Source organism: Streptomyces sp. CB03234 (assembly GCF_001905885.1).
In the GTDB taxonomy this organism is placed as follows: domain Bacteria; phylum Actinomycetota; class Actinomycetes; order Streptomycetales; family Streptomycetaceae; genus Streptomyces.
Genome location: NZ_LIYH01000004.1, coordinates 735,803 through 792,616, shown reverse-complemented (window position 1 = coordinate 792,616; position 56,814 = coordinate 735,803). Strand labels below are relative to the sequence as shown.

48 protein-coding genes and 3 pseudogenes (2 of these 51 only partly in view) are annotated in these 56,814 nt (G+C 72.4%); 27 read left to right on the top strand and 24 right to left on the bottom strand.

The window, feature by feature from the left end; genetic code table 11:
* On the top strand, positions 1-1,428 hold the 3' portion of the coding sequence (locus AMK26_RS20610) for a ThuA domain-containing protein (RefSeq protein WP_073756138.1). The gene continues 306 nt to the left of window position 1, outside the view; the window shows 1,428 of its 1,734 coding nt (coding positions 307-1,734); its start codon lies beyond the left edge, outside the window; it ends in the stop codon at positions 1,426-1,428.
* Between the two features lie 90 nt (positions 1,429-1,518).
* Positions 1,519-1,869 (top strand): hypothetical protein, encoded by a 351-nt coding sequence (locus AMK26_RS20605; protein ID WP_241837980.1) that lies wholly within the window; start codon positions 1,519-1,521, stop codon positions 1,867-1,869.
* Positions 1,870-1,914: 45 nt separating this feature from the next.
* Here AMK26_RS20605 and AMK26_RS20600 read toward each other — a convergent pair whose 3' ends face one another.
* Entirely contained in the window at positions 1,915-2,106 is a 192-nt protein-coding gene (locus AMK26_RS20600; RefSeq protein ID WP_073756136.1) for a hypothetical protein, read from the bottom strand.
* A gap of 270 nt (positions 2,107-2,376) precedes the next feature.
* Between AMK26_RS20600 and AMK26_RS38715 the strand changes: the two are divergent.
* The 6 genes and pseudogenes from AMK26_RS38715 to AMK26_RS20575 all read left to right on the top strand — a co-directional run.
* Positions 2,377-3,312 (top strand): annotated as a pseudogene (locus AMK26_RS38715) (extracellular catalytic domain type 1 short-chain-length polyhydroxyalkanoate depolymerase); the annotation flags it as partial.
* A 480-nt stretch (positions 3,313-3,792) separates the two neighbouring features.
* Entirely contained in the window at positions 3,793-5,145 is a 1,353-nt protein-coding gene (locus AMK26_RS37900; protein WP_443333178.1) for a 3-hydroxybutyrate oligomer hydrolase family protein, read from the top strand.
* 193 nt (positions 5,146-5,338) lie between these two features.
* Positions 5,339-6,013 (top strand): HAD family acid phosphatase, encoded by a 675-nt coding sequence (locus tag AMK26_RS20590; protein ID WP_073756135.1) that lies wholly within the window; start codon positions 5,339-5,341, stop codon positions 6,011-6,013.
* Between the two features lie 95 nt (positions 6,014-6,108).
* Positions 6,109-6,990: a YihY/virulence factor BrkB family protein gene (locus AMK26_RS20585; RefSeq protein WP_073756134.1), complete on the top strand. Its 882-nt coding sequence runs from the start codon at positions 6,109-6,111 to the stop codon at positions 6,988-6,990.
* Between the two features lie 136 nt (positions 6,991-7,126).
* A complete protein-coding gene (locus AMK26_RS20580; RefSeq protein WP_073756315.1) occupies positions 7,127-7,933 on the top strand; it encodes a VOC family protein in 807 nt (268 codons plus the stop codon).
* Positions 7,930-9,201 (top strand): cation:proton antiporter, encoded by a 1,272-nt coding sequence (locus tag AMK26_RS20575; protein WP_073756133.1) that lies wholly within the window; start codon positions 7,930-7,932, stop codon positions 9,199-9,201. The genes AMK26_RS20580 and AMK26_RS20575 overlap by 4 nt, the downstream gene beginning before the upstream one ends.
* Positions 9,202-9,334: 133 nt before the next feature.
* Here the strand turns inward: AMK26_RS20575 and AMK26_RS20570 are convergent, their stop codons facing one another.
* Positions 9,335-10,099 carry a hypothetical protein gene (locus AMK26_RS20570; RefSeq protein ID WP_143608571.1) on the bottom strand — a complete coding sequence of 255 codons (765 nt, stop codon included), beginning with the start codon at positions 10,097-10,099 and terminating at the stop codon, positions 9,335-9,337.
* Between the two features lie 293 nt (positions 10,100-10,392).
* Between AMK26_RS20570 and AMK26_RS20565 the strand changes: the two genes are divergently transcribed.
* Positions 10,393-11,961, top strand: a complete 1,569-nt coding sequence (locus AMK26_RS20565; RefSeq protein WP_073756132.1) for an adenosine deaminase family protein — start codon at positions 10,393-10,395, stop codon at positions 11,959-11,961.
* 21 nt (positions 11,962-11,982) lie between these two features.
* On the opposite strand, the gene AMK26_RS20560 is transcribed toward AMK26_RS20565, so the two are convergent.
* Positions 11,983-13,005 (bottom strand): SDR family oxidoreductase, encoded by a 1,023-nt coding sequence (locus AMK26_RS20560; protein WP_443333174.1) that lies wholly within the window; start codon positions 13,003-13,005, stop codon positions 11,983-11,985.
* Between the two features lie 228 nt (positions 13,006-13,233).
* On the opposite strand from AMK26_RS20560, the gene AMK26_RS20555 reads away from it, so the two are divergent.
* Positions 13,234-14,028 carry an SDR family NAD(P)-dependent oxidoreductase gene (locus AMK26_RS20555; RefSeq protein WP_073756130.1) on the top strand — a complete coding sequence of 265 codons (795 nt, stop codon included), beginning with the start codon at positions 13,234-13,236 and terminating at the stop codon, positions 14,026-14,028.
* Positions 14,029-14,191: 163 nt separating this feature from the next.
* Positions 14,192-15,661, top strand: coding sequence for a PP2C family protein-serine/threonine phosphatase (locus AMK26_RS20550; RefSeq protein WP_073756129.1), 1,470 nt, complete (start codon positions 14,192-14,194; stop codon positions 15,659-15,661).
* 236 nt (positions 15,662-15,897) lie between these two features.
* Here the strand turns inward: AMK26_RS20550 and AMK26_RS20545 are convergent, their stop codons facing one another.
* Positions 15,898-17,391, bottom strand: a complete 1,494-nt coding sequence (locus tag AMK26_RS20545) for a DNA-binding protein NsdB (RefSeq protein ID WP_073756128.1) — start codon at positions 17,389-17,391, stop codon at positions 15,898-15,900.
* A gap of 234 nt (positions 17,392-17,625) precedes the next feature.
* Between AMK26_RS20545 and AMK26_RS20540 the strand changes: the two genes are divergently transcribed.
* Entirely contained in the window at positions 17,626-18,744 is a 1,119-nt protein-coding gene (locus tag AMK26_RS20540) for an aminoglycoside phosphotransferase family protein (protein ID WP_073756127.1), read from the top strand.
* A gap of 122 nt (positions 18,745-18,866) precedes the next feature.
* Here the strand turns inward: AMK26_RS20540 and AMK26_RS20535 are convergent, their stop codons facing one another.
* Positions 18,867-19,187 (bottom strand): ANTAR domain-containing protein, encoded by a 321-nt coding sequence (locus AMK26_RS20535; protein ID WP_073756126.1) that lies wholly within the window; start codon positions 19,185-19,187, stop codon positions 18,867-18,869.
* Positions 19,188-19,233: 46 nt separating this feature from the next.
* Positions 19,234-19,617, bottom strand: a complete 384-nt coding sequence (locus AMK26_RS20530; RefSeq protein ID WP_073756125.1) for a hypothetical protein — start codon at positions 19,615-19,617, stop codon at positions 19,234-19,236.
* Positions 19,618-19,850: 233 nt separating this feature from the next.
* Between AMK26_RS20530 and AMK26_RS20525 the strand changes: the two genes are divergently transcribed.
* The 3 genes from AMK26_RS20525 (at position 19,851) to AMK26_RS20515 (ending at position 24,574) form a co-directional block, all read left to right on the top strand.
* Positions 19,851-20,135 (top strand): GlsB/YeaQ/YmgE family stress response membrane protein, encoded by a 285-nt coding sequence (locus AMK26_RS20525; protein ID WP_073756124.1) that lies wholly within the window; start codon positions 19,851-19,853, stop codon positions 20,133-20,135.
* Between the two features lie 111 nt (positions 20,136-20,246).
* Positions 20,247-22,004 (top strand): PP2C family protein-serine/threonine phosphatase, encoded by a 1,758-nt coding sequence (locus tag AMK26_RS20520; RefSeq protein ID WP_073756123.1) that lies wholly within the window; start codon positions 20,247-20,249, stop codon positions 22,002-22,004.
* Positions 22,005-22,237: 233 nt separating this feature from the next.
* Complete coding sequence (locus tag AMK26_RS20515) at positions 22,238-24,574, top strand: terpene synthase family protein (protein WP_241837979.1); 2,337 nt, start codon at positions 22,238-22,240, stop codon at positions 24,572-24,574.
* A 27-nt stretch (positions 24,575-24,601) separates the two neighbouring features.
* On the opposite strand, the gene AMK26_RS20510 is transcribed toward AMK26_RS20515, so the two are convergent.
* The 3 genes from AMK26_RS20510 to AMK26_RS20500 all read right to left on the bottom strand — a co-directional run bounded on the left by AMK26_RS20510 (position 24,602) and on the right by AMK26_RS20500 (position 26,064).
* Positions 24,602-24,991 (bottom strand): RNA-binding S4 domain-containing protein, encoded by a 390-nt coding sequence (locus tag AMK26_RS20510; protein WP_073756122.1) that lies wholly within the window; start codon positions 24,989-24,991, stop codon positions 24,602-24,604.
* Between the two features lie 35 nt (positions 24,992-25,026).
* Entirely contained in the window at positions 25,027-25,527 is a 501-nt protein-coding gene (locus AMK26_RS20505) for a hypothetical protein (protein ID WP_064070633.1), read from the bottom strand.
* A 135-nt stretch (positions 25,528-25,662) separates the two neighbouring features.
* Positions 25,663-26,064, bottom strand: coding sequence for an ACT domain-containing protein (locus AMK26_RS20500; protein WP_073756313.1), 402 nt, complete (start codon positions 26,062-26,064; stop codon positions 25,663-25,665).
* Positions 26,065-26,429: 365 nt separating this feature from the next.
* Between AMK26_RS20500 and AMK26_RS20495 the strand changes: the two genes are divergently transcribed.
* Complete coding sequence (locus AMK26_RS20495) at positions 26,430-27,002, top strand: hypothetical protein (RefSeq protein WP_073756121.1); 573 nt, start codon at positions 26,430-26,432, stop codon at positions 27,000-27,002.
* Here the strand turns inward: AMK26_RS20495 and AMK26_RS20490 are convergent.
* The 5 genes from AMK26_RS20490 to AMK26_RS20470 form a co-directional block, all read right to left on the bottom strand.
* The gene (locus tag AMK26_RS20490) at positions 26,995-27,237 is read right to left on the bottom strand and encodes a DUF397 domain-containing protein (RefSeq protein WP_073756120.1); all 243 of its coding nucleotides are present in this window, start codon (positions 27,235-27,237) and stop codon (positions 26,995-26,997) included. The two genes, AMK26_RS20495 and AMK26_RS20490, sit on opposite strands and share 8 nt — an antisense overlap.
* Positions 27,238-27,339: 102 nt before the next feature.
* Positions 27,340-28,509 carry a thiolase domain-containing protein gene (locus AMK26_RS20485; RefSeq protein ID WP_073756119.1) on the bottom strand — a complete coding sequence of 390 codons (1,170 nt, stop codon included), beginning with the start codon at positions 28,507-28,509 and terminating at the stop codon, positions 27,340-27,342.
* Positions 28,499-29,578 carry a thiolase domain-containing protein gene (locus AMK26_RS20480; RefSeq protein ID WP_073756118.1) on the bottom strand — a complete coding sequence of 360 codons (1,080 nt, stop codon included), beginning with the start codon at positions 29,576-29,578 and terminating at the stop codon, positions 28,499-28,501. Before AMK26_RS20480 ends, AMK26_RS20485 begins: the two co-directional genes overlap by 11 nt.
* Positions 29,575-30,561 carry a Zn-ribbon domain-containing OB-fold protein gene (locus tag AMK26_RS20475; protein ID WP_073756117.1) on the bottom strand — a complete coding sequence of 329 codons (987 nt, stop codon included), beginning with the start codon at positions 30,559-30,561 and terminating at the stop codon, positions 29,575-29,577. Before AMK26_RS20475 ends, AMK26_RS20480 begins: the two co-directional genes overlap by 4 nt.
* 195 nt (positions 30,562-30,756) lie before the next feature.
* Positions 30,757-31,557 (bottom strand): crotonase/enoyl-CoA hydratase family protein, encoded by an 801-nt coding sequence (locus AMK26_RS20470; RefSeq protein WP_073756116.1) that lies wholly within the window; start codon positions 31,555-31,557, stop codon positions 30,757-30,759.
* 154 nt (positions 31,558-31,711) lie between these two features.
* Here AMK26_RS20470 and AMK26_RS20465 point away from each other — a divergent pair, with 154 nt between their 5' ends.
* Entirely contained in the window at positions 31,712-33,328 is a 1,617-nt protein-coding gene (locus AMK26_RS20465; RefSeq protein ID WP_073756115.1) for an acyl-CoA synthetase, read from the top strand.
* A 46-nt stretch (positions 33,329-33,374) separates the two neighbouring features.
* Entirely contained in the window at positions 33,375-33,932 is a 558-nt protein-coding gene (locus AMK26_RS20460; protein ID WP_079277701.1) for a GNAT family N-acetyltransferase, read from the top strand.
* On the opposite strand, the gene AMK26_RS20455 is transcribed toward AMK26_RS20460, so the two are convergent.
* Positions 33,929-34,804, bottom strand: coding sequence for an alpha/beta fold hydrolase (locus AMK26_RS20455; protein WP_073756114.1), 876 nt, complete (start codon positions 34,802-34,804; stop codon positions 33,929-33,931). The genes AMK26_RS20460 and AMK26_RS20455 overlap by 4 nt on opposite strands.
* A 127-nt stretch (positions 34,805-34,931) precedes the next feature.
* Between AMK26_RS20455 and paaK the strand changes: the two genes are divergently transcribed.
* Complete coding sequence (gene paaK, locus AMK26_RS20450; RefSeq protein ID WP_073756113.1) at positions 34,932-36,233, top strand: phenylacetate--CoA ligase PaaK; 1,302 nt, start codon at positions 34,932-34,934, stop codon at positions 36,231-36,233.
* A 57-nt stretch (positions 36,234-36,290) separates the two neighbouring features.
* The gene (locus tag AMK26_RS20445; RefSeq protein ID WP_073756112.1) at positions 36,291-36,818 is read left to right on the top strand and encodes a DinB family protein; all 528 of its coding nucleotides are present in this window, start codon (positions 36,291-36,293) and stop codon (positions 36,816-36,818) included.
* A 24-nt stretch (positions 36,819-36,842) separates the two neighbouring features.
* Here the strand turns inward: AMK26_RS20445 and AMK26_RS20440 are convergent, their stop codons facing one another.
* On the bottom strand, positions 36,843-37,511 hold the full coding sequence (locus AMK26_RS20440) for a restriction endonuclease (RefSeq protein WP_073756111.1): 669 nt from the start codon (positions 37,509-37,511) through the stop codon (positions 36,843-36,845).
* 164 nt (positions 37,512-37,675) lie between these two features.
* Here AMK26_RS20440 and AMK26_RS20435 point away from each other — a divergent pair, with 164 nt between their 5' ends.
* Positions 37,676-38,770: a glutamate--cysteine ligase 2 gene (locus AMK26_RS20435; RefSeq protein ID WP_179166721.1), complete on the top strand. Its 1,095-nt coding sequence runs from the start codon at positions 37,676-37,678 to the stop codon at positions 38,768-38,770.
* A gap of 107 nt (positions 38,771-38,877) precedes the next feature.
* Positions 38,878-41,247: a penicillin acylase family protein gene (locus AMK26_RS20430; protein ID WP_107420988.1), complete on the top strand. Its 2,370-nt coding sequence runs from the start codon at positions 38,878-38,880 to the stop codon at positions 41,245-41,247.
* Here AMK26_RS20430 and AMK26_RS20425 read toward each other — a convergent pair.
* The 3 genes from AMK26_RS20425 to AMK26_RS20415 form a co-directional block, all read right to left on the bottom strand.
* Positions 41,237-42,352 (bottom strand): calcium:proton antiporter, encoded by a 1,116-nt coding sequence (locus tag AMK26_RS20425; protein ID WP_073756109.1) that lies wholly within the window; start codon positions 42,350-42,352, stop codon positions 41,237-41,239. The two genes, AMK26_RS20430 and AMK26_RS20425, sit on opposite strands and share 11 nt — an antisense overlap.
* Positions 42,353-42,564: 212 nt before the next feature.
* Positions 42,565-44,118 (bottom strand): acyl-CoA synthetase, encoded by a 1,554-nt coding sequence (locus AMK26_RS20420; protein WP_073756108.1) that lies wholly within the window; start codon positions 44,116-44,118, stop codon positions 42,565-42,567.
* Positions 44,115-45,224: an NAD(P)H-dependent flavin oxidoreductase gene (locus tag AMK26_RS20415; RefSeq protein ID WP_073756107.1), complete on the bottom strand. Its 1,110-nt coding sequence runs from the start codon at positions 45,222-45,224 to the stop codon at positions 44,115-44,117. The genes AMK26_RS20420 and AMK26_RS20415 overlap by 4 nt, the downstream gene beginning before the upstream one ends.
* Positions 45,225-45,393: 169 nt before the next feature.
* On the opposite strand from AMK26_RS20415, the gene AMK26_RS20410 reads away from it, so the two are divergent.
* The 4 genes from AMK26_RS20410 to AMK26_RS20400 all read left to right on the top strand — a co-directional run bounded on the left by AMK26_RS20410 (position 45,394) and on the right by AMK26_RS20400 (position 48,934).
* Positions 45,394-47,187 carry a serine hydrolase gene (locus AMK26_RS20410; RefSeq protein ID WP_443333173.1) on the top strand — a complete coding sequence of 598 codons (1,794 nt, stop codon included), beginning with the start codon at positions 45,394-45,396 and terminating at the stop codon, positions 47,185-47,187.
* An 86-nt stretch (positions 47,188-47,273) separates the two neighbouring features.
* Positions 47,274-47,468 (top strand): antitoxin, encoded by a 195-nt coding sequence (locus tag AMK26_RS20405; RefSeq protein WP_073756106.1) that lies wholly within the window; start codon positions 47,274-47,276, stop codon positions 47,466-47,468.
* Between the two features lie 188 nt (positions 47,469-47,656).
* Positions 47,657-47,833: a hypothetical protein gene (locus tag AMK26_RS37045; protein ID WP_158071137.1), complete on the top strand. Its 177-nt coding sequence runs from the start codon at positions 47,657-47,659 to the stop codon at positions 47,831-47,833.
* Positions 47,834-47,896: 63 nt separating this feature from the next.
* Complete coding sequence (locus AMK26_RS20400; protein WP_338015590.1) at positions 47,897-48,934, top strand: NAD(P)-dependent oxidoreductase; 1,038 nt, start codon at positions 47,897-47,899, stop codon at positions 48,932-48,934.
* A 4-nt stretch (positions 48,935-48,938) separates the two neighbouring features.
* Here AMK26_RS20400 and AMK26_RS20395 read toward each other — a convergent pair whose 3' ends face one another.
* The 3 genes and pseudogenes from AMK26_RS20395 to AMK26_RS20385 all read right to left on the bottom strand — a co-directional run bounded on the left by AMK26_RS20395 (position 48,939) and on the right by AMK26_RS20385 (position 53,703).
* On the bottom strand, positions 48,939-50,510 hold the full coding sequence (locus AMK26_RS20395; RefSeq protein WP_073756104.1) for a phytoene desaturase family protein: 1,572 nt from the start codon (positions 50,508-50,510) through the stop codon (positions 48,939-48,941).
* A 43-nt stretch (positions 50,511-50,553) separates the two neighbouring features.
* Positions 50,554-52,835: pseudogene (locus AMK26_RS20390) on the bottom strand (tetratricopeptide repeat protein).
* Between the two features lie 50 nt (positions 52,836-52,885).
* Positions 52,886-53,703, bottom strand: a pseudogene (locus AMK26_RS20385) (oxygenase MpaB family protein).
* Positions 53,704-55,388: 1,685 nt separating this feature from the next.
* Here AMK26_RS20385 and AMK26_RS37040 point away from each other — a divergent pair.
* Positions 55,389-55,850 carry a hypothetical protein gene (locus AMK26_RS37040; RefSeq protein WP_158071136.1) on the top strand — a complete coding sequence of 154 codons (462 nt, stop codon included), beginning with the start codon at positions 55,389-55,391 and terminating at the stop codon, positions 55,848-55,850.
* Positions 55,851-56,103: 253 nt separating this feature from the next.
* On the opposite strand, the gene AMK26_RS37035 is transcribed toward AMK26_RS37040, so the two are convergent.
* Together AMK26_RS37035 and AMK26_RS20370 are read right to left on the bottom strand one after the other, a co-directional pair.
* Positions 56,104-56,244 (bottom strand): hypothetical protein, encoded by a 141-nt coding sequence (locus tag AMK26_RS37035; RefSeq protein ID WP_158071135.1) that lies wholly within the window; start codon positions 56,242-56,244, stop codon positions 56,104-56,106.
* Positions 56,245-56,663: 419 nt separating this feature from the next.
* On the bottom strand, positions 56,664-56,814 hold the 3' end of the coding sequence (locus AMK26_RS20370) for a universal stress protein (protein ID WP_198944122.1). It continues 833 nt past the right edge of the window; the window shows 151 of its 984 coding nt (coding positions 834-984); the start codon falls outside the window, past its right edge; the stop codon is at positions 56,664-56,666.

Here is a 56,814-nt window from a genome sequence, read left to right as displayed (position 1 = left end):
AACGCGGCGCAGCAGACCGCGTTCGAGCAGTACATCCAGGGCGGTGGCGGGTACGTGGGCGTGCACGCGGCCGCCGACACCGAGTACGACTGGCCCTTCTACGCCGGTCTCGCCGGGGCCCTGTTCCACTCCCACCCGCACAACCAGACCGCGAGGGTCAAGGTGGAGGACCGGGCCCATGACGCCACGGCGCACCTCGGCCCCACCTGGCAGCGGTTCGACGAGTGGTACAACTACCGCTCCAATCCGCGTACCACCGCGCACGTCCTCGCCTCGCTCGACGAGTCCAGCTATTCGGGCGGGAACATGTCCGGAGACCACCCGATCTCCTGGTGCAAGGACTACCGGGGAGGCCGTGCCTTCTACACGGGCGGCGGCCACACGGACGAGTCGTACACGGAAGCCGCCTTCCGGCGGCATCTGCTCGGCGGGATCCGGTGGGCGGCGGGGATGACCGAGGCGGACTGCCGCCCGGAGACGGGGTACGTTCCGCTGTTCGACGGTTCGGGCACGGCCGGCTGGAAGCAGGCGGGCCCGGGGTCGTTCACGCTCAGCGACGGTACGCTCACGTCACAGGGCGGGCTCGGGATGCTGTGGTACTCCGCCCGGGAGATCACCGGTGACTACTCGCTGAAGCTGGACTGGCGGATGGACGGCGACGACAACTCCGGGATCCTCGTCGGGTTCCCCGCGTCCGACGATCCCTGGTCGGCGGTGAACAACGGGTACGAGATCCAGATCGACGCCACGGACAGCGCGGACCGCACGACGGGCGCGGTGTACGGCTTCAAGTCGGCCGACGTCGCCGCCCGCGACGCCGCGCTCAATCCGCCAGGCGAGTGGAACACGTACGAGATCCGGGTCACGGGCGAGCGGCTGGAGGTCTTCCTCAACGGACGCAAGATCAACGACTTCACCAACACCGACCCCGCGCGCAGCCTCGCCCAGGGGCACATCGGCCTCCAGAACCATGGGGACGGCGACCAGGTGTCCTTCCGCAACGTCCGCGTCAAGACGTCCGGCGGTACCCAGCCGCCGCCCGGCCCGCGGACGGGTCCGGTGAAGGGCGTGAACGGCAAGTGCGCGGACGTCGCCAACGGGTCGAGCGCCGACGGCACCCAGATCCAGCTGTGGACCTGCAACGCCACCACCGCGCAGACGTGGACGGTCCCCGGCGACGGCACCCTGCGGGCGCTGAACAAGTGCCTGGACGTCAGCGGCGGCGGCACCGCCGACGGCACCAGGATCCAGCTGTGGACCTGCAACGGCACCGGAGCCCAGCAGTGGCAGCCCCAGGCCGACGGCACCGTACGCAACCCCCGGTCCGGGAAGTGCCTCGACGCCGAGGGCGCCACCTGGAACGACGGCACCCGCCTGCACCTGTGGACCTGCCACACCGGACCCAATCAGAAGTGGACCCTGCCCTGAACGCTGCCCTGAGTGCTGCCCTGAACCTCAAGGAATTTCGCATTTCGGGGCATCGCATCGGCCGCTGCGGTGAGACGTACACGTATGGCAGTGGATTCCGAACGTAACCAGGATGTGCTCATCGGCACCAAGCCCCGGGCGCAGGTCGAGGCGGCGTACCAGCGGCTCGAGCACAAGGCGGCCACGCCCGGGCTGCGGACGCCGTTCTCGCTGGGCGCTGTGGCGGCCTTGGAGTGGGCGCTCGGTCGGGCCGCCGAAGCCCCGGTGACGGGGGCCGCCGGCACCGGCCGCGTGCCGTCCAGCCACCTGCTCACGGCGGAGCTGGACGCGGCCGTGGTGCAGCTGGGGGACCCGACCGAGAGCGCCGAGCGCGCGGCCCAGGTCCGTGGCGTCCACGACGCGCTGGCCTGGGTGTGCGGGCTCATCGACGAGCAGCCCTGAACCACGGCGGCCGGCCGTGGGGCACTGGCGGCTTCCCGCCCCCGCTCATATGGATGCCGGGGGCGGGAAGCCCATGCCCGGATACCCCGATGACCGGCCCACGGCACTGAAGTCCAGCGCCCGGGTGAGCTGCCGGAGCGTCTCCTCGGCCACGCGGCGGACGTCGGCGGGGACGTCACCGCGCTCCTCGATGAGGCTGTCGTAGATCGGCGCGTCGCCTCGCACGGCGGAGTCCATGTCGAAATACCTTTCCGAAGACGTCTGTTGATCGCTCACCGCCGCTGCGGGCAGCGGTGGACGAGTGTACGGGGCATGATCCGGTGCGGTGCGCGCAGCCCGCCACCGCTCGCCGGCACGGGGCCCGGCGCCTAGCAGGCGGGGCGGCCCGGCGCAATCCCCCGGTCTCCGCCCGGTGCGGTCCCCACTGTGGTGCGCGCTGACATACCGGCCGGTATCCGGGCCCCCTACGGTGCGGGGAACCCGCCGGTATGTGTCCGAGGAGCCGCCATGCCCCCGTCGTTCTTCCGCCGTACGCCCCCCGGAGGCGGCGCCCCACCGAAATGTCTGCGCGGGCTGGTCGCCGCGCTGACCGTCCTGGTCCTGGCCGTCGCCGTCGCCCTCACCGGACCGGTGCCCGCCGCCCACGCCGCCGTCGGCCTCACCCGGGTCACCGCCTTCGGGGCGAACCCCGGCGCGCTGAACATGTACGTGTACCGGCCCACGTCCCTGCCCGCCGCGCCGCCCGTGGTGGTCGCCCTGCACGGGTGCACGCAGAGCGCCCAGGTCTACGCGGACAACTCCGGCCTGGCGCAGCTCGCCGACCGGCACGGCTTCCTGCTGGTCCTGGCCGAGCAGACCACGTCGAACAACCTCAACAAGTGCTTCAACTGGTTCCAGACGCCGGACAGCCGGCGCGGCCAGGGCGAGGCGGCGTCGATCCGGCAGATGGTCGCGCACGCGGTGTCCGCCTATGGCGCGGACGCGCGGCGGGTCCATGTGACGGGCCTGTCCGCCGGGGGCGCGATGACCTCGGTGATGCTCGCCGCCTACCCCGACGTCTTCGCCTCCGGCGCGGTCGTCGCGGGGCTGCCGTACGACTGCGCCAGGGACACGGCCGCCGCGTACTCCTGCATGAACCCCGGTGTGGACCTCACCCCCGCCCAGTGGGCGCAACGTGTACGCGACGCCCACCCGTCGTGGACGGGGCCGTGGCCGAGGGTGGCGATCTGGCACGGTGACCGGGACACCACGGTGGTGCCGCGCAACGCCGACGAGCTGCGCGACCAGTGGACGGCGCTGCACGGCCTGTCGCAGACACCCACCCGTACCGTCGTCATCGGGCCGAACTCCACCCGCCAGGAGCAGTACGTGGCCGCTGACGGGACGGTCGCCGTGGAGGTCGACCGCGTGCCGGGCATGGGCCACGGAACCCCGGTCGACCCCGGGACGGGGCCCCAGCAGTGCGGTGCCACGGCCGCGTACTTCCTCGACACCATCTGCTCCGGCCACTGGATCGCCGGCTTCTTCGGCCTGGACTCCGCCGGTGGTCCCCCGGGCCCGGGCACCCTGCCCGCGCCGACGGGCCTGGTCTCCACCGGCGCCACCGAGTCGACGATCACCCTCGACTGGTCGGCCGTCGGCGGCGCCACCGGCTACACGGTCCACCGCGACGGCACGCCGGTCGCGACGCCCACCGCTCCCCCGTTCACCGACACGGGCCTCGCGGCCGGCTCGGCCCACACGTACGCGGTGGCCGCCCGGGACGCCGACGGCCGGTCCGGCGCCCTGTCCGCCCCGGTCACCGCGCGGACCTCGGGGGGCGCCCCGGCCACCTGCTGGACGGCGAACAACTACCAGCACGTGCAGGCGGGACGGGCGACGACGAGCGGCGGCTACACGTACGCGAGGGGCTCGAACCAGGCCATGGGTCTGTACAACACGTTCGTCACGCACACCCTGAAGGAATCGCCCGCCGGTTACTACACGCTCGCCGACGACGGCTGCGTCGCGGCGGCCGCTGCCCGGGAGCAGAAGGCCGACTGCCCCAGCTCGCTGCGGGTCCCGGGGGCAGCGCACCAGCAGATCGCGTGCCTGGAGGAGCTCACCACCGCCGGGACCGTGGCCTCGGGCCACACCGACCCGGCCGACTGGGCCGGTCTCACGCCCAAGAACCTGCCCACCCCGAGCGGGGTGCCCGGCGTCCAGATCGACGGGTACTTCCCCGACACGTCCACCACCAACACCAACCACGGCTGGAAGCACGACGCGCAGTTCGTCATCCGGCTGCCCGACCGGTGGAACGGCGGCCTGGTCGTCGCCGGAACCCCCGGAAACCGTGAGCAGTATGCCAACGACCGGGCCATCGGCGACTGGGTGCTCTCGCGCGGGTACGCGTTCGCCGCCACCGACAAGGGCAATACGGGTACGTCCTTCCAGCGCGACGGACGCGTGCCCGGTGATGCCATCGCCGAGTGGAACACCCGCCTGACGCAGCTCACCCGCGCCGCCCGCGCGGTGGTGGCCCAGCACTACCACCGGCCCCCGGCCCGTACCCTCGCCACCGGCATGTCCAACGGCGGCTATCTGGTGCGCTGGCAGCTGGAGAACCATCCGGAGCTGTACGACGGCGGCGTGGACTGGGAGGGCACCCTGTGGCGCGCCGACGGCCCGAACCTGTTCACCTTCCTGCCGCCCGCGCTGCGCCATTACCCGGTGTACGAGGCGGGCGGCCCGGCCGCCGGGGCGGCCCGCGACGCGATGCACACCGCCGGCTACCCGGCCGGGTCGGAGTTCCTGTGGCCGTACCACCACACGTACTACTGGGGGCTGACGCAACGCGTCTACCGGGAGGAGCTGGATCCGGGCTTCACGGGGGCGGACGCGGACTACGACTACGGCGCCCGTCCGGAAGAGGTCCGGCAGGCCGTCGACCGCATCGCGCTGACGGGCCGCATCGGCAAGCCGCTGATCACCGTGCACGGCACGCTGGACGTGCTGCTGCCCATCAGCCAGGCCTCGGACGTGTACGCCCGGATGGTGCGGGAAGCGGGGCGCGGCGGCCTGCACCGCTACTACCGCATCGAGGGCGGTACGCACACCGATGCCCTGGTCGACGCCTTCCCCGACCGGCTGAGGCCGCTGGTGCCGTGCCATCGCTCGGCGTTCACGGCGATGGAGGACTGGCTCGGGCGTGGCCACCGCCCGCCGGCCGGCCGGACCGTACCGATGCCGGCCGGGGCCGATCCGGCGGCGCTGCTGGCCGGTTGCCGGCTCTGACCCTCAGCGCGCGTCCTCGCCGAGGAGCAGCTCGTCGCCCTCGAACAGCCGCACGCGGCGCGGGCGAGCCGGTTCCACGGCCCCACCAAATGGCTACCGACCAGTAGATGGAACGTCTCATTCCGTCCATCCTTGAGCGCGAGCATGCCAACGGCTTTCACCGGTCCCCCTTCCCCCGGGAGTTGAACCCCCCATGCACGCAGCCCGATGGAGAACACGGGTGGCGCTCACCATGGCCGCCATCGCCGTCACCACGGCCGCCACGGCGACCACCACCACGGCCGCGCCCGCCCGCGCCTCGGCGTCTCAGGTCGACGCCTCTCAGGTCGACGCCACGAACGGCTCCGCCTTCACCAGCGCACAGCTCGCCGGGGTCGACTACGCCATCTGGCAGCGCGACGTGGCCGCCGCGCTCGGCCAGGCCCGCCCGTACATCGAGCAGCGCACCGCGTCGGCCTCCGGCGAGAAGCTCGCCGTCGTCCTCGACATCGACAACACCTCGCTGGAGACGGACTTCCACTACTTCTGGGAGTACCCGACGCCCGCCGTCCGGCCGGTCCTGGACCTGGCCCGGTACGCGGACTCCCGTGGCGTGGCCGTCTTCTTCGTCACCGCCCGCCCGGGCATCCTCCACGCGCCCACCGCGTACAACCTCAACGCGGCCGGCTACCCGGTCGACGGGCTGTACGTGCGTGACCTGCCCGACCTGTTCGACGAGGTGAGCGCGTACAAGACGGCCAAGCGCGGCGAGATCGAGGCGAAGGGGTACACGATCATCGCCAACATCGGCAACCGGCCGACGGACCTGGTCGGCGGTCACGCCGAGAAGACGTTCAAGCTGCCGGACTACGACGGCAAGCTGTCGTAGCGACGGCGCGCGCCGGAGGCGGGCGGAGGCGTCCATTCGGGCTCTCCCCCGCCCCCACCCGTACCCCACGGGCCGCCGCCGGGTATGCGAGGTGCATGTCCGAGAAGTCTCCCGGGGCCGAGGGCGGGGCCCACCACTGGTGGCCCAGGCGGCTCCACGGCGCCTTCCACCGCTCGGCCGCCGGGCGCGGCTGGCGGACGGGCACCGACCTGGAGCTGATGCACCGCTCGATGGGGTTCGCCGCCCTCGGGCTGCTCACGCTCGTACCCCTGCTGATCGTGATCGCGGCGGCCGACCCGGCGGGCGGCACCGGATTCGCCCAGTGGCTCTCGGACGGCCTCGGGGTCGCGGAGGGCTCCACGGACGAGGTGGAGCGGCTGTTCGCGCCGCCGGGCGCGGCCCTGGAGTCCATCACCGGGTTCGGTATCGCCGCCACCGCCGTGTTCGGTCTGACGTTCGGCGGCGTGGTGCAGACGGGCTACGAGAAGGTGTGGGAACTGCCCGCCGCCCGCTGGCACACCATGTGGCGCCACGCCGTCTGGCTCGCCCTGCTCATCGGCTACCTGCTGCTGTCGGCGGACGTGTTTTCCCGCCCGGCGACCGGCGGTGACCTCGTCTGGCGCGTGACACTCGCCTTCGCCAGCGCGGTGGTGTTCTTCTGGTGGTCGCAGCGGCTGCTCCTCGGTGGCCGACTGCCCTGGCGCGCCCTGCTGCCCGGCGCCCTGTGCACCGTGATCGGGCTGGCCGGTCTGCGGGTCTTCTCCCGGCTGGTGTTCTCACCGCTGATCGCCTCCAACGCGGTGGCATACGGGCCGGTCGGCACGTTCCTGGTCGTCCAGTCGTGGCTCGTCGGCGTCGGCTTCGTCGTCTTCGGCGGCGCGCTGGTCGGGCGGCTGCTGTACGAGGAGCGCTGGCACCTGTCCCGGCTGCTGCGGCGCTGGCACGCCCGCCTGCGCCCGCCCCGGCGGCGCGGCTGAACCAGAAGGGCCATCCCCTGCAAAGAGTGCAACCATGGACACCGGGCAGAGGCAGAAGAGACAGCAGAGCGAGCAGGGAGAGCAGGGACACCTGCTGCACATCCGCACCACTGGTGACACCGGGACGGTTTTGCACATGAACAGGAAGCCGACAGCGACCACGGCGTCAGGGGTGACGTCCAGCAGTTCCGTGTTCGGTGCCCCCTGCTGGGTCAGCCTGATGACCCGCGATCTGCACGCCGCCCAGGACTTCTACGGCGCGGTGCTGGGCTGGGAATTCCGTCCGGCACGGCTCGGCAAGGAGTTCAGCGTCGCCCTGGAGGACGGGAACCCCGTCGCCGGGATAGGGGCGCTGGCCTCCGCCCTCCAGGTGGCCGTCGCCTGGACCCCGTACTTCGCCGTCCAGGACGCCGACCAGACGGCGGCCCGGATCAGGGAGCGCAGCGGGACGGTCGCCGTCGGGCCGGTCGGGTTCGTCGTCGGGCGGGGAGCGCTCGCGGCCGACCGGGACGGCGCGGTCTTCGGCATCTGGGAGGGCCAGCTGCTCTCCGGGTGGGAGACCTGGCGTGCCGCCGCACCCGCCTGGCTTCGGCTGCAGACCCGGGACGCCTTCGAGGCCGCGATCTTCTACGGGGAGGTCTTCGACTGGGCCTGCGGCCGCCCCGGCTGCTGCGACGTCGAGTACGAGGGCGAGGAGGTCGTGCTGCGCAGCGCCGGCCATGTGGTCGCCCGGCTCAGCTCCGGCGCCCTGGAGGCCGCGCCCGACCCCACGGTCCGGCCCCGCTGGGAGGTCCACTTCCCGGTACGCGACGTCGACGCGTGCGTGTCGGCCGCTCAGCACCACGGCGGCACCGTGGTCCAGCACGAGCCGGGCGTCCAGGCCACCCTGCGCGACCCGGACGGGGGTTTGTTCACGGTCACCACGCGCACTCTGGCTGAATGACCTTTTCCGACCTGGTGTACGCCGGCCTGGGCGTCGGTGCGCTGGCGGCCGCCGTCCTGCCGCGGGTGGTCTTCAGCCGTCCGTTCTCCATGCCGATGGTGTTCCTCGCCGCGGGCGCCGCCGTCCAGTTGCTGCCACTGCCGGTGCCCGTGGTCGACCCGGTGGCGGACCGGCTGTGGGTGGAGCACATCACCGAGGTCTGCGTGATCGTGTCGCTGATGGGCGCCGGACTGGCCATCAACCGGCCGCCGGGACTGCGCTCGTGGGCGGGCAGCTGGCGGCTGCTGGGCGTCACGATGCCGCTCACGATCGTGGTGACCGCCGTGCTCGCTTGGGCGGTGCTGGACTGGCCGCCCGCGGCGGCCCTGCTGCTGGGCGCGGTGCTGGCGCCCACCGATCCGGTGCTGGCGGCGGAGGTGCGGGTGGGTGAGCCGACCGACGCGGAGGAGGACGAGGACGAGGTGCGCTTCACGCTCACCAGCGAGGCGGGCCTCAACGACGGGCTCGCCTTCCCGTTCGTCCTCGCGGCCGTCGCTCTCGCCGCCTCGGCGGGGACCGGCTGGTCGGCGGGGTGGATCGGCGGCTGGGTGCCGTCCGACGCGCTCGGCAAGGTGGCGATCGGGGCCGTCGCGGGCGTGGTGGTGGGCCGGCTGCTGGGGTGGATGTTCTTCCGCGCCAGGGCGGCCGCGCTGCGGCTGTCGGAACACATGGAGGGCTTCGTCGCCCTGGCGGCCACCTTCCTGTCGTACGGAGTCGCCGAGCTGCTGCACGGATACGGGTTCCTGGCGGTATTCGTCGCCGCGTGCGCGCTGCGCGCCGCCGAACGCAGCCATGGGTACCACAAGGTGCTGCACGAGTTCACCGAGCAGATCGAGCGGCTGCTCACCGCGTTCCTGCTGTTCCTCCTGGGCGGGTACGTCGCCGGGGGCGGGCTCGCGGCCCTCACCTGGCAGTCGGCGGCCGTCGGGCTGCTGCTCCTGCTGGTGGTCCGCCCGGTCACCGGGTGGCTGGCGCAGCTCGGCTCGGCCGCGGGGCCGCGCGAGCGGATCGTCACGGCGGTGTTCGGGCTGCGGGGCATCGGGTCGCTCTACTACCTCGCGTACGCCCTCGGGCACGACGATTTCGGCGGCCTCGACAGGCAGCTGTGGGCGGCCGTGGCCTTCACCGTCCTCGCCTCGGTCGCCCTGCACGGGGTGACGGCGACCCCGGTGATCAGCCGTCTCGACCGCCTGCGCCGGAAGACGGGCCCGGGCGAGCCACCACCGTGAGGAGAGCGGCTGAGGGCGGGGCCTGTGGGCGAGGCTCATGGGCGGGGCCCATGGCAGGGGCTACGGGCGGGCTCATGGGCGGGGAGTACGGGCGGGCGCCAGGGACCGGCGCCGAGGGCAGGCGCCATGGACGTTACGCGGGGAAGCCCTCCAGGAGGGCGCGCCGCTGGGCCTCCTCGCGTTCCAGGACCTCGGCCAGGATGCCGGTGTCGCGCCTGCGGCCGATCGCGTCCCGTACCAGTGACGCCAGCGCGTCGGGGGGCAGTGCCTCCGCCTGGGTGGTGGACGTGCCCGGGAAGGAGCGCCGGTCGCTGGCCTTCACCGGGGCCGTGGGCAGGCCGAACTCGGCGATCTGGTCCTCGGTGACGGCCAGCCGGTCGAAGTGCATGGTCACGTCGGGTGCGTCCAGCGCGGCGAAGGCCGTGACGTCCTCGGCGAGTGCCGTGAACAGGTGCAGCCCGGTGGGGTCCCAGTCGCCGATCACCATGATCCGTACGGAGGAGTGGCCGCCCACGGCGGCCCGCTGGGCGGCGGCGCGCTTGGCGGAGAGCCCGGGGGCGGACGCGTACACGGGCACGCCCCAGGGATCGGTGACCGTGGCCAGTTGCGGCACCAGGCCCGCCGTGTCGCACCAGACCTCCAGCCTGGACTCCTGGCCCGCCTGGCGGTCGAGCCGGAAGCCGCGGGCGGCGTCCAGCTGCGCCCGGCGGAACCCGTCGGGCCCGTCATAGGCGACGGGTTCCACGGCGGCGTCCGTGCCGTCACGGATCGCCAGCCACGAGATACGGCCGGAGCGGCGGGCCATGCCGAGAAGGTCGACCAGACGCTTGTACGTACGCTCCTGCTTCGCGAGGACTCCGCCGGACACCGCCGCGTACCAGATCTGACGTATCGTCAAAGGTAACTGTGCGGCGTATCTGCCGAGGATGAACTCGACGGCGGCCAGCAACTCCTGCGTCGCGGGGCGTGGTTGCCAGTCCGGCTGATAACCGCGAGGACGCCTGTCCGGCACCGTTGCCCCCTTCACCTGACCCAGTGTGTGCGCGGTCGGGACGCCTGGGCGTCCCGGGCTCTCCTGTCGGTCTGCCCACTGGGGGCGGCGGCGTCACCTGTCACCCGGGCGGGTGGTGACCTATCGGCCACCGCCTGTCGGGGTGCGGTGGCGCCGGCGGCCCGTCCGATGATGCGCCGGTGACCTCCGTACGCGCCGCCTGGCCCGCTGTCGCCGTCCTGCTCGCCGCCGTGCTGCCGGTGCTGCCCGGCGCCGTTCCGGACGCCGCTGCCGCGCACGAGGAGGCGGGGCAGCGGGAGGTCACGGCCGCCGAGCGGCGGGTGGCGCGGGAGCTGGCGGGGCTGCGGGACCGGCCGGACGCGCGGCGGGCGTTCTTCCGGGCCCTGCCCAAGGGCGGCGACCTGCACAACCACCTCTTCGGGGCCGCATCGACCGAGTTCCTGATCGAGCTGGCCGGGCGGGACGGGCTGTGCGTCGACACCAGGTCCATGACCGCCGTACGGCCTCCGTGCGGCCCGGGGACGCGTCCGGCGGCTCACGCGCGCGTGGACGCGGATTTCCGGCGGCGGATCGTCCGGGCGTGGTCGATGCAGGACTTCCCGCCGGACCGGCCCGGGCACGACCACTTCTTCGCCACGTTCGGCAGGTTCGCGGAGGTGGCACGGCGTGGCCACGGCCGGGTGCTGGCGGAGGTGGCGGACTCGGTGGCGCGCCAGAACCAGGTCCACCTGGAGACGATGGTGACGCCGGTCGTCGGCGAGGCGGAGCGGCTCGCCGACGAGGTCGGGTTCGATCCGGACCTGGGCCGGCTGCACGGCAGGCTGCTGGCGGGCGGGCGGATGGACCGGCTGGTGGCGCTGGCCCGGGCGGAGGCGGACGCGGGCGACGCCCAGTTCCGGTCGGCGGCGCGCTGCGGCACGGCCCGGCCGGGGCCCGGCTGCGGCCTGTCCGTCCGGTTCATCTCCCAGGCGTACCGCGAGAGCGCGCCGGAGCGGGTGTTCACGCAGCTGGTGCTGGGGATGGAGCTCGCCGAGCGGGACGAGCGGTTCGTCGCCGTGAACCTGGTCCAGCCGGAGGACGGCGAGCGGGCGCTGCGCGACTACCACCTGCACATGTCGATGCTGGACCTGCTGCACCGCCGCTACCCGCGCGCCCGCATCACGCTCCACGCGGGCGAGCTGGTACCGGGCCTGGTGAAGCCGCACGAGCTGACGTTCCACATCACGGAAGCCGTACGCACGGGCCGTGCCGAGCGGATCGGGCACGGCGTGTCGGTGCGCCACGAGGCCGGCCGGGAGCGGCTGCTGCGGACCATGGCCGAGCGCGAGATCGCCGTGGAGACGCCGCTGACCAGCAACGACCAGATTCTCGGCGTACGCGGCGCGGAGCACCCCTTCATGACGTACCGGCGCCATGGCGTCCCGGTGGTCCTGGCGACCGACGACCCGGGGGTGTCGCGTACCGACATCAGCCGTGAGTACGAGCGGGCGGCCCTGACGTACGGGCTCGGGTATCCCGAGCTGAAGGACCTGGCGCGCGCGTCACTGCAGCACGCGTTCCTGCCGGGACGGAGCCTGTGGCGCACCGTGACCGGCCCGCACGCGTACACCCCCGTACGCGTGTGCCGGCACGAGCGGCCGGGCGGCCACGCCCCGGGCCCGGGCTGCGCGGGGTTCCTGCGGGCGAGCCCCAGGGCGGCCGTGCAGTGGCGCCAGGAGATGGCGTTCGCCGCGTTCGAGCGCCGTTGATGTCGGCTCCGGCGGGGGTGGTCAGCTCGCCTTGCGGCCCGCGAGGGGGGCGGTGTCCATGCCGGCGCCGCTGCGCATGCCCCGCAGCATCTCCTCGATGGCTTCCAGGGAGGTGCGCTCGGGACTCCACCCCAGCTCGTCGTGGGCGCGCGTGCAGTCCAGCATCGGCAGGCGCAGCACGGCGTCGAAGAGCTGCGGGGAGGCGGGGATCAGGCGCAGCCCCCACCCGGCGGCCAGCGCGGCGCGGATGGCCGGCCGTGGCAGCCGGACGACCCGGGCGTCGAGGAGGTCGGCGAGTTGCCGCGCGTCGAGGGGCGGCTCGGCGGCCAGGTTGAAGGCACCGCTCACGTCCTTGGTGACCGCGAGCCGGTAGGCCTGGGCCGCGTCGTCGGTGTGCAGGGCCTGGAAGCGCAGACCGGGGATGTCGGGGACGACGGGGATCGTCTTGGGCCCGGCGAGCTGCCCGGGCATGAACCGGCCGGCGAAGATCCGCCGCTGTTCGCTCCCCGACTCCTCCTTGAACAGGAACGCCGGGCGCATCCGCACCACCCGCATGCCCGGGTTGCGGGCCTCGAAGGCGTCCAGGACCCGTTCCAGGTAGGCCTTCTCCCGGCAGTACGCGGCCTCCGGCCAGCCGTGCGTGGGCCATGACTCGTCGACCGCGCCGTCCTTCGGCCCCGGCGAGTACGCGCCCACCGAGGAGGCGTGGACGAGCACGGGCACGCCGGCGGCGGAGACGTCCCGGAACACCGTGAGGCTGCCGAGGACGTTGGTGCGCCAGGTGGCCACCGCGTCGTGCGTGGGCTGGAAGGCCCAGGCCAGGTGGATCACGGCGTCGGCGCCCTCGAAGTGCCTGACGAGGTCGGTCGCCTCGTCCCGCAGGTCCACCTCGGCCCAGTCGGTCTTCGGCGGTGACCAGCCGGGCAGCCGGCGGGCCAGGCCCAGTACGGATGCGATCTGCGGGTCTTCGGCGAGGGCCGCCACCACACTCGTGCCGACATTTCCGGTGGCTCCAGTGACGACGACCCGCTTCCCGGCGTTCATATTCACGGCTCCTGTCCTCCGACGGCTCGACATCGGGCACCGGCCCGGGGGCCCGGCGCCGGAAGGCCCGGGTACCCGCTGTGCGGCACTCCACGTCGTACGGGCGGTGTGTGCGCACGGCGGCGCCCCTTCCGGCGCTTCCGGCGCTTCCGGCGCTTCCGGCGACGGGGGAGCGGGAAGGGATGCATGGGATGCGGGGGACCGCACGCGAGAAGGGAAACCGGGCGGATGCAGGTGAATCTCACGGGCAGGACGGCGCTCGTCACCGGCTCGACACAGGGCATCGGCGCGGCGATCACCACCGCCCTGGCGCGCTCAGGGGCGACGGTGGCGGTCAACGGGCGCACCTCGGACAGTGTCACGGCCGCCGTGAAGCGGCTGCGGGCGGAGGTCCCCGACGCCGAGGTGGTCCCCGTGGCCGCGGACATCGCCACCGAGGAGGGCGCGGAGCTGGCCGTTGAGCTGCTGCCCGAGGTGGACGTCCTCGTCAACAACCTGGGCATCTTCGAGCCGCGGCCCGCCCTGGAGATCACGGACGAGGAGTGGCGGCGGTACTTCGAGGTGAACGTGCTCGCGGCGGTGCGGCTGACCCGCGCGTACCTGCCGGGCATGACGGGCCGCGGCTGGGGCCGTGTCCAGTACATCGCCAGTGACTCGGCCGTCGTGATCCCGGCCGAGATGATCCACTACGGCATGTCCAAGACGGCGCTGCTGGCAGTGAGCCGCGGTTTCGCCAAGGAGGCCGCCGGAACGGGCGTCACCGTCAACGCGGTCATCGCCGGACCCACTCACACGGGTGGTGTCGAGGACCTCGTCTACGAGCTGGTGGACCGGGACCTGGCATGGGACGAGGCCCAACGCGTGTTCATGCGCAAGCACCGGCCGCAGTCCCTGTTGCAACGGCTGATCGAGCCGGAGGAGATCGCGCACATGGTGGTGTACCTCAGCTCCCCGCAGGCGTCGGCGACGACCGGTGGAGCGGTGCGGGTCGACGGCGGCTATGTGGATTCGATCCTGCCGTGATCCACCGGATGGCCTGTTCCCACCGGGCCTTTGACATATGCCATGAGCACCACCGTATCGAGTGTTGCCAAACCCCTTACAGGCAGTCTCCGCCTGTGCAACAGTCGTAACCGGTCCTTAGTTTGACGACCCTGGCCGCGCCGCGCCCGTATCGGAGTACGACATGCCGTCCCATCTGTTCGCGGACCGTCCCGCCCCACAGCCGCCCGAGCGCGGCACGCTGGACGCCTTGATCTCGCAGACCCGTCGGCTGCGCGGAGACGTCGATGCCGTGCGCCGGGACGCCGTGGCGGACGAGGACGACCCGCAGGGCCGCTGGCAGCGAGCGCTGTGCGACCTCGCCGTCCACCAGCTCGACGACCTGGGTGCGCAGTTGGGCCAGCTCAAGGAAGGCGTCCCCATGCCCCTCGGGGAGCCGGCGGAGCAGCTGGAGCCGACGGATCCGTACGGAAGCATGGGCACCGACGAGGTGGCGGCGGACCCGCCCCCCACCGGGTCGCTGCTCAGCCGGGTCGGCAGCGCGGAGTGGAATCTCCTTACCGACGAGGTGAGCTGGTCCGACGAGTTGTACGTCATTTTCGGCCGCTCCCCCGACGCCGGGCCCATGACCCTGGACGAGCTGCCCTCCATGGTGTTCGCCGAGGACCAGTCGCTGCTGACCGCGATGGTGACGGGCTGTCTGATCGACGGCAAGCCCATCGACGGCGAGTTCCGGATCGTCCGTACGGACGGCCGGGTGCGCACCCTGCACATGATGGGCGAGCCCGTCCTCGACGTCGACGGGTGCACCGCGTCGATGTGGGCGGTTTTACGGGACGTCAGCGAACTGCGCCGCAGTGAGCGGGCCGTGCGCGAGACACGCGACTCGCTCCAGCGCCGCCGGCACATCGAACGGACCGAGCACCGGATGGCCGTGGAACTGCAGGAGGCGGTCCTGCCGCCGTGGCGCGGCTCCTCCGGCTTCCCTCACGGGGGGCCGGCCGGCCTCGACCTGGCGGGGCAGTACCTGCCGTCCGGGTCCAGCGCGACGATCGGCGGCGACTGGTACGACGCACTCGAACTGCCGGACGGCGACGCGCTGCTGACCGTGGGCGATCTGACCGGGCACGGGGTGTCCGCGACGTCCACGATGGCGATGCTGCTGGGCGCCCTGCGCGGCATGGCGGTCGCCGGGATCCGCCCCGGGGCCCTGATGGGCCACCTCAACCAGGTGCTGGACTCCTCCTCGCAGCCCGCCCTGGGCAGTGCGGTGTGCTGCCGCTACGACCCCCGGACCCGGACGCTCGCCTGGGCGCAGGCCGGGCACCCCGCCCCGCTGCTGTTCCGCGGCGGGACGGGGCACGCGCTGACGCGTCCGGAGGGAGCCCTGCTGGGGGCGACGGCCGGGGCGGCGTACGAGCAGGCCGAGGTCCGGCTGCTGCCCGGGGACCTGCTGGTGCTGCACACGGACGGGCTGACCCGCGGTCCGGGTGACACGTCTCGTATGGACACCTTGCTGGAGCTGGCACCGCGGTTCGCCCGGGCGCGCGATGCGCAGGAGTGTGTGCGGACGGTGGTGGAGGAGTTCGGTCGCTCACCGCGTGAGGGTGACGCGTGTGTGATGGTCGCCAGGATCGGCAGCGGCCGGCCCTGAGTCCGGGCCCATGCGTCGTGTTCCGTACGGTCGCGATGCGTGGGCGCGGTCGTTGATGGGTGGGGCTGTGAGATGGGTGGGGCTGGGATCGTAGGGAGAGGTGCGTCCGGCCCGGGTGCGGCGCAGAACGCGGATCGTAGGAAGTGGTGCGGCCGGCCGACATGCGACGCCGGACGCGGATCGTAGGAAGTGGTGCGGCCGGTCGGCGTGTGCGACGCCGAACGGCCCGGGCGTCGTCAGACCTGGCCGCGCCGGGACCGCTTCGCCGTGCTCTTCGGCATGGCCAGCTGGATCTCCTCGCGGAGGTCCTCGATCTTCGAGTAGCCCGCGTACTGCCCAGTGAGCCGGTACATCTCCCGCAACCGGTCCCAGGTGCGCTGGGAGGACGTCTCGCCCATCGACATCAGGGCGAGCCGCGCGTACCGGTCGGCCTGTTCGGGGTCGTCGGCGATGAAGCACGCCGACGCCATGGAGAGGTAGTCGAAGATCTTCGATCGCTGCCGGCCGTCGTTGCGCAGCGCCAGCGCCTTCTGCGCGAAGTACTGCGCCTGCCTGGCCGCGGCCGGCTCGTGCTCGGCCAGCGTCCGGTAGGCGAGCGCCTGCATGCCGTACAGGTCCTCGCTCCTGAAGGTCTGCATCCAGCTCGGCAGGGGCACGTCGGCCTTGTCGGAGACGAACAGTTCCTCGGCCTCGCCCAGAGTGCGGCGCATCGCCTGGCCGCGGCCCATGGAGGCCTGTGCCCAGGCCTCGATGGTGTGCAGCATGGCCTGCGTACGCGGCAGGATCTCCTCACCCGAGCCCGACCTGGCGAGCTTCATCAGGTCCAGGGCCTCGTCGGGGCGCCCCAGGTGGACCATCTGGCGGGCGGCGCGGGAGAGGGCCTCACCGGCGCGCGGCCGGTCACCGCCCTCGCGCGCCGCGTGGGCGGCGATGACGAAGTACTTCTGGGCGGTGGGCTCCAGGCCCACGTCGTGGGACATCCACCCGGCGAGGACCGCCAGGTTGGCGGCGACACCCCAGAGCCGGCGCTGGAGGTGGTCGGGGTGGCGGTAGGCGAGCATGCCGCCCACCTCGTTGAGCTGGCCGACGACGGCCTTGCGCTGGAGCCCGCCGCCACGGGCGGCGTCCCAGGCGCGGAACACTTCGACGGAGCGCTCCAGCGCCTCGATCTCCTGGGACCCGATGGGGGCGGCCTCGTAGCGGTCGAAACCGGCGGGGTCGGCGTGCAGGGGATCGTCGAGGCGGGGGGCGTCGGCAGCGAGAGCGGGGTCGGTGTGGAGCCAGTCGTGCATGGCGCTGGTGAGTGCGGAGCCTGCGGCGAGCGCGGCGCCCGCGCCCACCAAGCCGCGTCGGTTGAGCATGAGGTCCATTCCCGTGAATTCGGTGAGGACCGCAGCCGTACGCTCGGGCGCCCAGGGCAGCCCGTCAGGGTTGTCGGTGTTCCTGACGTCCCGCCGTTTCCCGGCGCGCCCGTGTCGTACGAACCCGAGGTCCTCGATGGTCACGACACGGCCGAGTCGCTCGGTGAACAGGGCTGCCAGCACCCGGGGTACGGGATCGCGCGGGGTCTCCCCCATGTCGATCCAGCGCCGGACCCGCGAGGTGTCGGTCGCCAGCTGGGGGTGGCCCATGGCCGCCGCCTGCCGGTTCACGAGTCTTGCGAGTTCCCCTTTGGACCAGCCGGCCAGGCCGAACAGGTCTGCAAGGCGGGTGTTGGGTTCTCCGGTCACGTCAAGCCCCCAGGTTCTCGGCTGAGTTGACACTAACCCGCTGTCATAGGGCTGGCGACTATTCGCCAGGGTTCGCCAGGGTCCGCCAGATGGTGTGCCACCCGCGCCCGGGTGTCAGGTAGGAAAGCGCCACCCCGCCCCGGCAACCGGCCCTCATTCCCCAGGGTGTCGGCCGGTTGCCGGGACGGGGCAGCGTACGCAAATCGTCGGCACACGAAGGGATCTGTCTCGCCCATGTACACAGCATCGTCCTCCGTGTCCGCCCCGCCCCGGCCGCAGCGCACCGTCCCGGCCGGCAGCGGACCGTATCTGGATCCCACCCAGGCGGGTCGGGCCCGGCGCTGGGCGGGGACGGTGGCCGGACCGCTCAGCGGGAGAATCGACTTGTCCGGCACCCAGGGCGCGCAGCTGCGGAAGGTGATCGCGTCGGTGCACCGGATCTGCCCGGAGTTCAACCCGGTGCAGGTGATGCGGCGCAGCGGCCGCTCGGTCCTGCTCGTCGGGACGACCGGACGCGCCACCGCCGTCGCCAAGTGTTTACTGGACCACTCCCCCGCGTGGGTCGAGCGGTTCCGCCACGAGATCGCCGCCTACCGGGCCTTCGTACGGCACCGGCCGCCGGTGCGGGTGCCGCGGCTGATCGCGGCGGATCCCGACAACTGCACCCTGGTGATCGAACGGATGCCGGGCCGGGCCGCGGCCCTCACACGTCACCCGCTGGACGCGCCGCCCCGGGCGGACCTGCGGGCCGCGCTCGGCGCGATCAAGCGGCTCAACGACTGGCGGCCGCCGGCCGGGACGTTCGACGCCCCGCTGGACTACGGCTCGCGGATCTCCCGCTACCACGAGCTGGGCCTGTTCACCGACCGGGACCGGGACGACCTGCAGAAGCTGCTGCACGGGCTGGCGCACGCGGGCGGGCGCCAGGGCATGGGCCAGTTCTGTCACGGGGACGCGCTGCTCTCCAACATCCTGCTGTCGCCGGCCGGTCCCGTACTGGTCGACTGGGAGCACGCCGGGTGGTACCTGCCGGGATACGACCTGGCGACGCTGTGGGCGGTGCTGGGAGACGCCTCCGCGGCCCGGCGTCACATCAGCCAGCTGGCCCAGCGCGAGGGCCCGGCGGCACGGGACGCGTTCCTGGTGAACCTGATGCTGGTACTGACGCGCGAGATCCGTACGTACGAGACGGCCGTGCAGCGCACGATACGCGAAGCGCCACCCGTCGGCTCGGTGCCGGTCGCGCCGGGTGCGGTGTCGACCGGGGAGGAACAGCGGCTGCTGCTGCGGCGGCTGCACGATGACTGCGCACTGGCACGGCGGGCCGTGCGCGCGGCGGTCGGCACACGCTGACCGGCGACGAGGGGGAAGCGCGCTGTGTGACCGGTGCCGACACACCGGCCCACAGCGCGCTGTCGTATGCCCGCTCGCCCGCCCGGCCAGGGGCTGGGCCGGGGATCGGGCGCGGCGACGGCTCAGCCGGTATGTGGTCGGCTGCAGGCCGCCGGCCCGGGCACGTCCGCCCGGGCACGGTGGAGGGCCCGGGTGAACGGGGCCCGCAGCCGGGGCGGCAGCGGACGGCCGTGGGCGGTGGCGACCAGCGCGGCGGCGACGTCGCGCAGCTTGGTGTTGCCGTGCTGGGAGGTTTCCACCAGGGCCTGCCACGCCTGTTCGGCCGGGCAGGGCGTGAGGGCCATGACCATGCCCTGGGCCTGGTCGATGACGGCACGGCTGTCGAGGGCCTGGCGCAGTTGGGTCACCTCGGTGGTGAGCCGGTTGAGTTCGTTCTGCTTCACGTACGGCGGATCCTTGGTGCGGCGGGCCGGTGCGGGCCGGATGGGGTCACGGGTGGCTGATCACCAGGGGCGGGCTGCAGGCCGCGGCGGGCAGCTCCGGCGAGGTGATCAGGACGCGGTAGGGCCCTGAGGGCAGGTCGGGTACGACGACGGAGGTGCCCAGGGCGCGGGGGTCGACGTGCGCGGCGAGGAGCGCGGCCGGGGCCCAGCCCTCGTCGGTGCGCCGTTCGAGCACCACGTCGCAGGGGTGCCACAGGGCACCGGTGTACTGCCAGCTGATCCGGTGCCGTTCCACACAGGTCCAGCGGGTCCCCTCGGCGGGGCTGCGGACGTGCAGCGAGTCCGGGTGCTGCGGCGGCAGGACGCGCGACGGGCAGAACCGGTCGGTGGCGCGCAGCAGTCGGGCCTTGGTACGGGCCATCCACTTCATGGGTGGTTCTCTTCTCTTCGGTGAGCGGCTGCCGTTGGTGTTGCCGGTACGGGACGGGGGCAAGCACGCCGACCGGCCTGTCCGTTACGGGACTTCCGGCCCGTTCGGGCCGGGCCGTTCGGTCCTGCGCCGGGCGGGTGAGGGCCGCCGGTGTTTATCGGCCCCGGGCGCGGCAACGCGGTGAAGGGTCCCGCCGCGACGCGGGGCGTGCGGAAACCTATGGGAGGTCGAGAATGGGAATCATCGCGTGGATCATCATCGGGCTGCTCGCCGGTGCGATCGCCAAGGCGCTGATGCCGGGACGGGACCCGGGCGGCATCCTGGTGACCATGCTGATCGGCATCGTGGGCGGTCTGCTGGGCGGCTGGCTGGGCAAGGTCATCTTCGGCGTGGAGTCGATCGACGGCTTCTTCGACCTGTCGACGTGGATCGCCGCGATCGTCGGATCAGTGATCGTTCTCGCCCTCTACCGGGTCTTCACCGGGCGGGGACACCGGGGACACGGGGTTCACGCCTGACCCCGAACGGAGTACGAGGAGAAAGGCCGTCACCATGAACCTTCCCGGCACCGGCACGAGACCGGCTCCGGCCGCCGGGGCGACGGTGAGCGCCGGGGGCGTGGCGCCCTCATGATCCGGTCGCACACCGCCGATGTGGCGTCGCTGAAGGCGTTCATCGAGCGCGAGATCACGACGCTGCGGGCGGAGGTGCGCCGCAGGGCGGAGACGGCCGGCGTGGCGGAGCCCTCGGCCGGCCGGGCCCCCGGCGAGGCGGCAGCGCCGTCGCCGGAGGCCGGCGGCCGGGGTGGGGAGGCCCAGTGCCCGTGCGGCCAGGGCCACGGCGCCCCGCACACGTGCGTGGACGCCGGTGAGGGACACGACCCCCGGACGTGCCTGTGTGCGGCGCTGCCGGCCATTCCGGTGTCGGCGGCGCTGCTGACGCCGGTGCGGGACGACTCCGGTGGCATCACGGACTTCGTCATCCGCGCCGGCAACCACATTCGTTCGGCCGAATGGCTGGTCTCGCCCGACCAGCAGGTGGGCCAGCGGTTCTTCGCGGAGGCCCGGCCGGGCGCGGCCGCCGGCGGGCTGCTGGCCGCGCTCCAGGAGGTCATGGCGACGGGCCGCGCCTTGAACGGCCTGGTCGTGGACTACACCGAGGAGCGGTACGGCACGCTCAGGCGCGTCCAGCTGGTCCATTACGCGTCGTCCTGCGGCGACCGGGTGCTGACGACATGGCGCCCGGTGCGCAGCCAGGCGGAGCTCCTGACCATCGACGCGCAGCACCTGGCGTCCATGGGCTGGGGGCGCTGGGACCTTCTGTCCGGGTCGGTGACCTGGTCGGAGGGGCTTCAGCGGATCTTCCGTACGGATCCGGCGCTGCCGTGGTCGCTGCTGGAGCTGTGCGACGCGCTGGTGCCGGCCGATGTGGGGCCGTTCGGCGAGTTCATCGCCTCGGTGCTGGCCGGTGAGGAGCCGGCCTGGACCCGGATCAGGTTCCTGGTGCTGGGCGAGATCCGGACGGTCGACCTGCTGGGCCGCCCGGTGGCGGGCACGGACGGCCGGCCATGGGCGCTGCAGATCGTGGCCCGTGACCTCACTCCCCAGATGCGCAGCCGGCGCCGGCTGGTGGAGAAGCAGGTGGAGACGGAGCAGCTGCGGCAGCAGGCCGCGGCGGAGCGGCACGTCGCCTCGGCGCTGCGGGAGGCGCTGCTCCCGACGTACTCGGAAGGGCTGGCGGAGCTGGGCCTGACCGTCGCGGCGGCCTATCTGCCCGCCGAGCCGGACGCCGCGGTGGGCGGCGACTGGTACAAGTGCCGACCGCTGGCGGACGGCCGGGCGCTGATCGCCATCGGCGACGCGAGCGGGCACGGTCTGGAGGCGGTCGCCCGGATGGCCCAGCAGCGGCATGCGACGGCGGGGCTCGCCCAGACGGGGGCGTGCGCCGGAGACGTCACCACCTGGCTGAACGAGCTGGTGTGCAGCGACCCCACCTCGGCGACGGCGACCATGGCGGTCGGGCACATTGGCGCGGACCGGGTGTTCCGGTGGACGTGTGCGGGGCACCCTGCGCCGCTGCTGCTGCGTGAGGGGCGCGCGTACGCGCTGCCCACGGAGCACCGGGGGCCGCTGCTGGGTGTGCTGCCGGGGCACGCCTACGAAACGGCGGAGTTCCCGCTGGAGCGGGGCGACGTGCTGCTGTTCTACACCGACGGGGTGGTCGAGCGGCGCGGCCAGGACATCACCGAGGGCATCAACGCGCTGACGGGCCTGCTGGCGGCGAGCAGCGGTCTGCCGCCGCGACGGATCGTCGACCGGCTCACCGAGGAGTACGAGCGCGGCGTCCACGACGACGACGCGTGCCTGCTCGCGGTCCGGGTGGACTGAACCGCCCGGCCGGCGCGCCTGGTGATGTGAAACCTCGCGCCGGCCTTCGACACGTCCGGGCACATCCGGGCACCGGATGGCCTTCGAGAAGGCGTCGGACGTGACCGTCTCGCGTGTGTGGCCCCACCACACCAAGCCGCTCATACGACTAATGCGGCTCGCGGCGTGGACCGTGTCGGCGGGGGGTAGGGGGTGGCCCGGTATGTCCACCTTCACCGAAAGGCCTCGCACGCATGGCACAGCCCTTCGTTCTGCCGGATTTCTACATGCCCTATCCGGCACGCCTCAATCCCCACGTGGAGGCCGCCCGTTCCCACACCAGGCAGTGGGCGCGGCGCATGGGGATGCTGGAGGGGTCGGGGATCTGGGAGGAACACGACCTCGACTCCCATGACTACGCCCTGCTGTGCGCGTACACCCACCCGGACTGCGACGCCGACGCCCTGTCCCTGGTCACCGACTGGTACGTGTGGGTGTTCTTCTTCGACGACCACTTCCTGGAGGTCTTCAAACGCACCCAGGACCTGGTGGGCGGCAAGGCGTATCTGGACCGGATGCCGGCCTTCATGCCGCTGGACCTCGCCCAGGACATGCCGGAGCCGGTGAACCCGGTGGAGGCGGGGCTCGCCGACCTGTGGGCGCGGACCGTGCCGAGCATGTCGACCGGCTGGCGCTCCCGGTTCGCGGAAGCGACCGAGCATCTGCTGAACGAGTCCCTGTGGGAACTGGCGAACATCAACGAGGGGCGGATCGCCAACCCCGTCGAGTACATCGAGATGCGGCGCAAGGTCGGGGGCGCGCCCTGGTCGGCGGGGCTGGTGGAGTACGCGGCGGGCGCCGAGGTGCCCGAGTCGGTGGCGGACTCCCGGCCGCTGCGGGTGCTGCGGGACGCGTTCGCCGATGCCGTGCACCTGCGCAACGACCTGTTCTCCTACCAGCGCGAGGTCGAGGACGAGGGCGAGAACAGCAACGGCGTCCTGGTGCTGGAGAAGTTCCTGGGCTGTACGACACAGGAGGCGGCCGAGGCGGTCAACGACCTGCTGACCTCACGGTGGCAGCAGTTCGAGAACACCGCGCTGACCGAGGTCCCCGGGCTGTGCCTGGAGAAGGGCCTGGGCCCGGAAGAGTGCGCCGCGATCGCCGCGTACACCAAGGGGCTTCAGGACTGGCAGTCGGGCGGTCATGAATGGCACATGCGCTCCAGCCGCTACATGAACGAGGGCGCGCTGGGCGGACCGTCGATGTTCAGCGGGGTCCTCGGCACGTCGGCGCTCGACATCACGACGCTCTTCGGCCGGCCGGCCGCCGCGCGGGCACGCAGCCTCAGCCACGTACCGCATCAGCGGGTCGGCCCCTCGCTGCTGCCGGAGTTCGATCTGCCGTACCCGCTGTCGCTCAGCCCGCACCACGAGGACGCCCGCGCCAAGTCCATCGCCTGGGCGGACCGGATGGGGCTGCTGGACGACATCTGGGACGAGCCGATGCTTGCCGGTTTCGACTTCGCGCTCTGCTCGGCCGGCCTCGACCCGGACGCCACCGTCGAGGAGCTGGAGCTGAGCGCCGAATGGCTGACCTGGGGGACGTACGGGGACGACTACTACCCGCTGGTGTTCGGGCGGCCGCGTGACCTCGACGGGGCGAAGCTGTGCACCGAGCGGCTGAAGACCTGCATGCCCGTCGACGCCCCCGAGGCCGGGGCGGCGGTGGCGAAGAGCCCGATGGAGCGCGCGCTCGCCGACCTGTGGGGGCGCACCGCGGGGCCGATGGGGCAAGAGGCGCGTGCCTCGCTGCGCCGGGCGATGGACGACATGCTGGACAGCTGGCTGTGGGAGCTGCACAACCAGGCCCAGCACCGGGTGCCCGATCCGGTCGACTACATCGAGATGCGGCGCCTGACGTTCGGCTCGGACCTCACCATGAGCCTGTCGCGGCTGCGGCACCAGCACGCCCTGCCGCCGGAGGTGCTGCGGAGCGGGACGATGCGGAGCCTGGAGAACTCCGTGTCGGACTACGCCACGATGGTCAATGACCTCTTCTCGTATCAGAAGGAGATCGAGGTCGAGGGTGAGGTGCACAACGGGGTGCTGGTGGTGCAGTCCTTCTTCAACTGCGACTACCGCACGGGTGTGTCGATCATCGACGATCTGATGCGGAGCCGGCTGCGCCAGTTCGAGCATGTGAAGGAGCATGAACTGCCGGTGCTGAGCGAGCGGTTCGAGCTCGGCCGGGACGGCAGGGCCGCCCTCGCCGCGTATGTGCGGGAGCTGGAGGACTGGCTCGCCGGGATCCTCAACTGGCACCTCAGCGTGCGCCGTTACCGGGACGAGGACGTCCGCTCTGGTGCCGGTACGGCCCGGCTGCGGACCGAGGGCCTGGGCGGCCTGGCGGGCCGGGCGGTGCCGGGCTCGGACGTGCCGGGTGGGTCGCGCATGCCGGAGCCGGGTCTCGCGGGTGCCGGGCTCGCGGGTGCCGGGGTTGCGGGCAATGGCCTCGCGAGCGCTGGGCTTCCGACCGGGCCGACGGGGCTGGGGACCTCGGCGGCCCGGCTGGCGGGGTTGTTCACGTCGTAGCCGCTGCCGCGCGACCGCGGCGGTGGATCAGGACGGGCGGATGCCGCGGAGCTGGTCCAGTTCGCGGCGTTCCCGCTTGGTGGGCCGGCCGGTGCCGCGGTCGCGTACGCCCGCCAGGGCGACGTGCTCGCGGGGCGGCGGGGGCGGGCTGTTGTCGACGTACGCCTCGGCGGCCACGGGCGCACCGACGCGCTTGGTGAGCGCCTGCTTCACCTCGACGATGCGCTCGCGGCCGGCGTGGAACAGCCGGACCTCGTCGCCGGGCTTGACGGGCTGGGCGGGCTTGGCGCGCTCGCCGTTGACGCGTACGTGCCCGGCCCGGCATGCGGTGGCGGCCTGCGAGCGCGTCTTGGTGAGCCGTACGGCCCATATCCAGCTGTCGACCCGGGCGGTCGGGTTCCCTTCGTGTGCTGCCATGGTGCCGACTTTAATCCGGCCCGGGGCGGAACGGCTCAGCCCTGCTGGAAGAGCTCCGCGGGCAGCGGCTTGAGCAGCGCGTACAGGTCGTCGGTGATCGGCCGGTCCCAGCTGGCGATGGTGACCAGCACGTTGTCGCTGCGGTCGAACTGCACGCAGGAGATCCGGCTCTCGGAGAGCTTGAGCCGGCGCACGATGAGCAGGTTGTCGCCCTGCATGACCGGTACGTCCTCGGTCTCGACGACCTCGACCGGCTCGTCGTTCTCCAGCGCCGCCAGGAGCTGCGCGACCTCGAAGGGGATCTGGCCCTCCGCGAGCTCGCGCGCCGGGGAGCCCTCGGGGAGGTTGCCGATGATCATCGCGGGGCCGCGGCCGCCGAACAGGTCGTACCGCAGGAAGACGCCCTGGCAGGTGCCGTCGGGGGCGGGGAGGAGACCGGCGCCGAGGTTGCCGGGCCAGTCGCCCGGATCCATGGCCAGGACGTCGAAGTCCGGGCCCGCGGGTGTGGCGGCGCTGCGGCGGCGGAGGAAGGACATGCCGCCATGGTACGTGCCCGGACCCCCGAACCAGCCCCCGGCCCCACGCGTCCCGCCCCCGGCACGGCCCCGCCGCACGGCCCACGGGGGTGTCCGTGATTCACCGCTTCGGGCGACGCCCTCCAGGCGTGCCGGTCAGGCGGAGCGTTCCGCCAGACGGCGCAGTGCCGTGAGAGCCTCGCCCGCCCTGGCGTACTCGACGAAGAGGTGGTCATGGTGGAAGCCCGCCACGACATTGCAGCTCAGACCGGCGTCGGCGAGCTCCCGGGCGACGGCGGCGGTCAACCCCACGGCGTCCAGCGCCGAGTGGACACGGAGGGTGATCCAGCCGGCCACGTAGTCGTACGGGAGGGAGGCGGCGTCCGCCTCGTCCTGCGGCACGACCAGGGTGAGGCCCTCCGATTCGGTGACGGTGACGACGGGGTGCAGGCCGGGCGGGACGGCTGGGCCGTCGACGGTGGCGAAGACGAAGTGCCCGGGGTTCAGCTCCGGCCGCATACCGGCGAGCAGCCGGGTCAGATCACGCTCTCCACTCATGATCGCCACCCTAGGCCCCCGGGCCGGGGACATGCGCCGTCAGGCACGGTGGCGGGCGACGCGGGCGCGCCGGACGGCCACAGGACCGGCTTCGTCGGTCCAGGTCAGGTGGGTACGGCGGGGCGGGGGCGGCGGCCGCGGCCTCGTTGAGCGGCCGCGGCGCGGTGTCCACGGGCAGCAGGCGCCGGGCGTCGGCGGGACCGGCTGCGCCCGGCACGGCGAAGGCAAACAGGGCGCGCACGGCGGCACGGAGGGCGCGGACGGTCGCGACACCGGCACCGGGTACGGCGGCCGGGTGAGGGCGAGGTCCGGTGGGGAGCGACCATGCGGCCATGCGGTAGCGCGCCGGCCGGGGAAACGACACCATGACCAACGAGCGGGTATTGGCGGTCTGCCGCGCCAACTGGGAGTACCGCGGCATCGACGACGCCTCCGTGCGGGAGATGCTCGCCGAGCTGTCCGCGCACCTGGAGGACGCCGCGGCGGCGGGGCGCGGACCGAAGGCCGTGGTCGGCGACGACGTCAAGGCGTTCGCCGCGTCCTGGGCGCGGGCCCTGCAGCCACTGCGCCGGAGGGCGGCGCGGATCGCGGCCATAGTGCCGTTCGTGGTCGGGGCGCTGATGCTGGTCTCCCACCTGCTGTGGCGGACCACCACGCTTCCTGTCACCGTCGGCCGGCTCGCGCTCATCGGGGCCGTCGCGGCGGTCACGGTGACCGTGGAGCTGCGGCGCGGTTCGCTGGGGATGGCCAGGAGCTGGCTGGTAGCGGCCGTCGTCGGCCTGCCGGTCGCGCTGGCGGCCGACGTGCTGGCCGGCGACGAGCCGCTGTTCCCCATGCCGCTGTGGGTCACGGTCCTGCTGATACTGCCGGGACTCGCACTCACCGTCACCGACACGCGTGCCCGGCAGCAGGCGGACCGGGAAGTCACCCTCAGGTGAGGTCGAACTCCCCCTCCCTGGCATTGAGCACGAAGGCACGCCACTCGGCGGGGGTGAAGATCAGCGACGGGCTCTCGGGACGGCCGCCGTTGCGCATCGCGATGAACCCCTCGACGAAGGCGATCTGGACGTCGCCCGCCCCCTGACTGCCCGATTGCCAGTCCGCGTTGCTGAGGTCGAGGTCCGGCTTCTCCCAGCCTGTGAGCTGCTGCTGGGTGGTGATGGTCTCCGCCACGTGCCTGCTCCTCCCGGTTCGTCGTCCGGGCTCAGACTAGCCATCGGGGCCGGTCACGGACAGGGCGCGGCGCGCGACCGGCACGCGGTGGTTCTGCGGCGTTCAGGAGGCCGGCGGTTGGGCACCGACCAGCCACATGGAAAAGAACTGGGCGCCGCCGCCGTAGGCGTGCCCCAGCGCGCGGCGGGCTCCGGGCACCTGGTGCTCCCCCGCCTGACCACGCACCTGGAGCGCCGCCTCGGCGAAGCGGATCATGCCGGAGGCGCCGATGGGGTTGGTGGACAGGACGCCACCCGAGGGGTTCACCGGCAGGTCGCCCTCGAGTTCGGTCGCACCCGACTCGGTGAGCTTCCAGCCCTCTCCCTCGGCGGCGAAACCCAGGTTCTCCAGCCACATCGGCTCGTACCAGGAGAAGGGCACGTACATCTCCACCGCGTCGATCTCCCGGCGCGGGTCGGCGATCTGGGCCTGCCGGTAGACGTCGGCCGCACAGTCCTTGCCGGCCTGCGGCGAGACGAAGTCCTTGCCCGCGAACATCGTCGGCTCGCTGCGCATGGCACCACCGTGCACCCAGGCCGGTGGCCTCGGCGATCGGGCCGCGCCGGCCCGGTCGGTGAGGACGAGGGCGCAAGCGCCGTCGGAGGAGGGACAGGTCTCGGAGTAGCGGATGGGGTCCCAGAGCATCGGGGATGCCTGGACCTTCTCGAGGGTGATGTCGTGCTCGTGGAGATGCGCGTACGGGTTCTTCAGCGCGTTGCGCCGGTCCTTGTAGGCGACGAGGGAGCCGATCGTGTCCGGTGCGCCGGTGCGGCGCATGTAGGCGCGCACGTGCGGGGCGAAGAAGCCGCCCGCGCCGGCGAGCAGCGGCTGCTGGAACGGAACGGGCAGCGACAGGCCCCACATGGCGTTGGACTCCGACTGCTTTTCGAAAGCGAGGGTGAGGACGGTGGAGTGGACCCGTGCGGCGACGAGGCTGGCCGCGACGAGTGCGGTGGAGCCGCCGACCGAGCCGGCGGTGTGGACGCGCAGCATCGGCTTGCCGACCGCGCCCAGGGCGTCGGCCAGATACAGCTCCGGCATCATCACGCCCTCGAAGAAGTCGGGGGCCTTGCCGATGACGACGGCGTCGATGTCCGCCCAGGTCAGTTCGGCGTCCAGCAGGGCACGGTGGGCGGCCTCCCTGACGAGTCCGGCGAGGGAGACGTCACGGCGGGCGGCGACGTGCTTGGTCTGGCCGACGCCGACGACGGCCACGGGCTCCTTATGCGGCACGGGGCTCTCCTTCCAGGACGGCGACCAGGTTCTGCTGGAGGCAGGGGCCGGACGTGGCGTGGGCGAGGGCGCGGTCGGAGGTGCCCCGGTGGATACGGGCGGCGGCCTCCCCGAGCCGGATGAGGCCCGCCGCCATGACGGGGTTGGCGGCAAGGGGGCCACCGGAGGGGTTGACGTCCACCGTGTCGTCGAGCCGGAGCGCCTTGCGCAGGATCACCTCCTGGGAGGTGAACGGGGCGTGCAGCTCGGCGGTGTCGACGGGCCCGTCGAAGGCACCGGCGCGCTCGGCGGCGAGGCGGGTGGAGGGCGAGTCGGTGAGGTCCCGCACGCCGAGGCCGTGCGGTTCGATGCGGTGGTCGATGCCGCGGATCCAGGCGGGCCGGTCGCACAGCTCGCGCGCCCTGTCCCCGGCGGCGAGGACGACGGCGGCGGCACCGTCGCCGATGGGCGGGCAGTCGCCGGTGCGCAGCGGGCGGACCAGGTAGTCGCCCTGCGGGCGGGGGCCCTTGAGCTGGGCGTGCGGGTTGTGGGCGGCGGCCGCGGCGCGGTTGCGGGCGGCGAGGGTGGCGAGCCGCGGTTCGTCGGTCTCGCCGGCGTCGATCAGCGCCTGCGCCTGCAGGGCGGCGAGGGAGACGGAGTCCGGCCAGAGGGGGGCGAGGTAGTAGGGGTCGAGCTGGCGGGTGAGCACATCCCTGAGGGGGCCGGGGGACGACTTGCCGTACGCGTAGACGAGGGCGGTGTCGGCCTCGCCGGTCAGCAGCTTCACCCACGCCTCGTACAGCGCCCAGGCTCCGTCCATCTCCACATGCGACTCGGAAATGGGTGGCCAGGCACCGACGCCGTCCAGGGCCATGGTGAAGGAGAAGGCACGCCCCGCGAGATAGTCGGAGGAACCGGAGCAGGTGAAGCCGATGTCGCCGGTCTTCAGGCCGGTGTCGGCCAGCACCTGATGGAGGACCGGCATGAGCATCTCGACCTCGGAGAGGTCGTCGGTGCGGCGGCGGTGCGCGGTCTGGGCGAAGGCGACGATCGCGATGTCCCTGGCGGGATCCCTGGCCGGTGGCGTCACAGGAGCTCCTTGTAGGTGTCGTAGTCGGCGTCCGGTTCGCCGGTGGGGCGGTAGTGGTCGGGGTAGCGGCTGCCCTCGGTCCAGACCGGCTCGACCCGCAGGCCCATGCGCACCTGGTCGTACGGGATGCCGCCGATACGGCCGTGCAGGGCGAGGTCGGCGCCGTCGAGGGCGATGTGGGCGTAGACGTACGGCACCTCGATGTCGAGGTTCTTGGCCTTGATGTTGACGATGCAGTACGTGGTGACCGTGCCGCGCGGGCCGACCTCTACCTGCTCGGTGGTGGCGACGCCGCACGTCGGACAGGCGCCGCGGGGCGGGACGTACACCTTGCGGCAGGAGGGGCACCGCTCTCCGACGGCGCGGCGGTCGGCGAGGGCGTGGAGGTAGCCGGTCTGGGCGCGGCCGGGCGAGTAGGTGTAGTCGAGGCGGGCGGAGGCGACGATGCCGGTGACCGGATCGGTGAACCGGCCGGTGTGGGGGCGAGGTTGGGGGGTGCCGGCGTGGACGCCGTCGTCGTGCGGTGCGCCGTCGTACGGTTCGAAGCAGGCGATGTCGGTGATGGCGCCCGTTCGGTGCGGTGCCCAGCGGACGCGGACGCGCATTCCGGTGCGTACGGTGTCGGGGCCGCCGGGTGCGTCCAGGGCGTGCAGGAGGGCGGTGTCCGCGCCGTCGAGCCGGACCAGAACCCAGGCGAAGGGGTGGCCCAGGGGCTGGCCGCGCCGGGGCGCCGGGTTCCAGGCCCAGGTGGTGACGGTGCCGCTGGGGGCGACCTCGACGAGGTCGCGTATCTCCTCGGCGGTGACCGGGTCGTACTCGACGGGCGGGACGAGGACCCTGCCGTCGGTGGTCCGTACGCCGAGGAGGGTGCGTTCGCGCAGGCCGGTGAGGAAGGCGGACTGGACGGGGCCGAGGGAGCGGGTGAAGGGGAACTCCACGACCAGCGGGGCGCGGAGCGTCTCGGGCGTGGGGGCGGCTGTCATGGGCGGTGCTCCGATCTCCGCGCTGGGCGCGGCGGGGCGCGGATCGCTGGGGCGCGGGTGGGTGGCTCCGGCCGGTGGAGCCGGAGCCGCTGCCGTTCGTGCGGGGCGGTTCCTGCCGGTGGGTGGGGGCGTGGCCCCTCCGGGGTCGTCTCTCCCCAGAGGGGGCACCCTCACGAGGCCGGTGGCCTTGGGTGCTCAGGCACGGCGGTAGACGGGGGCGCGTTTCTCGGTGAAGGCGCGGGCGCCTTCCTTGGCGTCGGCGGTGTCGAAGATTGGCCAGCCGCGCTTGAGTTCGGCGGTCAGGCCGTCGGTTTCGGTGAGTTCGGCCGTCTCGTACACGGATGCCTTGACCGCCTCGACGGCGAGCGGGCCGCAGGCGTTGACCTGTTCGGCGATGGCCAGGGCCTTGTCGAGGGCGGTGCCGTCGGGGACGACGTGTCCGACCAGGCCGATACGGGCCGCTTCCGCCGCGCTGTAGGGGCGGCCCGTCAGGAGCATCTCCAGGGCGTGGGTGCGCGGGATCTGGCGCGGCAGGCGGACCGTGGAGCCGCCGATCGGGAAGAGGCCGCGGCGGACCTCGAAGAGCCCGAAGGTGGAGGATTCGGCGGCGACCCGGATGTCGGTGCCCTGGAGGATCTCCGTGCCGCCGGCCACGCAAGGACCTTCGACGGCGGCGATGACCGGCTTGCGGGGGCGGTGGTGGCGCAGCATCGCCTTCCAGTGCAGGTCGGGGTCGTCCTTCAGCCGCTCCCGGTACTCCTGGCCGGCCATTCCGTCCCCGGCGAGGGCCTTGAGGTCCATGCCCGCGCAGAATGCGCCACCGGCTCCGGTGAGCACGATGGAGCGGATGGCGTCGTCCGCGTCGGCCTCGAGCCAGCCGTCGTACAGCCCTACCAGCATGGGCAGGGACAGCGCGTTCTTCGCCTCGGGCCTGTTCAGGGTGAATACCAGTGTGGCGCCCTCGCGCCGCACGGTGAGGTGTTCCGTACCGCTCATGGCAGTCCTCCCGTTTCCAGATCCAGAACAGGTTGCAGGAGTGGGGGTGCCAGTTCAATAGTTTTCTGACAGTCAGTCAGTTTCTTCTGCGGGGACCCTTCCCACTTGTGCGCGGCGGCGCTCTAATGACCGCCGAGCCAGTGGAGGAGGAGCGGTGGAGTTCAATCTTGCCGACCTGTTCGAGTCGGTGGTGGACGTGGTCCCGGACCGAGAGGCGCTGGTGTACGTCGACCACCCCGGTACGGGGGCGGAGCGGCGGCTGACGTACGCCGAGCTCGACGCCGCCGCCAACCGGGTCGGCCACCATCTGCTGGGCGCCGGGCTGCGGCCCGGTGAGCACGTGGGGCTGCACCTGTACAACGGCGTTGAGTACCTGCAGACGGTGCTCGGCTGTCTCAAGGCGCGGCTCGTGCCGGTGAACGTCAATTACCGGTACGTGGAGGAGGAGCTGGTCTACCTCTACCGGGACGCGGACCTGGCGGGGCTCGTCTTCGACGCGGAGTTCACCGGGCGGGTCGCGGCCGCGCTGCCGAAGACGGAGAGGCTTCGGCATCTGGTGCGGGTGGGGGCGGCGGCTGAGGGCGGGCCAGGGCTCGCGTTCACGGACGCGGAGGCGGACGGCTCCCCGGAGCGGGGGTTCGGTCCGCGCTCGGGGGACGACCTGTTCATCATCTACACGGGCGGCACGACCGGTATGCCCAAGGGGGTGATGTGGCGCCAGGAGGACCTGTTCTTCTCCGGGCTCGGCGGTGGTGCGCCGACCGGGGAGCCGGTGAAGTCCCCCGAGGAGCTGGCCGAGCGGGTGGCGGCGGGCGGCGAGGGGATCACTTTCTTCCCCACTCCCCCACTGATGCACGGCACGTCGACGCTCACCGCGTTCATCGGCTTCAACTTCGGCCAGCGTGTGGTCCTGCACCGCAAGTTCGTGCCGCACGAGGTGCTGCGGACGATCGAGAAGGAGAAGGTCACCAGCGTGTCGCTGGTCGGGGACGCGATGCTCCGGCCGTTGATCGACGCTCTGGGCGGCCCGCTGAAGGGGATCGACCTGTCGTCGCTGTTCAGCGTGTCGTCGTCGGGCGCGATCATGTCGGAGACGGTGCGCGAGCAGTTCCTGGCACTGGTCCCGCATGTGATGCTGCTGAACAACTTCGGTTCCTCCGAGTCGGGTTTCAACGGCACGGCGACGGAGGACTCGGGCAGCGACAAGGGGTTCAGGCTGCGGGTCAACGGCCGTACGCAGGTGGTCGACCCGGCGACGTACGAACCGGTGACGCCGGGCGAGGTCGGGCGCATCGCCCAGCGCGGCCACGTCCCGCTCGGGTACTACAACGACCCCGCCAAGACCGCCGAGACCTTCTTCCGGCGCGGTGACGAGCGGTGGGTACTGCTCGGCGACATGGCGACGGTCGACGAGGAGGGGATCGTGACCGTCCTCGGGCGCGGCTCGCAGTGCATCAACACGGGCGGCGAGAAGGTCTACCCCGAGGAGGTCGAGCAGGCGCTCAAGTCCCATCCGGATGTGTACGACGCGCTGGTCGCCGGCGTGCCCGATCCCCGGTGGGGCCACCATGTGGCCGCCGTGGTGCAGCTGCGCGCGGGCGCGGCGCGGCCCTCGCTGGACGACATCCAGGGCCACTGCCGCACCCGGCTGGCCGGGTACAAGGTGCCCCGTCGGCTGGTGATCACCGACCGGATCCAGCGTTCGCCCAGCGGCAAGGCGGACTACCGCTGGGCGCGGTCGGTGGCGGCGGCGGACGCCGAACCGCGCTGACCAGCTCGTTTCTCCGGGGGATGGGCCGACGGGTAATACTCTCTGTATGAGTTCGCATATGACAGGGCGCGGCACCGCGGGCCGACCGGGCACGTGGCCGGTGCGGATCAGGCGGGCGACGGCGGGGGACGCGAAGCGGCTGACCGCTCTGGTGCGCAATTCGCGCGCCTACGAAGGCCCCTACGCGCCGATGGTGGCGGGCTACCGGGTGGGGCCCGACTACATCGACGCCCATGAGGTCCATGTCGCCGCCGGCGACGACGGCCGGGTGCTCGGTTTCTACGCGCTCGTCCTGTCCCCGCCGGAACTGGACCTCATGTTCGTCGCCGACACCGCCCAGGGACTCGGTGTCGGCCGTACGCTCGTCGCCCATATGTCGGAGCGGGCGCGGGCGGCCGGGGTGACGGCCGTACGGGTCGTCTCCCACCCGCCCGCCGAGGGCTTCTACCGCAGCGTGGGGGCGCGGCGGGTCGGCACGGTGAACGCCAACCCGCCGGCGGTGATGTGGGACCGGCCGGAGCTGGTGATCGCGGTTCAGAACCCGTCGTCGCGAAGGACCGCGAGGAACTCGGCGGGCCTGGGCGGCGGGCTCACCTCGCCCTAGGCGCGGTACGCGATACGGGACCGTACGGCGGGGTCGAGGAACGCGGCGACGGTACGGGAGAAGGTGCCCGGGTCGTCCACCCACGGGTAGTGGCCCGCGCGGCGCTGCACGGCCACCTCGCCGTGCGGGAACAGCGCGGCGAGCTCCGCGGCGCGGGCGGGCGTCGGGCCGCCGTCGTACTCGCCCGCGTACACGAGCACCGGCGCGGTGACGGCGGCGAGCGCGGCACGGGTCGCCGCCGGGTCGGGCAGGGCGCCGTCCGCGAAGTACGCGGCGGACGCCGCCCAGTTGATCTGCTCGTCGGCGGTCGCGGCGTGCGCCCGGGCCTTCGCGTCCCAGCGTCCGTACACGAACGGCGTGATCAGCTCGGCCACCTCCGCCACGTCCCGGCCCGCCCACACCTCCTCGAAGGCGGCCCGTCCCGCCTCGTACCAGGGCTCCCCGGCCCGCAGGGCGGTCGCCTCGCGCCAGTCCTGCTCGCTCGCCCGGATGCCGACGGCGCGCGTGCCGCCGGTGACGACGGTGAGCGTGGCGATCCGCTCGGGGTGCGCGGCCGCGTACAGCACGGCGAGGGTGCCGGAGGCCGAGTGGCCGAGGAGGTCGATCCGGTCCAGGCCGAGGTGGTCGCGCAGCGCCTCGACGTCGGCGATCTGCCGGCCGCAGCGGTACGTGGCCGGGTCGGCGGGTTCGGCGGAGTCGCCGGTGCCGCGCGGGTCCAGCAGGATCAGGCGGCGGTGGGCGGTGAGGCCGCCCAGGTCGCCGAGGTAGGCGGAGGCACGCATCGGGCCGCCGGCCAGGCAGATGAGCGGTTCGCCCGCTCCTCGTACGTGGTAGGCGAGTCGGGTCCCGTCGTACGTGCTGAACGTCGGCATGGCCGCGATCCTTACAGCCGTCCGGTCACCCCCGCAAGGAGAAATGGTGCCGGCCCCCTTGCCAACCCGATGGATCAACCGAATGATCGGTCGGGACGATGGTGGAGTGAGGACGGGAGTACGGCGGATGACGGATCTGCTCGACTCGGGGGAACGGCTCGGCCGCGCGGAGCTCCAGGCGCTCCAGTTGGAGCGGCTGCGGGCCACGTTGCGCCACGCGTACGAGAACGTGGGCTTCTACCGGCAGGCCTTCGACAAGGCGGGGCTGCGCCCGGAGGACTGTCGTACGCTCGCCGACCTGGCCCGCTTTCCCTTCACAGCGAAGCCCGATCTGCGTGACAACTATCCCTTCGGGATGTTCGCGGTCGAGCAGTCGCGGGTACGCCGGGTCCACGCGTCCAGCGGTACGACGGGCCGGCCCACCGTCGTGGGGTACACGGACCGCGACCTGGACACCTGGGCGGACGTGGTCGCGCGCTCGATCCGCGCGGCCGGGGGCCGGCCGGGCCACATGGTCCATGTGGCGTACGGGTACGGGCTGTTCACCGGCGGGCTCGGGGCGCACTACGGCGCCGAACGGCTCGGCTGCACGGTCGTCCCGGCCTCCGGCGGCATGACGTCACGTCAGGTGCGGCTGATCCAGGACTTCCGGCCCGAGATCATCATGGTGACGCCGTCGTACATGCTCACTCTGCTGGACGAGTTCGAGCGGCAGGGCGTCGACCCGCGCTCCACCTCCCTGAAGGTGGGCGTCTTCGGTGCCGAGCCGTGGACGGAGGAGATGCGGCGGGAGATCGAGGAGCGGTTCGCGATCGACGCGGTCGACATCTACGGGCTGTCGGAGGTGATCGGCCCGGGCGTGGCGCAGGAGTGCGTGGAGTCCAAGGACGGGCTCCACGTCTGGGAGGACCACTTCTACCCCGAGATCGTGGACCCGGTCACGGGAGAGGTGCTGCCGGACGGCGAGCGGGGCGAGCTGGTGTTCACCTCGCTCACCAAGGAGGCCATGCCCGTGGTCCGGTACCGGACGCGGGACCTGACGCGGCTGCTGCCGGGGACGGCGCGGCCGGCGTTCCGGCGGATGGAGAGGGTCACGGGCCGCAGCGACGACATGGTGATCCTGCGGGGCGTGAACCTCTTCCCCACCCAGATCGAGGAGATCGTGCTGCGTACGCCGGGCCTCGCGCCGCACTTCCAGCTGCGGCTGACCCGTGAGGGGCGGCTGGACGCGCTGACCGTGCGCGCGGAGGCGCGGGCGGACGCCGGCCACGAGGTGCGCGCGGAGGCCGCGCGGCTGGTCGCGGAGGCCGTGAAGGACGGGATCGGGGTGTCCGTCGCGGTGGAGGTGGTCGACCCGGAGACGCTGGAGCGGTCGGTGGGCAAGATCAGGCGGATCGTCGACCTGCGCGGCGCCGACGGCGCCGGGTGAAGCGCCGCACCGGGATGGAGGACATGAACCGACCTATACGCGTTCTACGGTCAGTCCATGACCACAGTCACGGAGAACTCGGCCTCGTTCCTTCCCGGCGAGCCCGGTGAGCTGCTGCGCGCACTCGCCGAGCAACGGGAGTTGCTGCTGATCACGGTCCGCGGCATCACCGACGCGCAGGCCGCCCGGCGGACAACGGTGAGCGAGCTCACGCTGGGCGGGATCGTCAAGCACATGGCGCGTGGCGAGCAGGTGTGGACGCAGGTCCTGGTCAAGGGGGACGGAGAAGTACCTGACGGCATGCTCGACGTGGGGCAGTACCGCATGGACGAGGGGGAATCGCTCCAGGAACTGCTGGAGTCGTACGCGGTCGCGGCACAGGGGACCGGGGAAGCTGTGCGCGCCCTGCCGGACATGGACAGGACCGTGCCCCTGCCCAGGACTCCCTGGTCGCCGCCGGAGACGGTGCACTGGCCGGTGCGCCGGATCCTTCTGCACCTGATCCGGGAGACCGCCCAGCACGCCGGCCACGCCGACATCGTCCGGGAAGCCCTCGACGGGGCGAGCACCACCGCCCAACGCTGATTCCCCTACCGTGACCCGGCGGTCTCACTCTGCTGATGTGCCGGCCTGGAGCCAGGGTGCCGGGCCGGTGCCGTCCGTCCAGGCCTCCAGGCCCTGCCGGTCGACGCAGTGAATGCCGCACTGGGCGGCGTACCGCGCAGCCGGCTCGGTGAACTCGCTGGTCGTCACAACGACGGCGACGTGGGCCTCGTGCACGGCGAAGCACGTTCCGCCGAAGCGCTGCACGTCCTGGGAGCCGACCTTGTTGTCCGGACCGTAGGCCTTGCACTGCACGACGACGCGCCGGCCGTCCGGCGCGGTGGCCAGCACGTCCGCGCCCAGGTCCCCCGCGCCGCCGACGACCTCGACGTCCAGGCAGCCGTCCCGTACGCAGAGGTCCGCGACGGCCTGCTCGAAGGCGTCCGCGTCCATGGCCGCGTAGTCCACGTACACGGCCGGCTCCGCGAGCGGGGCGGCCGTGGCGCGGCGCCGGCGGGCCGCGCGCACCAGGGCCAGGGCCACTGTCAGGGTGCCCGCCACGGCCAGTGCGGCGGCGGGCACGTCGGCGGAGTCACCGACGGCCGCCCGCGCCATCACGCCCGTACCGCACAGGAAGATGGCCACCAGACCGAAGCCCAGCGTGGTCTCGCGCAGGCTGAAGCCCGCTCGGCGGGCGGGACGGTCCGTGCGTGGCCTGCGGACGGGTATCGCCATCTGCGGGCTCCCTTCTCGTCTCTCGTACGCGGATGATCTTGCCCTGCCCGTATGCCCCGCCCACGCGTCCCCGCACACCTGTCCAGGTGGGCGGGGGTGGGCGGCCGATGCGTGAGGGGCCGGATCGGGGGCAAACGACGGTCATTCCGTAGAGAGGCAGGACGATGGTGCGCAGTGTGGGTGTCGAGGAGGAACTTCTCCTGGTGGACAGCCGGACCGGGGAACCGAGGGCCTTGTCGACGGCCGTACTGGCGGCCGCGGCCCTGGACCCGCAGGGCAACGACGAGGTGTTCGAGAGCGAACTGCAGCGTCAGCAGCTGGAGTTCGCCACGCGCCCGCAGACCGTGATGGGTGATCTGGGCGACGAGATCCGGCGGTGGCGGGCGGAGGCGGCGCGGCACGCCGAGGGCCTGGACGCGTCGGTCGCCGCGCTGGCCACCTCACCGCTCCCGGTGAGCCCGACCATCGGCACCGGTGAGCGCCACCAGTGGCTGAAGGAGCACTTCGGTCTCACCGCGCAGGAGCAGCTGACGTGCGGCTGCCATGTGCATGTGTCGGTGGAGTCGGACGAGGAAGGTGTGGCGGTCCTGGACCGCATCCGGCCCTGGCTGCCGGTGCTGCTGGCCATGAGCACGAACTCCCCGTTCTGGCAGGGTGAGGAGAGCGGCTACGCCAGTTACCGCAACCGGGTGTGGGGGCGGTGGCCGTCGGCCGGTCCGGTGGAGATCTTCGGGTCCGCCGACCGCTACCACGAGCAGGTCGCCGACATGGTGGCGAGCGGGGTGCTGCGCGACGAGGGGATGGTCTACTTCGACGCCCGCCTGTCCCACACGTACCCGACGGTCGAGATACGGGTGGCGGACGTCTGTCTGGACCCGTCCACCACGGTGCTGCTGGCCACGCTGGTGCGCGGCCTGGTGGAGACGGCGGCGCGGCAGTGGCGGGACGGTGAGCCGCCGGCCCGGCACGGTGTGGCGCTGCTGCGGCTGGCCGCCTGGCGGGCGGCCCGGTCGGGGCTGGAGGACGAGCTCGTCCACCCGGTGACGATGCGGCCGGCGCCGGCGGAGGCGGTGGTGCGGGCGCTGTTCGAGCACGTCAGGGACGCGCTGGAGGACAGCGGTGACGTGGTGCCCGCCCAGGAGGCCCTGGCCGCCCTGCTGAAGACCGGCAACGGCGCCCGGGTGCAGCGGGAACTGCTGCGGCGGACCGGCAGCCTGCGCGAGCTGGTCGCCGAGTGCGTACGCCTCACCCGGGGATGAGGCGGCGTCCGGGGCGCGGAGGATACCGAACGGGATGTTGACAGGGCGGGGCCCCGGATGGGTGCATGGCCCAACGAGCTTTCACTTCCGTTCCGTTGGGAGGCACGTTGCTCTTCCGTACCCGCCTGAGAAGACATCTGGTGCCGGCCGTGGTCGCGCTCGCGACCGTGGCCGGTACGGCGAGCCCCGCCGTACCGGACGAACGCCACCGCCCGTCCGGCGGCGGTCTGTCGGCCGTCATCCGCTACACCGAGTACGGCATTCCGCACATCGTGGCCAAGGACTACGCGAACCTCGGCTTCGGTACGGGGTGGGCCCAGGCCGCCGATCAGGTGTGCGTGCTCGCCGACGGTTTCGTGACCGTGCGCGGCGAGCGCTCGCGCCACTTCGGTCCGGACGGCGCGCCCGACGGGGCGCTGTCGTCCGCGACGACGAATCTCTCCAGCGACCTGTACTTCCGTGGTGTACGGGACGCGGGGACGGTCGAGCGGCTGCTGGCCGTCCCCGCCCCGGCCGGGCCCAGCCGTGATGCGAAGGAGCTGATGCGGGGCTGGGCGGCGGGCTACAACGCCTGGCTGAAGCAGAACCGCATCACCGACCCTGCCTGCGCGGGCGCCGACTGGGTCCGGCCGGTGACCCGACTGGACGTCGCCAGGCGCGGCTTCGCCCTCGCGGTGCTGGGCGGGCAGGGGCGGGCCGTCGAGGGCATCACCGCTGCCCGGCCGCCGGGCGCCGGTCCCGTCCCGTCCGCCGACCCGGCACGTACGGCGGCGGCGGCCCGGGCCCTGTTCACCGCCGAGAGCGCCGACATGGGCTCCAACGCGGTGGCGTTCAGCGGTGGGACGACCGCGAACGGCCGTGGCCTGCTGCTCGGCAACCCGCACTACCCGTGGCACGGCGGCCGGCGCTTCTGGCAGTCGCAGCAGACCATCCCGGGTGAGCTGAACGTCTCGGGCGGCTCACTGCTCGGCACGATGGCCGTCAACATCGGCTTCACCGGCAAGGTCGCGTGGAGCCACACCGTGGCGACCGGCGTCACGCTCAATCTGCACCAGCTGACGCTGGACCCGGCGGACCCCACCGTGTACGTGGTGGACGGCAGGCCGGAGCGGATGAGGAAGCGTACGGTCACCGTGCCCGTCAAGGGCGGTACCCCCGTGACGCGTACCCAGTGGTGGACCCGGTACGGGCCGGTCGTCACCTCGCTCGGCGCGTCGCTGCCGTTGCCGTGGTCGGCGACGACGGCGTACGCGCTGAACGACCCCAACGCCGTCAACCTGCGCGCCACGGACACCGCGCTGGGCTTCGCCAAGGCCCGCTCCACGCGGGACGTGCGGGAGGTGCTGCGCCGCACGCAGGGCCTGCCGTGGGTGAACACGATCGCCGCGGACGCGGGCGGGCACACGCTGTTCAGCCAGTCGCAGGTGCTGCCGCGCATCACCGACGAGTTGGCCGGGCGCTGTTCGACGCCGCTGGGCAGGGTGACGTATCCGGCGTCGGGCGTGGCGGTGCTGGACGGTTCGCGTACGGAGTGCGCGCCGGGGTCGGACCGGGACGCGGTGCAGCCGGGGATCTTCGGGCCGTCGCGGATGCCGGTGCTCCAGGACGCGCCGTACGCCGTCAACTCCAACGACAGCGCGTGGCTGACCAACGCCGACCGGCCGCTGACCGGCTACGAGCGGGTGTTCGGGACGATCGCGACACCGCGTTCACTACGGACCCGGGGCGGGATCGAGGACGTGGCGGGGATGGCGGAGCGGGGCCGGCTGACGGTGGCCGACCTGCAACGGCAGCAGTTCGCCAACCGGGCGCCCGCCGGGGACCTGGCGGCGGCCGACGCGGCGAAGGCGTGCCCGGCCGCGCTGCCGGGCGACCCGGCGGCGTGCGCGGTGATCGCACGGTGGGACCGGACGGTGGACACCACCAGCCGGGGCGCGCTGCTCTTCGACCGCTTCTGGCGCAAGCTGACGGCGGCCGTGCCGGCGGCCCAGCTGTGGAAGGTGCCGTTCTCGGCCGCCGACCCGGTCCGCACGCCGCACACCCTCGACACCGCCTCCCCCGCCTTCGCGAAGGCGCTGGGCGATGCCGTCGCCGAGCTGCGGGCGGCCGGGATCCCGCTGGACGCGCCGCTCGGTGACCACCAGTTCGTCGTACGGGGCGGAAAACGCATCCCCGTGCACGGCGGTACGGAGGCGCTCGGCATCTGGAACAAGACCGAGCCCGTGTGGAACGCGGCGGGCGGCGGCTACACGGAGGTGGCGCACGGGACGAGCCACGTCCAGGCGGTCGGCTGGGACGGCGGGCGCTGCCCGGTCGCGCGGACCCTGCTGACGTACTCCCAGTCGTCCAACCCCCACTCGCCCCACTTCGCTGACCAGACGGCGCTGTTCTCGGGCGAGCGGTGGGTGACGGCCCGCTTCTGCGAGAGGGACATCCTGGCCGATCCGAAGCTGAGGGTGGTGCGGGTCAGGGGCTGAACGACAGGAACACGAAGGCGGCGAACAGCACCAGGTGCACGCCGCCCTGGAGGAGAGTGGCTCGTCCGGGCACCACGGTCAGGGCGCTCACCACGGCGGTGAGCGTGAGCAGCGCCAGGTGGAGCGGGCCAAGGCCCAGCAGCAGGGGCCCGGACAGCCAGATCGAGGCGAGCGCGATCGCCGGGATGGTCAGCCCGATGCTGGCGATGGCGGAGCCGTACGCCAGGTTGAGGCTGGTCTGCACGCGGTCGCGGCGGGCGGCCCGGACGGCCGCCAGGGTCTCGGGCAGCAGCACCATCAGGGCGATGACGACACCGACGACCGCGTGGGGCAGGCCGGCCGACTCGACGCCGTCCTCGATGGTCGGCGAGACGAGCTTGGCGTTCCCGACGACGGCGACGAGGGCCACCAGGAGCAGGCCGAGGCTCCACCACGTCTCGCGGACCGTGGGCGGCGGGGCGTGTTCCTCGTCGCCCGTCGCGTCGCCGGCGCGGGCGACGGGCAGGAAGTAGTCGCGGTGGCGGACGGTCTGCACGGCGACGAAGATCCCGTACAGGCAGAGCGAGGCGACGGCGGCGAAGGCCAGCTGCACCCCGGTGAACTCGGGGCCCGGCTGGCTGGTGGTGAAGCTGGGCAGGACGAGCGTCATGGCGGCGAGGGTGATGACGGTGGCGAGCGCGCCACCGGATCCCTCGGCGTTGAACACGGCGACGCGCCGCTTGTGCAGGGCGGCGACGAGGAGGGACACGCCGACGATGCCGTTGCAGGTGATCATGACGGCGGCGAAGACGGTGTCCCGGGCGTACGTGGACGCCTTGTCACCCCCGCCGGCCATCAGCATGACGATGAGCCCGACCTCGATGACGGTCACGGCGACGGCGAGGACCAGGGACCCGAACGGCTCACCGACGCGGTGGGCGACGACCTCGGCGTGGTGCACGGCCGACAGGACGGAGCCGATCAGGCAGAGCCCGACGACGGCCACGACCGGTCCCGGCAGGTCCCGCCCCCAGCTGATGCCCAGGACCAGCACGGCCACCACCGGCACCCAGGTGGTCCACTGCCGCGTCAGCCCTGCCGTGCCGGTGTCCGTGCCGGTGCTCATGCCGCCACGCTGCCAGAGCGGGCGCCGCACCGCGCGGTGTGGTGACCGAAACGGGTACGGGCCGCCCGCCACGGCTGCGACGGCTCGGCGCGGTACGACGCGGCGCGGCGCGGCTCGGCGCGGCTCGGCGCGGCTCGGCGCGGCTCGGCGCGGCGCGGGAGTCGTACCTCGCCCGGAGAGGGCATGGAGGGGCGCGCCGTGGTGCGGGGCCGTCAGACGGGGCGCTCGTGGCCCTGCCAGTACGGGTCGCGGAGGCGGCGTTTGTAGAGCTTGCCGTTGGGGTCGCGGGGCATCGAGGCGATGAAGTCGACGCTCTTGGGGCGTTTGTAGCCGGCGAGGCGTTCGGCGCAGTGGGCGAGGATGCCGGCCGCCAGGGTGTCGTCCGGGGTGTGGCCGTCGGCGGGTTCGACGACCGCCTTGACCTCCTCGCCCCAGTCGGGGTGCGGGATGCCGAAGGCGGCGGCGTCGGCGACGGCGGGGTGGGTGAGCAGCGCGGCTTCGATCTCGGCGGGGTAGATGTTGACGCCACCCGAGATGATCATGTCGATCTTGCGGTCGCGGAGGAAGAGGTAGCCGTCCTCGTCGAGGTAGCCGAGGTCGCCGACGGTGAAGAAGTCGCCAATGCGGTTCTTGCGGGTCTTGGCCTCGTCCTTGTGGTAGCTGAAGCCGCCGGTCGTCATCTTCATGTAGACCGTGCCGAGTTCGCCGGGCGGCAGCGGACGGCCGTCGTCGTCGAAGACGGCGAGTTCGCTGATGGGCCACGCCTTGCCGACCGTACCGGGCTTCTTCAGCCAATCCTCGGCGGTGGCGAACGCGCCGCCGCCCTCGCTGGCCGCGTAGTACTCCTCGACGCAGGCGCCCCACCACTCGATCATGGCGCGTTTGACGTGGTCCGGGCAGGGGGCCGCCCCGTGGATGGCGTGGCGCATCGAGGACACGTCGTAGCGCGCCCTGACCTCGTCGGGCAGGGCGAGGAGGCGGTGGAACTGGGTGGGCACCATGTGGGTGTGGGTGCACCGGTGGGTGTCGATGAGGCGCAGCATCTCCTCGGGCGTCCACTTGTCCATGACGACGAGCGGGTGGCCGATGTGCAGCGCGGCGCCCGCGAACTGGAGCACGGCGGTGTGGTAGAGCGGGGAGCAGACCAGGTGGACGTTCCCGTCGTACGGCTGGATGCCGAAGATGCCGAGGAACCCGCCGAGGTACGCCTCCTCCGGGGGCCTGCCGGGCAGGGGGCGGCGGATGCCGCGCGGGCGGCCGGTGGTGCCGGAGGTGTAGTTCATCACCCAGCCGAGGGTGCGCCCGGCGGGCGGTGAGCCGGGCTGTCCGTCGAGGAGTTCGGCGTACGGGCGGAACGCCTCGATCGCGCCGCCCACGGCGTACCGCCTGCTCGGTGGGAGGTCCGCCTCGTCGGCGGCGGCGCGGGCCGCGCCGGCGTACCGTTCGTGCGCGATCAGCACCTTGGCGCCGGAGTCGGCGACGATCCAGGCGATTTCGGGGCCGACGAGGTGGTGGTTGACCGGGACCAGGTAGAGGCCCGCCTGGGAGGCGGCGAGATAGGCGGTGAGGAACTCCACGCCGTTGGGCAGGACGACGGCGAAGGCGTCGCCGCTTTCCAGGCCGGCCGCCCGTAGTCCGTGGACGAGCCGGTTGGCGGCGGCGTGCAGCCGGCCGGCGGTCCACTCCTCACCGTCGGGTGCGGTCAGGACCGTACGGGTGGGGTCGGCGGTGGCCTGGGCCCAGAAGCCGTTGGGTCGGTCGGTCATCGCCGGCTCCTGTTCGCGATACGGGTGAGGCGGTCCACGGCCCGTTCGAAGCCCCGGGTGAGGTCGTCGAAGACTTCCTGGACGGGGCGTTCGGAGGTCATCCGGCCGACGATCTGCCCGACGGGCGTGCCCAGCAGCGGCTCGACCTCGTACTTCTGGATACGGGAGACGGCTTCGGCGACCAGCAGGCCCTGCAGGGGCATCGGGAGGGGCGCGGGGCCGTCCGGGTCGTCCCAGGCGTCGGTCCACCCGGTACGCAGTTGGCGGGCGGGTTTGCCGGTGAGGGCGCGTGAGCGGACCGTGTCGCCGGAACCGGCGGCCAGCAGCTTGGCGGTGAGGGCGCGCGAGTGGAGGTCGGCCTCGCTGGTGGTGAGCCAGAGGGAGCCGAGCCAGACGCCCTGGGCGCCGAGGGCGAGCCCGGCGGCGATCTGTTCGCCGCTGCCGATGCCGCCGGCGGCGAGGACGGGCAGCGGGTGGACGGCGTCGACGACCTCGGGCGTGAGGACCATGGACGCGATCTCGCCGGTGTGGCCACCGGCCTCGTACCCCTGGGCGACGACGATGTCGATGCCCGCCTCGGCATGGCGCCGGGCGTGCTTGGCGCTGCCGGCGAGGGCGGCGACGAGGATGCCGTGCTCGTGGGCGCGCCGGACGACGTCGGGGGGTGGGGAGCCGAGGGCGTTGGCGAGGAGCTTGATGGGGTAGTCGAAGGCGACGTCGAGCTGGCCGCGGGCGACCTGTTCCATCCAGCCGGTGATGCGCCAGCCGGAGGCCTCGCCGTCGGGGAGTTCGGGTACGCCGTGCTTGGCGAGGGTCTCGGCGACGAACCGGCGGTGCTCCTCGGGGATCATCGCCTCGACGTCGGCCTCGGTCACCCCCTCCACCTTCTTGGCGGGCATGACGACGTCGAGGCCGTAGGGCAGGCCGTCGGTGTGGTCCTGCATCCAGTCGAGGTCGCGGGCGAGGTCGTCGGGGGCGGTGTAGCGGACGGCGCCCAGGACCCCGAACCCGCCGGCTCTGGTGATGGCGGCCGCCACCGCGGGGAAGGGTGTGAAGCCGAAGATGGCGTGCTCGACACCCAGTCTCTTGCTCAGCTCCGTCTCCATGGGCGGCAGGATGCCGCAGCGGGGCGGACGAGGGAAGAGATTTTCTGATGAAGCGTCAGATTCTTTCCGGGTGGCCGGTTCTTGACGGGGACGGAGGACGGTAAGAAAGTTTCACGTGGTGCGGGCGGTGACGAAGGATTCTTTCAGGCATCGTTCAGGGAGGGGGAGCATGGTGGGCATGACGGAGGGGATGGACCGTCGCCGGTTCGGTGGCGGGGTGCTGGCCCTGGGAGGTGCGTTGGTGATCGGTTCGATTCCGGGGGCCGCGGCGGCGGCCGGCGGTGGCGGTGGCGACTCGACGGAACGCGGTCGGCCGACGCTGCGGCTGGGCTCCGCCGAGCGGGCCGGGCTGCTTCCCGAGCACCTGGACCGGCTGGTCGCGGACGCCGAGCGGTTCCTGGACCCCTCACCCAAGCACCCGTGGTACGCAGGAGCGGTGCTGCTGGCCGGGCGCGGCGGGACGGTGGCGCTGCACCGGGCGATCGGACACGCGGTGCGCTACGCGGCGTACGACGAGAAGACCGACACGGGCGTGGAGTTGCCGCCGGAGCGGCAAATCGCGATGGCCGAGGACACCGTCTTCGACCTGGCGTCGGTCTCGAAGCTGTTCACGGCGGTGCTGGCGGTGCAGCAGATCGAGCGCGGGGCGTTGGAGCTGGAGGGGAAGGTCACCGCGTATCTCCCGGAGTTCGGGGGCGGCGGCAAGCAGGACATCACGGTGCGTCAGCTGCTCACGCACACCTCCGGCCTCCGCGCGTGGATCCCGCTGTACAAGGAGCCGACGCGGGAGGGAAAGCTGAGGCTGCTGTGGCAGGAGGCGCCCATCAGTCCGCCCGGCACCCGGTACCTGTACTCCGACCTCAATCTGATCGCACTGCAACTGATCCTGGAGGAGATCACCCGTCACTCCTTGGACGCCCTGCTCCGGAACGAGATCACCGCTCCGCTCGGGATGCACCGCACGCGTTTCAACCCGCCCGCCTCCTGGAGATCGAAGACCGCCGCCACCGAGGACGCCCGGGCCCCCTGGTCGGGCCTGGACCGCGGCCTGGTGTGGGGCGAGGTCCACGACGAGAACGCGTACAGCCTCGGCGGTGTCGCCGGCCACGCCGGTGTGTTCTCCTGCGCGTGGGACCTGGCCGTGCTCGCCCGTACGCTGCTGAACGGCGGCGTCTACGGGCACGCCCGCATCCTGGAACCGAAGTCGGTGGAGCTGATGTTCACCGACTTCAACACCGCCTTCCCCGGTGACGAGCACGGCCTCGGCTTCGAGCTGCACCAGCACTGGTACATGGGCGCCATGGCCACCCCGCACACCGCCGGCCACACCGGTTTCACCGGCACCAGCCTGGTCATCGACCCGACCACGGACTCCTTCCTTGTCGTGCTCGGCAACTCGGTCCATCCGGTGCGCAGTTGGCGCTCCGGCTCCGCGCCGCGCGTGGCCGCCGCGAACAACCTGGCGCGCGCCGTACCCGTACGCCCGGCGCATGGCCGCACCGCGTGGTACGCGGGCATGGCGTCGAGCACGGCGGCGACGCTCACCGTTCCCGAGGTGACGCCCGCCTCGCCGCGCCCCCGGCTGCGCTGCTGGGTGTGGTGGGACACCGAGCCGGGCTCGGACGCCCTGTTCCTTGAGGCGTCCGGCGACGCGGGCGGGACGTGGCGGCCGGTGCCGTTCGTGACCGTACGTCACGGGCAGGAGCCCCGGCCGCACCCGACCGGGTCGGTCAGCGGCTGGTCGGGGCGGGTCTGGCACCGGCTGGAGGCCGACCTGGCCGACTGGCGGGGCACCCCGGTGCGGCTGCGCTGGCGGTACGAAACGGACCGGCTCTACGTCGGCCGGGGGGTGTACGTCGACGGTATCCGCGTCCTGGACGGCTCCCGCACCCTGTTCGACGAGGCACGGCCCGCGGACGCCGCCCGTATCGAGGCGCGAGGGTGGGCCGCCTCGGCGAACTGACAGGTCAGAGCGGTGCGGATGCGGGTTTCGTACGGGCGAGCGAAACTGAGGGGCGGGGGGTCACTCTGCGAGGAGAGGATGACCCTATGTCCGTGATGGACAAGCTCAAGCAGATGCTCAAAGGCCACGAGGACAAGGCCGGGCAGGGCATCGACAAGGCGGGCGACTTCGTCGACGAGAAGACCCAGGGCAAGTACAGCAGCCAGGTCGACACCGCCCAGAGCAAGCTCAACGAGCAGCTCGGCTCGGACCGGCCCCAGGACCCGCCGCCCCGGGCCTGACCCGCAACGGCCCTCCGTCCCCGGCGGCCGTGTCGCCACGGCCGCCGGGGACGCGGCGTGCCCGGCGTCGGGCGCCCCGGCGACCAGCACCTTCGAGTGGCTCCACCACCCGCCCGCGCGACTCGGCGTGCGGTGGAGCGGCGGCTGATGAACAGTCGTGGTGAGTCCCCAACTCGAAGGAGAAACTCATGCTTCGGCGCATCTCGCTCGTTCTGGCCGGCCTGATGGCGGTCGGCTTCATGGCCGCGGCCCCTGCCGCCGCCCACGGCTCGGACGTGGAAGGCTGCTGGGGTTCCGGCGGCCACGTGAAGGCCGGCAAGGTCCACGTGAAGCACCACGAGGCCACCTGCTGGGACGTCGGCTGACCCGAACGGCACACGGATGGGCGCCCTGGTGGCGCCCATCCGTGTGTCGTCGCACCGTCGTGCCTGGCGGAAAAGGCCCGCGTCCGAACGGGTGATCGGGCAGACTGCCGGGAGCTTGGTCCGCCTCCGTCCTGGCGCACCGGCTCACACCGGGCTGCGCCGCACCGCACGCACGGCACCGTACGAGCAGAGGAACAGAAGGCCACACGTATGACCGACATACTCACCGTGAGCGTCCTGGGCACCGGAGTCATGGGGACCGCCATGGCACGCAACATCGCCCGGGCCGGTCACACCGTCCGCGCGTGGAACCGCACGCGGGCCAAGGCGGAGACCCTGGCCGGCGACGGCGCGCACATCGCCGACAGCCCCGCCGAAGCCGTACAGGGCGCCGATGTGGTTCTCACCGTGCTCCACGACGGCGCCGCGGCCCTGGACACCATGCGGCAGGCCGCGCCCGCACTGCGCCCCGGCACCGCGTGGGTGCAGTCCACGACCACGGGGATCGAGGCCGTCGGCGAACTGGCGGACTTCGCCAGGGAGCACGAGCTGGTCTTCTTCGACGCGCCTGTCCTCGGCACCCGCGAGCCCGCCGAGGCCGGGCAGTTGACCGTGCTGGCCGCCGGCCCCGGCGACCGCCGGGACGCCGTGGCGGCGGTCTTCGACGCCGTCGGGACCCGCACCGTATGGATCGGCGACGACGGTGCGTCGGCCGGCGCCACCCGCCTCAAGCTCGTGGCCAACAGTTGGGTCATCGCGGCCACCGCCGCGACGGGTGAGGTGCTCGCCCTGTCCAAGGTCCTCGGGGTGGACCCGCGGGTCTTCTTCGACGTCATCGCCGGCGGTCCGCTCGACATGGGCTATCTGCGCGCCAAGTCCGGCCTCGTCCTGAACGACCGCCTCTCACCGGCGAGCTTCGCGGTGGACACCGCCGTGAAGGACGCCCGGCTCATCGTCGAGGCCGGGCAGCGGCGCGGCATCCGCCTCGACGTGGCAGCGGCGGGCGCCGAACGCCTGGCGCGCGCCGCCGCCCAGGGTCACGGTGACAAGGACATGGCCGCCGCCTACTACGCCAGCTTCGACGAGGCGCCCGCTCCCTGACGGCTCAACGCCCCAGCACCGCCATGGCCGCGTTGTGGCCTGGAATGCCGCTGACGCCGCCGCCGCGCACCGCGCCCGCCCCGCACAGCAGCACGTTGGCGTGGGCGGTCTCCACGCCCCACCGGCCGGTGGCGCCGCCGGCATCGGTGCCGTCGGTGGCGTACGGCCAGGAGAGGTCGCCGTGGAAGATGTGGCCGCCGGGCAACCGCAGGTCCCGTTCCAGGTCGAGCGGGGACTTGGCCTCGATGCAGGGGCGGCCTTCCGCGTCGGTGGCGAGGCAGTCGGCGAGCGGTTCGTCCAGATGGGCGTCGAGTTCGGCGAGGGTGGCCTTGAGGAGGGCGGCGCGGACGGTGTCGTTGTCGGCGGCGAAGAGGCGTGCGGGGGTGTGCAGGCCGAAGAGCGTCAGCGTCTGGTACCCGCGGGCGGCGAGGCCGGGGCCGAGGATCGACGGGTCGCTCAGGGAGTGGCAGTAGATCTCGGAGGGCGGGGCGCTCGGCAGCCGGCCGGCGGCCGCCTCCCGGTACGCGGCCGCCAGCTGCCCGTACCCCTCCGAGATGTGGAACGTGCCGGCGAACGCGTCACGCGGGTCGACGGAGCGGTCCCGCAGCCGGGGCAGCCGCTTCAGCAGCATGTTCACCTTCAGCTGGGCGCCCTCGGCGGGCGGCGGGGCGGGCTCGCCCAGCAGGGCGGCCAGCGCGTGCGGTGACGCCCCGACCAGGACGTGCCGGGCAGCCACGGTGCCCTCCCCTGCCTCCGTACGGAACGTGACCTCGGCGGCGCGGCCGTCCGTCTCGATCCTGGTCGCCTCGTGGCCGGTGCGGATCCCGGCGCCGGCCGAGCGCGCCGCGTCCGCGAGGGCGCCGGTGAGGGCGCCCATGCCGCCGACGGGTACGTTCCACTCCCCCGTCCCGCCGCCGATCACGTGGTAGAGGAAGCAGCGGTTCTGGACGAGGGACGGGTCGTGGGCGTCGGCGAACGTACCGATCAGCGCGTCGGTGAGCACCACCCCGCGTACGAGATCGTCGGCGAAGTGCTCCTCGATGGCGACGCCCACGGGCTCCTCGAAGAGCGTGCGCCACGCCTCGTCGTCCGCGATCCGGGCGCGCAGCTCCTCGCGGGTGGGCAGCGGCTCCGTGAGGGTGGGGAAGACGCGTTCGGCGACGTGCCCGGTCCTGGCGTAGAACCGCTGCCAGGCCGTGTACTCGGCGTCCGAGCCGGTGAGCGCGGCGAACGACTCCCGGGTGCGTTCGCCGCCCACCAGCAGGCCGGCGGCCCGGCCCCGGCGCTCGACCGGGGTGTACGAGGAGACGGTGCGCCTGGCCACGGCGAACCGCAGCCCCAGGTCCCGCACGATCTTCGGCGGCAGCAGGGACACCAGGTAGGAGTAGCGCGAGAGCCGGGCGTCGACCCCGGCGAAGGGCCGGGTGGACACGGCGGCCCCGCCGGTGGCGGGCAGGCGTTCCAGGACGAGGACGGAGCGCCCGGCGCGGGCGAGGTAGGCGGCGGCGACCAGTCCGTTGTGGCCGCCGCCGACGATGACGGCGTCATAGGTACGCGTCGTTCGCTGTGCGGTCATGGCCCTTCGTAACACGCGCCCGTACGGATCCTCCAGGGGCCGCTCAGGGGCCGCTCCGCCGGCGGCGCAGGTCGGCGACCCGCCGGTACAGCTCGACGGCCTCGGTCTGCCGGCCCAGCTGCTGCAGGCAGTGCGCCTGGTCGTTGCGGCTGGCCAGGGCGTCGGGGTGGGTGGCGCCGAGCACCCGGTTCCGGGCCTCGGCGACCCGCTCGTACACGGAGAGCGCCTCCGCCCAGCGGCCCAGCCAGCCGAGCCCGACCGCGACCTCCCGGCAGCTGACCAGCGTGTCGGGGTGGTCGCGGCCCAGCACCCGTTCGCGGATCCGTACACCTCACGGGCCTCGGCGAGGGCCTCCTGCCAGCGGCCGAGCCGGCCGAGGTTGACGCCCAGGCCGTGCCGGGCGCGCAGCGTCTCCGGGTCGTCCGGGCCGTGCGCCCGGGTGCGGGCGTCGACGAGGTCGCGGTACAGCTCCAGCGCCTCGTGGCTGCGGCCGAGCCTGCCGAGGCTTATCCCGACCTCGTACCGGGCGGCGAGCGTGTCGGGGTGGTCCGGGCCGAGGGCGTGGGCGCGCGCGGCGGCGACCTCGCGGTAGGTGCGCAGCGCCTCGGGCCACCGTCCGAGCTGGCCGAGCGTGTACGCCACCTCGTACAGGGTGACCAGGGTGTCGGGGTGCTCGGGCCCCAGCAGCCGGGCGCGGGCGGCGGCCACGTCGTACGCCATCCGGTACGACTCCTCCAGGCGGCCGAGCCGGCCGAGGTTGAACGCCAGGTTGTGGCGGCAGCGCAGCGTGTCGGGGTGGTCGGCGCCCATGGTGCGCGTGCGGGCGTCGAGGACGGAGGTGTACGCCTGGTGGGCCTCGAAGTGGCGCCCGAGCCGGCCCAGGACGTACGCCATTTCCTGCCGGGCGGTGAGCGTGTCGGGGTGGTCGGGGCCCAGCACCCGGGCCCGGCCCTCGGCCACGCGGCCGAACTCGCGCAGTGCGTCGGCGTCGCGGCCGGTTCTGCTGAGCGTGAAGCCGACCTCGTACCGGCTGGTGAGCGTGTCGGGGTGGTCGGGGCCCAGGGCGTGCTCCCGCTCGGCGGCGACCGCGCGGTGCACCTTCCCGGCCTCCTCCCAGCGGCCCAGCCGGCCCAGGCTCAGGCCCGCGTTGTGGCGGCCGGCCAGGTGGGCGAGGACATCGGGTGGCGGGGTCGGGCGTGGGAGGCGGGGCGGTGCCGGTGCGGGGAGGGCGGTGCCGCGCGGATCGGTGGAGGTGGTCCACTCGCCGGTGAGGCCGGCCGCCGGGTCGGGCGGCGGGGCGGTGTGCAGGAGGGTGGTGCCGACCGCCTTGTGCCCGGTGGTCATGCCGCGCGTCCAGGACGGCAGGTGGTGGTGGGCGTAGGGGTACGCGGGGGCGAGGGGGAAGGGGGCGTGGAGTACGGCGGCAGGGGCCGGACCAGGGGCGGGGGCGGGGGCCGGGGCGGTGGCGAGGGCCGGGCGGGCGGCGTCGGCGATGCGGCGGCGCAGGTCGGCGGCGTCGGAGGGGCGGGCGTCGGGCGCCTTGGCGAGCAGGTCGAGGACGATCCGCTCGAAGAACTCGGGGAGCTCCGCCCGGTGATTGCGCAGCGGCTCGGGCGGCGTGTCGCGGTGGCCCACGAGTATCGCCCAGGCGTCGCCCATGTCGAAGGGCGGGACGCCGGTGGCGATCTCGTACAGGACGCAGCCCAGCGAGTACAGGTCGCTGCGGTGGTCGACGTGGCCGCCGCTGATCTGCTCGGGCGACATGTAGTGCGGGGTGCCCATGGCGATGCCGGTGCCGGTGAGGCGGGCGGTGAAGCCGATGTCGGCGCCGAGGCGGGCGATGCCGAAGTCGCAGATCTTCACCGTGCCGTCGGCCAGCCGCATGATGTTGGCGGGTTTGAGGTCCCGGTGCACGATGCCCTGCCGGTGGGTGTAGGCCAGGGCGTCGGCGATCTGTTCGGCGATGTCGACGACGTCGTGGACGGGCAGCGGGTGCTGTCGGTTGTCCTCCAGGAGCTGGCTGAGGTTGCGGCCTTCGAGGAGCTCCATGACCAGGTGGAGCAGGCCGTCGGACTCGCCGAAGTCATGGACGACGGTCACGCCGCGGTGCTGGAGCGCGGCCGCGACGCGCGCCTCGCGGCGGAAGCGCTCGCGCAGTACGGTGACGAAGTTCGGGTCCTGTTGCGGCCCCAGCGGCTTGAGGCACTTGACCGCGACGCGGCGGCCGAGCGATTCGTCGGTGGCGCGCCACACCTCGCCCATGCCGCCGCGTCCGATCAACTCTTCCAGCCGGTAGCGGCCTTGAAGCAGCCTGGTCTCCCCCATCGCGTGCCATCGCCCCCGTCGAGTCCCCGTCGATCCGCCCGTCGCCCCCGCTACGCCCTCCCCGGCCCGTCCAGTATGGCGGCCCGTCTGCGGAGTTTGTACGGGGCCGGGCGGCTGTCGGGTCCCAGTCTGGACATGGCTTTGAGGATGTGCTGGGGCGGGAGTTGCCAGCGGATACGGGAGGGGACGCAGCGCAGCAGGTTGCCGGTCGCGATCAGCCGGTGCGTGACCGTGTCGGGGCTCGGCGCGGGCCTGCCGTACAGGGCGTGGGCATAGGGAGGGAGGGAGTGGTACGCGAGGGCCGCCGCGCGCCGCCAGAGCAGGGCGCGCGCGGGGACCAGCGCGGTGGGCACGGGGGGCCGGCGCAGGAAGGCGTCGACGGTGCGGGCGTCGGGGCCGGCGGCGAGGTGGGGGCGCATCGCCGCGAAGTACGCGTCCAGTTCGGCGGCCGAGGCGGGCACGCCGGACGGGTCGAGGCCCACGAGCCGGGCGCTTTCGCGGTGTTCGGCGAGGTAGCGGTCGGCCTGGGCGTCGAGTCGATCTCGGCGCAGTGGACCCACAGCAGCAGCTCGGGGTCGTCGACACCCAGCAGCCGGTGGATCCGCCGGACGCGGGCTCCGGCCTTCTCGGCGGCCGCGGTGGTGCCGTAGGTGAGGGTGCCGACGAAGCCGGCGGTGCGCATCAGCCGGCCCCAGGCGTCGTCCAGGAAACTGCTGTTGATCATGACTCCGCGTACGGCGGCGGGGTGCAGGGCCTGGAGGCACAGGGCCCGGACGCCGGCGATCCACACCATGGGGTCGCTGTGCAGCTGCCAGGTCACCGAGCCGGGCCCGAAGAGGCCGGGGTCCGCGTCGCCGCTGTCACGCATGGGGGTGACGTGTGACTAGCCGTTCTTGTCACCGGCGAGTGCTTCTGGCCTGCAGGTGTGCCACCTAGCTTCTGTGCCACATCAGGTCGCAGTCAGAAAATACTTGGCACACTGGTACAGCTCGAGGCTTCCTACCCTCTGTCATACCCGCTCCCCATGGCTGCAAGTCTTGGTGCCCGTCGCCGGAGCGGGTGGGCGTTTCCGGAAGGAGACTCAGATGTGGCGGGAGGCGACAGCGGCGCGGCAGTGGCCATGCGCCGTGCGGCGGAGGTGGGGATACCGCGCCTCGCTTGACACGGTCGAAGCGACAGCGCCATTCCCGGACGGTGGTCAGCTCTCGCCGACTGAGCGGAGCGTGGCCGACGAAGAGGCATTCTGCCTTCGTACCGCGCGCAGCATGATGGTGGCCGTGATACGTCGGGCATCTGCCGCGCCGCCTCATCGGCCAGGCGCCACGCAATGACTGCGTTTCCCCAGGTCATCACCCGTAGCTCAGTCAATCGAGCACATGCATGCTAAACGATAACCGCAGGTTCAGACCGCGCCTGGGATACGTGGCGAACGCATACTCGTCCAGGAAGACGGTCAGGCGTCGGTGCCAAGTCGCTGAGGGGGGCCGCCCCGCCCCATGGCTTCCCGCGCCACCGACAACACTGCCGTCGATCAAGTCCGGCGAACAATCGTCGACGCCGAGGAGATTCACCAGTGGCAACGGCCTGTAGCGCAGGGCTTGCTGAGCTGGCTGACTACGGAGCAAGGCGCGACACGCACGCACGCCATAGAACTCCTCGGCCGAATCGCTGTCCCTGCTGACGGCTGGGGGCATGCGGAACATCCGGACGCCCCCCATGACTCGACACTGGCCTCGGAAGTGGCCGAAGCCGCGGCTACCTTCCTCATCGATGATGATGACGCGGAAAGCTCGCTACGAACAGCAGACCTTCTGCGCAGCTGGCTGCTCTCGATCGGCGACCACACCACGCCTTCTGGTCAATCGGTCAGTGCTGTAATCGCGCACTCCATCGCTCAAACAGCACACACGTGCCTCGAACTCGCCACCGCTGCGTCTCGGATCCTTCCTGACCTCCAGCTCCAGGACGCCACCACCTGCGTCACGGCCATCGCCGGAAATCTCCGCGCGCCGGAAACCTACGACGGACCCTTGGGTGACGCCCTCGCAGAAGTGCTCCTCACGTACCTGCGATGGAACACGGACGACCCCGATGCCCAAGCAGCTGCACAAACGTGCTTGACCACCCTGACAACTTCCCTTGCAGCCGCCGACGCACGAGGCGCTTTCGCCCGCCGTCATCTGCCAGCCGTCATGAGTACAGACACAGGACGGGCAGCCGGCCCTACCCTCACCGACCTATTCATGGGTCTGCTCGGCCAGCCTCACCACGCACTCACAAACGAGACACTCGCAAGCGTTTACGTACTGCTTCACGATCCTGGCACCCGAGCGAACCGTCTCAATCAAGTCCTTCAGCAGCTCTACGGGTGGATGAACACACTTCCCGCCCCCCGCCGTCACCTTCGCCTCGCACTATGCTGCGGAACCGGCCGTGTCCGCACAATGGCTTAGTCGGTTTGCAGCACACTGGGCCCAGCTACCAGTCGCCGAACGATCACTCACTGCGGCTGCAGCAGGCCGGAACGACGTGAGTCAATCCAATGTACCGCCGATGATTGCTCAGCACATCATCGACAGCGGCACGCCTGCAGACTGGCAGCACGCCACCGACTTGTGGGACAAGGTCGGTAGTGACCTGCAAGCCGCCCTACTGGCAGCAGCCAACGGCCACTGCTCGGCCCTCGCCGAGCGAGCCAACGGAGCACCGGCCGACTTGTTGAAAAGCGCCCTGGACATCGCAACCGACGCAAGAGCACACGAAACACTGCTGCAACTGATCTCAGCAAGTCCGCAGGCATCGGACGCCATCTGCCTCCACGTTGCGGAACTCATCAACAGCCGCGACTGGGGCGAGGCACGCGCCGTCCGGGCAACGGCCTCATGCCCTGCCCCCGCGCCTCTCTGGGAAGTACTCCTCGAAGCCACGCAGAACGATCAGACGACCCTCCAGCGTGTATGCCCGCTCATCCGGGTTCTCATCACCTCAGCTCCGCCTCCGTCCCGGACAAGCTGACCGACCGGCTGGCGCCAGCACTTCCCGACGCCACACCAGACAGCGCCACAGCGCTCGGCCATGCTGTGGGGTGCGCACCTGATCTGGCCAACAGGCTGCGTCGCACGCTGTACGGTCACAGCAAGACAGCCGCCGAGAAGGAACGTACCGCCGCGTTCAGAGCGCTGCGGGCATTCGATGAATATGGGGCGGCAGTGCCGCACAGACGTCCGCGTTACGGCCGTAGGCCGCGGCGGACCCTTGGCCGCTCTGCTCACTTCAAGAGCAGTTCGTCGGGTTCGAGGCCGCTGACCATCTCCGCCTTCGGGACCACCCGTAGCGCGAGTTCGCCGATGCCCACTTCCCGCACAACGGCGGCAGCGCTGGCTCCGTCGTCGCCTGTCACGATGTGCACCCGGAACCTCGGCGTGCTCGGGCACATAGCCAGCGAGAGTCTCCACGGCGCGTTCTGCTTGCCGCTCCTGCAGCAGCGCGAAGGCCGCGTTCACCATGATCACCACGATGATGGTCCAACCGAGGGCCGCGATGCCGGCCACGAAGGCGAGGGCTGCGGCGGCCCAGAGCAGGAGGGCGAGCGGGTGCGCCAGTTGCTGAACCAGTTCCCGGCTTAGAGGTCTGCTCCTTCACCTGGACCTCGTCAAGCCCGTGTACGGTCAGTCGTCGGCCCGCCTCTCGGCCTGACAGGCCTTCGGCTCCGGTGCCGAGTTCACGGCGGAGCAGGGACAGCGGCTCGCGCGGGTCCGGGCTGATCGTCGCCGACGCCCCGGGAGCGGACAGGTGCGTCATGGGACGGCCTCCGCACGTGACGGGAGATCAATTCCACTGCGGTACGAGTGCCACCGGGCAGGCGGCGTAGTGCAGCAGCGCGTGATTCACCCGGCCGAGGTGCAGACCGCTGCCGTTGAGCCTGCGCTGGGCTCCGACGACCAGCAGGTCGGTTGTTTCCGACTGCTTGAGGAGCACG

Coding starts and splice junctions, on each gene's coding strand:
- AMK26_RS37040 (WP_158071136.1), top strand. CDS start 55,389: ATGATTGCTCAGCACATCATCGACAGCGGCACGCCTGCAGACTGGCAG.
- AMK26_RS20440 (WP_073756111.1), bottom strand. CDS start 37,511: ATGGCGATACCCGTCCGCAGGCCACGCACGGACCGTCCCGCCCGCCGA.
- AMK26_RS20425 (WP_073756109.1), bottom strand. CDS start 42,352: ATGAGCACCGGCACGGACACCGGCACGGCAGGGCTGACGCGGCAGTGG.
- AMK26_RS20420 (WP_073756108.1), bottom strand. CDS start 44,118: ATGACCGACCGACCCAACGGCTTCTGGGCCCAGGCCACCGCCGACCCC.
- AMK26_RS20600 (WP_073756136.1), bottom strand. CDS start 2,106: ATGGACTCCGCCGTGCGAGGCGACGCGCCGATCTACGACAGCCTCATC.
- AMK26_RS20395 (WP_073756104.1), bottom strand. CDS start 50,510: ATGACCGCACAGCGAACGACGCGTACCTATGACGCCGTCATCGTCGGC.
- AMK26_RS20520 (WP_073756123.1), top strand. CDS start 20,247: ATGATCCGGTCGCACACCGCCGATGTGGCGTCGCTGAAGGCGTTCATC.
- AMK26_RS20455 (WP_073756114.1), bottom strand. CDS start 34,804: ATGCCGACGTTCAGCACGTACGACGGGACCCGACTCGCCTACCACGTA.
- AMK26_RS20590 (WP_073756135.1), top strand. CDS start 5,339: ATGCACGCAGCCCGATGGAGAACACGGGTGGCGCTCACCATGGCCGCC.
- AMK26_RS20460 (WP_079277701.1), top strand. CDS start 33,375: ATGAGTTCGCATATGACAGGGCGCGGCACCGCGGGCCGACCGGGCACG.
- AMK26_RS20525 (WP_073756124.1), top strand. CDS start 19,851: ATGGGAATCATCGCGTGGATCATCATCGGGCTGCTCGCCGGTGCGATC.
- AMK26_RS20515 (WP_241837979.1), top strand. CDS start 22,238: ATGGCACAGCCCTTCGTTCTGCCGGATTTCTACATGCCCTATCCGGCA.
- AMK26_RS20495 (WP_073756121.1), top strand. CDS start 26,430: ATGACCAACGAGCGGGTATTGGCGGTCTGCCGCGCCAACTGGGAGTAC.
- AMK26_RS37900 (WP_443333178.1), top strand. CDS start 3,793: ATGGGTCTGTACAACACGTTCGTCACGCACACCCTGAAGGAATCGCCC.
- AMK26_RS20540 (WP_073756127.1), top strand. CDS start 17,626: ATGTACACAGCATCGTCCTCCGTGTCCGCCCCGCCCCGGCCGCAGCGC.
- AMK26_RS20415 (WP_073756107.1), bottom strand. CDS start 45,224: ATGGAGACGGAGCTGAGCAAGAGACTGGGTGTCGAGCACGCCATCTTC.
- AMK26_RS20405 (WP_073756106.1), top strand. CDS start 47,274: ATGTCCGTGATGGACAAGCTCAAGCAGATGCTCAAAGGCCACGAGGAC.
- AMK26_RS20470 (WP_073756116.1), bottom strand. CDS start 31,557: ATGAGCGGTACGGAACACCTCACCGTGCGGCGCGAGGGCGCCACACTG.
- AMK26_RS20445 (WP_073756112.1), top strand. CDS start 36,291: ATGACCACAGTCACGGAGAACTCGGCCTCGTTCCTTCCCGGCGAGCCC.
- AMK26_RS37045 (WP_158071137.1), top strand. CDS start 47,657: ATGCTTCGGCGCATCTCGCTCGTTCTGGCCGGCCTGATGGCGGTCGGC.
- AMK26_RS20475 (WP_073756117.1), bottom strand. CDS start 30,561: ATGACAGCCGCCCCCACGCCCGAGACGCTCCGCGCCCCGCTGGTCGTG.
- AMK26_RS20580 (WP_073756315.1), top strand. CDS start 7,127: ATGAACAGGAAGCCGACAGCGACCACGGCGTCAGGGGTGACGTCCAGC.
- AMK26_RS20435 (WP_179166721.1), top strand. CDS start 37,676: ATGGTGCGCAGTGTGGGTGTCGAGGAGGAACTTCTCCTGGTGGACAGC.
- paaK (WP_073756113.1), top strand. CDS start 34,932: ATGACGGATCTGCTCGACTCGGGGGAACGGCTCGGCCGCGCGGAGCTC.
- AMK26_RS20410 (WP_443333173.1), top strand. CDS start 45,394: ATGGTGGGCATGACGGAGGGGATGGACCGTCGCCGGTTCGGTGGCGGG.
- AMK26_RS20560 (WP_443333174.1), bottom strand. CDS start 13,005: ATGAACGCCGGGAAGCGGGTCGTCGTCACTGGAGCCACCGGAAATGTC.
- AMK26_RS20550 (WP_073756129.1), top strand. CDS start 14,192: ATGCCGTCCCATCTGTTCGCGGACCGTCCCGCCCCACAGCCGCCCGAG.
- AMK26_RS20505 (WP_064070633.1), bottom strand. CDS start 25,527: ATGTCCTTCCTCCGCCGCCGCAGCGCCGCCACACCCGCGGGCCCGGAC.
- AMK26_RS20500 (WP_073756313.1), bottom strand. CDS start 26,064: ATGAGTGGAGAGCGTGATCTGACCCGGCTGCTCGCCGGTATGCGGCCG.
- AMK26_RS20530 (WP_073756125.1), bottom strand. CDS start 19,617: ATGAAGTGGATGGCCCGTACCAAGGCCCGACTGCTGCGCGCCACCGAC.
- AMK26_RS20585 (WP_073756134.1), top strand. CDS start 6,109: ATGTCCGAGAAGTCTCCCGGGGCCGAGGGCGGGGCCCACCACTGGTGG.
- AMK26_RS20575 (WP_073756133.1), top strand. CDS start 7,930: ATGACCTTTTCCGACCTGGTGTACGCCGGCCTGGGCGTCGGTGCGCTG.
- AMK26_RS20555 (WP_073756130.1), top strand. CDS start 13,234: ATGCAGGTGAATCTCACGGGCAGGACGGCGCTCGTCACCGGCTCGACA.
- AMK26_RS20510 (WP_073756122.1), bottom strand. CDS start 24,991: ATGGCAGCACACGAAGGGAACCCGACCGCCCGGGTCGACAGCTGGATA.